This is a genomic window from Leifsonia sp. GW821-FHT13C05, from assembly GCF_058806515.1.
On record NZ_JBXAPT010000004.1, the window covers coordinates 290,046 to 346,223 of the forward strand.

The window sequence follows — 56,178 nt, forward strand, 5'->3', positions numbered from 1 at the left end:
AGCAGCGCGGTCTTGCCGAGCCCCGCCTCTCCGGTGACCAGCAGGGCGCCGCCCTTGCCGAGTGCACGATGGGCGACGAGCAGCATCGTCTCGCGTTCCCTGTCGCGGCCGAACAGCGGCTTCGCATCCGGGTTCGAGGCCTCGTCGGTCACGTTGGTTCCCCATCCCGACCGGCCGTACGCCGTGCGGGTATTCGGGAGACGGACCGGTCTCAGCGATCTTCGCACACCATCGGGCGGCCCGGATTCCCCCGTCCTGGGGGCGAACGACCGGCCGGTAGGCTGGAAACCCTCATGGCACACCTCCTCGGCGCTGAGTCGCTGCACCTCGAATACCCGACGCGCGTGATCTTCGACAGCGTCACGATCGGCATCAACGAGGGCGACCGCATCGGCATCGTCGGCCGCAACGGCGACGGCAAGTCCACGCTGCTTTCGTTGCTCGCCGGGCGCATCGAACCGGACTCCGGACGCGTCACCCGCCGCCGCGACGTCAGCGTCGGGATGCTCGACCAGGGCGATGAGCTCGACCCGGCCCTCACGGTCGGCCAGGCCATCGTCGGCGACCAGGAGGAACACCTCTGGGCCGGGGATGCGCGCGTCAGGGACGTGCTGGCCGGGCTCGTCTCCGATATCCGCTGGGAGGCGACGATCGGCGAGCTCTCCGGCGGCCAGCGCCGCCGCGTCGCGCTCGCCGCGCTGCTGGTGCACGACCACGACATCCTGTTCCTGGACGAGCCGACCAACCACCTGGACATCGAGGGCGTCGCCTGGCTGGCCGCGCACCTGAAGACCCGCTGGCCCGCCACGGCGGGCGGGCTCGTGGTGGTGACCCACGACCGGTGGTTCCTCGACGAGGTCTCCACGGCCACGTGGGAGGTGCACGACCGCCTGATCGAGCCGTTCGAGGGCGGATACGCCGCGTACATCCTGCAGCGCGTCGAGCGCGACAGAATGGCGGCGGTGGTCGAGGGCAAGCGCCAGAACCTGATGCGCAAAGAACTCGCCTGGCTGCGCCGCGGAGCCCCCGCCCGCACCTCTAAGCCCAAGTTCCGGATGGATGCCGCCGCCGAGCTGATCGCGGACGAGCCGCCCGTGCGCAACCCCGTCGAGCTCAGCCAGATGGCCACGGCCCGGCTCGGCAAAGACGTGGTCGACCTGCTCGACACCACCGTGATCTACCCGCCGAAGACGGTGCTGCGCGACATCGAGTGGCGAATCGCGCCGGGGGAGCGCACCGGCATCCTCGGCGTGAACGGCGCGGGCAAGTCCACGCTGCTCGGGCTCATCGCGGGCACCGTCGAGCCGACCTCCGGCCGGGTCAAGCGCGGCAAGACCGTGCAGATCGCCACCCTCACCCAGCAGCTGTCCGAGCTGGACGACGTGATGGACGAGCGGGTCAGCGCCGTCATCGCCGGCAAGCGCACCACCTACCTCGCGGGCGGCAAGGAGATGACGCCCGGTCAGCTCCTCGAACGCCTCGGCTTCACCAACGCCCAGCTGTCCACGCCGGTCAAGGATCTCTCCGGCGGCCAGAAGCGGCGCCTGCAGCTGCTGCTCATCCTGCTCGACGAGCCGAACGTGCTCATCCTCGACGAGCCGACCAACGACCTCGACACCGACATGCTCGCCGCGATGGAGGATCTGCTCGACTCCTGGCCGGGCACCCTCATCGTCGTCTCGCACGACCGCTACCTCATCGAGCGCGTCACCGACCAGCAGTACGCGGTGATGGATGCGTCCCTCCGGCACCTGCCGGGAGGAGTGGACGAGTACCTGCGGCTGCGGAAGGGCCAGCTGGCGAGCGGGGGACCGGCGGCGACCGCGGCGGCCGTGCCCGCATCCGGAGCGGCGGCATCCCGCGCATCCGGAGCATCCGGGGCCGCCCCCGCGCTCACCGGCGCCGCCCTGCGCGCGGCCGAGAAGGAGGTCACCTCCATCGACCGCCGCCTCGGCAAGCTGGCCGACCAGGTGGCGGCGACGCACGAACGCCTCGCCCAGCACGACCAGAGCGACTACGAGGGCATCGGCGTCATCTCCGCCGAGCTTCGCGCCCTGGAAGACGAGATCGCCACCCTGGAGACCCGCTGGCTGGAACTCTCCGAGCAACTCGAAGGCTGACCCATCCTGCGCGGCTAGGCTCGCCGCATGGCAACGCACGCCGTCACCAACCAGCCGCCGCCTCGCGTCGACCTGGACGAGTTCGCCGCGAACGTCCCCCTCGCCGAGGTGGTCGAACGCCACGACGCCGGATGGGCGACCTCCGACCTGGCCGCCGTCGGTCGGCTGGTCGGCAGCGCACGGTTCCAGCACGACGCCGAACGCGCGAACGTGCACGAACCGGAGCTGCGCGCCTTCGACCGCTGGGGCACCAGGATCGACGAGGTCGAGTACGACCCGTCGTACCACCGCATCCTCGGCGAGGCCGTCGCCGCCGGCGCCCACACCTCGGCCTGGGCGGAACCACGGCCGGGCGCGAACGTCGCCCGTGCCGCCACGTTCATGCTGTTCGCGCAGATCGAGCCAGGACACGCCTGCCCGGTGTCGATGACCCACGCGGCCGTCCCTGCGCTCGCGGCCTCCGACACGCTGAGCGCGGCCTGGCTGCCTCGCCTGCTCAGCCGGGAGTACGACCCCGGCCTCTCCGCGGGCAAACGCTCCGCGCTGTTCGGGATGGCCATGACCGAGAAGCAGGGCGGCTCGGATGTGCGGGCGAACACCACCACGGCCGTCCCGGACGGCGACGGCCGCCACGTGCTCACCGGGCACAAGTGGTTCTGCTCGGCCCCGATGTCCGACGCGTTCCTGGTGCTCGCGCAGACGCCGTCCGGCCACGGCGAGTCGAGTCTGAGCTGCTTCCTCGTGCCCCGGATGCTCGACGACGGCACCCGCAACGCCTTCGCCATCCAGCGGCTCAAGGACAAGCTCGGCAACCGCTCGAACGCCTCCAGCGAGGTCGAGTTCGACGGCACGGTCGGGCACCTGCTCGGCGAGGAGGGCCGGGGCGTGCGCACCATCCTGGAGATGGTGAACCGCACCAGGCTGGACTGCATCCTGGGCAGCGCGGCCGGGATGCGGCAGGCGGTCGCCGAAGCGGCCTGGCACGCCAGGCACCGGTCGGCGTTCGGCGCTCACCTGATCGACCAGCCGGCGATGACCGCCGTGATCGCGGACCTCGCTCTCGAGTCGGAGGCGGCGACGGCGGTCGCCCTCCGGCTCGCCCGCGCTCACGACGCCGACGCGTCGGACGCCGACCGCGCCTTCCGCCGCCTCGCGACCGCCGTGACCAAGTACTGGGTCTGCAAGCGCGGGCCCGGGCATGCGTACGAAGCTCTGGAGTGTCTCGGCGGCAACGGGTACACCGAGGCGTTCCCGCTCGCGCGCCGCTACCGCGAGCAGCCGGTGATGGCGATCTGGGAGGGCTCTGGCAACGTGATCGCGCTGGATGTGCTGCGCGCACTGCAGCGCGAGCCGGACTCCTTCGACGCGTTCGACGCCGAGCTCGCCGCGGCGCGTGGCGTGCATCCCGGATTCGACGCCCACCACGATGCGGTGCGAGCGACCGTCGCCGGCCTCGCGGGCACCGACCCCCGGGATGCGCAGGCCGCCGTCCGGCCGCTCGTCGCGTCCCTGGCGCTGGCCCTGCAGGCGTCGCTGCTGCTGCGTCACGCGCCGGACGGGATCGGCGCCGCCTTCGTCGACGCGCGCCTCGGCGACGGCCGCGGAGCGCTCTACGGCGAACTGCCGTCAGCGGCCCGGTCGGCCATTCCCGTGCTCATCGCGCGCGCCTGACCGGACAGGAAACGGGGACCCCCGCCGCTACTCCGCCCCGATGGCCGCGTAGAACTGCCCTACGGCCTTGCGGTTGTACGCCACGTAGTCGAACGTGCTCGCGGGCACCTCTCCGGCGAGGAACGCGGTGAGCCCCTGGGCGACACCGGCGTCCGACTGCGGCACGACGAGCCCGCTGCCGGCCGGCAGCGCGTTCTTGGCCGAGGCGAACTCGACGGTGACGATCGGCAGCCCGAGCACCAGCGCCTCGAGGATCACCATCGGCTGGCCCTCGTAGTCGCTCGACAGCACGAAGCAGTCCGCCGCCGCCATGATCGCGTGCGGATTGCGCTGCATCCCGGTCAGGAACACCGAGTCGGTGAGCCCGAGGCTCTCGATGAGCGCGGTGAGGTCGTCGAACAGCGGTCCGGCGCCGACGATGACGAGCCGGGTGGCCGGATGCGCGGCGTGCACCTCCGCGAACGCCCTGATCAGCCGCGCCTGGTTCTTCTCCGGGGACAGCCTGCCGACGTTGACGAAGGTGGTCACCCCGTCGTCGCGCGCGAGCAGCGCGTTCGCCCAGGCCGGGTTCGCGCCGGTCTCCTCGTCGAAGGTGAGCTCGTGCAGGTCGGCCTGCGCGTTCTCCAGGATGTGCTCGGCGTCGACCGTGTTCAGCGCGTACGTGAACTTCTCCGGCCGCGCGTACTCCGCCAGGCCGTCCCTGTTGATGTCCGACAGGGTCGGAGACACCGACACGAGGTGGTCGTACTGCTCGTAGAGGGTGAACAGCTGCGTGAGGCTGTGCAGCATCTTCTTCTCGCCGCCGACCTCGCGGTGCGCATCCGACGCCAGGTCGTTGTGCAGCCAGATCGAGCGCTCCGCCTCGGGGGAGTGCAGCAGCAGGGTCGCCCAGAACGGCCCGTAGCCGGAGAAGTCGACGACGTAGTCGAAGCGGCTCTCGCCGAAGCAGCGCGACCACTCGTCGTTCCACAGCCGGTTCTGCGACGGGATGTTCGCGTGCTCGGCGATGCGGCCGCGGCGGAAGTCGAGGTGGCGGGCGAGGTGGCGCAGCTTGGCGCCGTTCATGCCGCCGACCCGTGGGAACTGCCGCACGGCGGGGTGGATCTGCTTCTGCTTGCCGATGGTGGCCTTCGACCTGCTCTGCGCGAAGAACGCCGACACGTCGTAGCGGTCGTGGTCGAGGTTGTTGAGCAGGTTGAGTGCGGACGTGGTGATGCCGTTCGGTCGCATCCCGCCCAGGTAGAGGAGGAGCTTGACGCGTCCGTCGTCGGCGAGGTCGGTGCGCAGCCGGTAGCCGTCGCGCACGCCGCGGAACACGATGTCGACGACGCGCTTCGACGCGGCGCCGTCCTCGTATGGGACGAACCTGCGCTGCGCGGCGAGGTAGCGCTCGCGCCACTCCTCCGGCACGGCATCCCCGTTCTCGGCGATGGCGGCGAGGTCGTCGCCGATCTCGCGTGCGGACATGCGCGCAGGGCCCGGCCACTCGTCCGGCTCGAAGTAGAGGCCGCGGGTGCCCGCGTAGTCCGCGATGTCCGGCGTGAAGAACAGGATGGGCCTGCCGGTCTGCAGGAAGTCGAAGTAGATGCTCGAGTAGTCGGTGATGAGGGCGTCGGTCGCGCCGAGCACGGCGTTCGTCGGCAGTTCGTTCGGCACGAGCATCCGCTTCAGCTCCGGCCGGTGCCTGGCGAGCTTGTGCACGCTCTGGTGCGTCTTCAGCAGCACCACGTACCTGCTGGTGTCGATGCGCTCCTCGATCGCGGCGACGTGCGCGAGGATCTCGTCGATGTCGTCGGTGGGCCGCCCGAATGACGCGCCCTTCCAGGTGGGCGCGTACAGCACGATCTTCCTGTCGCCGAGCGGGATGCCCGCCTCGGTCAGCTGACGGCGGACGGACGCGCGGCCCGCGTCGTCGAGGAACTGCCTGTCGATGCGCGGGTAGCCCTCCTCGACCAGCGTGCCGCGGTAGATCCCGGTCAGCTTGTATCCGGTCTCGTACATCTGCTCGGCCATGAAGGGGTTGGCGGCGAGCAGATAATCGGCCTGCACGAAGTTGCGCACGATGTTCGCCGTGCCGAGCGCCCCGTCTTCGATGTCGTAGCCCATGCGCTTGAGCGGTGTGCCGTGCCAGGTGTTGAGGTAGACCTGCCCGTCGCGCTTGCCGAAGTCGGGAGGGAACGTCGCGTTGTTGACCAGGTATTGGCTGGTGGCGAGCGCGCGGTAGTACGCGGCGGAGCCGTACTTGACGAAGCTGACCCGCGGGTTCCCGGCGAACTCCTCGACGGCTGCACGGTACTGGGTGAGGTTGGAGAGCGCCCAGACGTGGGTGAGGTGGGCGAGGTCGGGGGCGGCCAGGAGCTCACGGAAGATGGCTTCCGGGTTGTCGAGCATCCCGTTGCCGGAGAAGGACTCGTAGAACACCGAGCCGATCACGAGCGGCTGCCGACGCCAGTGCGCGTGGATCTCGAAACGGGCGGCGCGCTTGACCCGGGAGGGCAGGCGTTTCAGGCGGGAGAGTCTCATCGCCCCCGATTTTATGAGAGGGGCATAACAGTCTCCTGAGAGCGGCCCATGCGTCCGCTCTGGATGTCAGGATTCTTCGTCGAAGCCGAGGGAGAGTTTGCGGAGCAGCGAGGCGAGCCGTTCCTGCTCGGTGGGGGAGAGGCCGACCAGGATGTCCGACTCGGCGTCCACGAGGCGGGTGATCGCCGCATCCACTCTGGTGAGGCCCTGCGCCGTCATCTGCACCAGGATGCCGCGGCCGTCGTTGGGATCGGTGCGCCGCTCGACGAGTTCGCGGGAGACGAGCCTGTCGATGCGGTTCGTCATGGTGCCGCTCGACACGAGCGTCTGCTGCAGCAGCGCCTTCGGGCTCAGCTGGTACGGCGCGCCGGCACGGCGGAGCGCCGCGAGCACGTCGAACTCCCACGACTCCAGGTCGGAGCGGTCGAACGCGGTGCGGCGGGCCCTGTCCAGGTGGCGGGACAGCCGGGCGACGCGGGAGAGCACCTGCAGCGGCGAGAAGTCCAGGTCCGGGCGTTCGCGCAGCCAGGAGTCCACGATGCGGTCGACTTCGTCGCGTGCGTCAGGCGTCCGTGGGTCAGGCATCTCCCCATGCTATTTCGTCGGGCGGTCGCTCGATGGTCTGGCAAACTGTGTTGTGCGCACAGCGCGGTCCGCCTTGGTGTAATGGCAGCACGACAGCCTTTGGAGCTGTTAGGTCTAGGTTCGAATCCTGGAGGCGGAGCGGAACCGATCGTCCGATCCCCTGGAGTGATATGACCGACCAGAATCTTGCCATCGTCGTGCTCGCGGCAGGACAGGGGACGCGGATGAAGTCCGCCACCCCCAAGCTCCTGCATCCACTGGCCGGCCTGCCGATCATCGGGCACGTCCTCGCCACGGCGAAGCAGCTCGACGCCGCGCACGTCGTCTCGGTGGTGCGGCACGAGCGCGACCGTCTCGTCGAGGTCATCTCCGTCGACCTGCCGGAGAGCGTGATCGTCGACCAGGACGACGTGCCAGGCACCGGCCGCGCCGTCGAGCTGGCCGTCGATGCCCTCCCCGCCGACTTCTCCGGCGACGTGCTCGTGGTCAACGGGGACGTCCCCCTGCTCGACGCAGGCACGCTGCGCGAGCTGATCGAGAAGCACCGGGCAGGAGGAGCGGCGGCGACCATCCTGTCGTCGTTCCCCGCGGAAGCCACCGGATACGGCCGCATCGTGCGCACAGAGAGCGGCCACCTCGACCGCATCGTCGAGCACAAGGACGCGACGGAGGCCGAGCGCGAGATCGGCGAGATCAACGCGGGCATCTACCTCTTCGGTCTTTCTCAGCTGCGCGACCAGCTCGCTGCGCTCACCACGGACAACGCGCAGGGAGAGAAGTACCTCACCGACGTCATCGGGCTGCTGCGCAAGGCGGGCTTCGACGTGGATGCACTCCCCGTCTCCGAGTCGTGGCTGGTCGAGGGCATCAACGACCGCGCCCAGCTCAGCGAGGCCGCCGCCAAGCTGAACGCCCTGATCGTGCGCACCTGGCAGCTGGCCGGGGTCACCATCCAGGACCCGGCGACCACCTGGATCGACGTGAAGACCAGGCTCGCCCCCGACGTCACCATCCTGCCGGGAACCCAGCTGCGCGGCGCGACAGTGGTGGAGACCGGCGCCGTCGTCGGCCCGGACACCACGCTGCTCGACTGCGAGGTCGGCGAGAACGCGACGGTGAAGCGCACGGACGGCACGCTCGCCGTGATCGGCGCGGGCGCGACGGTCGGCCCCTTCGCCTACCTGCGCCCGGGCACCATCCTCGGCGCGGACGGCAAGATCGGCACCTTCGTCGAGACCAAGAACGCCGTCATCGGCGCAGGCACCAAGCTCGCCCACTTCAACTACGTGGGGGATGCGACGGTCGGCGAGAAGTCGAACCTGGGCGCCGGCGTCATCACCGCCAACTACGACGGCGTCAACAAGCACCGCACCGAGATCGGCTCGCACGTTCGTGCCAGCACGAACACGGTGTTCGTCGCGCCCGTTAGGATGGGTGACGGAGCGTACACGGGAGCGGGAACCATCGTCCGCAAGGACGTACCTGCTGGAGCGCTCGCCCTCACGGTGGCTCCGCAACGCAACATCGAAGGTTGGGTCGCGCAGAAGCGGCCGGGCACCGACGCCGCCACAGCTGCGGAAGAGAGCGGAGAGTAAGTGTCAGGGATCACCACCACCGGCCAGAAGCGACTAGTTCTGATTTCTGGGCGGGCGCATCCCCAGCTTGCAGAAGAGATCGCGGAGTGCCTGGGCAGCGACCTCGTCCCCACCGACGCACGCACCTTCGCCAACGGCGAGATCTACGCGCGCTTCGATGAGAGCGTGCGCGGCTCGGACGCATTCGTCATCCAGTCGCACACCTCGCCGATCAACGAGTGGCTCATGGAGCAGCTGATCATGGTGGATGCGCTCAAGCGGGCCTCCGCGAAGCGCATCACCGTCGTCGCCCCGTTCTACCCGTACGCCCGCCAGGACAAGAAGGGCCGCGGCCGCGAGCCGATCTCCGCCCGCCTCGTCGCCGACCTGTTCAAGGCCGCGGGAGCCGACCGCATCATGTCGGTCGACCTGCACGCCGCGCAGATCCAGGGCTTCTTCGACGGCCCCGTCGACCACCTCTTCGCCATGCCCGTGCTGCTCGAGCACATGAAGCGCGAGCTCGACCCCGCGGTCACCACGGTGGTCTCCCCGGACATGGGCCGCGTGCGCGTCGCCGACATCTGGAGCGACAAGCTCGGTGTGCCGCTCGCGATCATCCACAAGCGCCGCGACCCGCTGGTGCCGAACCAGGTCTCCGTGCACGAGATCGTCGGTGCTGTCGAGGGCCGCGTCTGCCTGCTGGTGGACGACCTGATCGACACCGGCCGCACCATCGTCAAGGCCGCGGAGGCGCTCAAGGCGAACGGCGCGATCGGCGTCGTCGTCGCCGCCACCCACGCCGTGTTCAGCGACCCGGCCGTCGAGCTGCTGCAGAGCGACGCGATCGACTCGGTCGTCGTCACGGACACGCTCCCGCTCCCCGAGCACAAGCGCTGGGACAAGCTCACCATCCTGCCCATCGCCCCGCTCCTGGCGAACGCGATCCAGCAGGTCTTCACCGACGGCTCCGTCACCTCGATGTTCGACGGGGCGGCCTAGCCAACAGTTCTCCGCCCCCTGCGAGTGTTTCCTAGGGAAGCGCGTGCGGGGTCGACGGGATCAGCCCGAGGGGAGCCACGAACGTGGCATCCCCCTCGGTGTTGAGCGCGTAGCACTGCCAGCCAGGGCCGGCAGGCGCGAACAATTCGAAGCGCGCTGACGAGCTCCGCGCATCCGGCTCGTAGCGGCCGACGTACACGGCACAGGTCTGCGTGGCGGTCTCGGTCGCGATGCTGATGGTGACGAGTACGCCGGGCAGCACCAGCGCCACGAGCCCGACGACCACCACGATGCGCGTGGCGATCATCGCACGGCGCCCGCGTAGCGGCCGCTCGTCCTCCGGCTCGTAGCCCACCAGCTCGGGATGCTCGTCAAACGTCACCCTCCGAGTCTCAGCCGAACGCGGGCGAACCGCAACCCGCGTCCGGCCTCGATCACTCGCCGGTGAGCCAGGGAGGGGTCAGTGGCTGGAGCCCTCGGTCTCGATCTCGGTGCGGTCGCCGGACCAGAGGGTGTGGAAGGTTCCCTCGCGGTCGACGCGCCTGTAGGTGTGCGCGCCGAAGAAGTCGCGCTGGCCCTGCACCAGGGCGGCGGGCAGGCGCTTCACCGCGAGCGAGTCGTAGTACGAGAGCGCTGCGCCGAAGCCGGGGATCGGCACCCCGGAGAGCGCAGCGGTGGCGACGACGCGGCGCCAGGCCGCCTCGCCCTCGGCGACGGCGTCGGCGAAGTACGGGGCCTCGAGGAGCGTGGCGATGTCCGGGTTCTCGTCGTAGGCGTCGGCGATGCGGTTGAGGAACTGGGCGCGGATGATGCAGCCGCCGCGCCAGATCTTGGCGATCTTGTCCTTGTTGATGTTCCAGCCGTACTTCTCGGCGCCGGCGATGATCGCGTCGAAGCCCTGCGCGTATGCGACGACCTTGGAGGCGTAGAGCGCCTTCGAGACGTCGTCCGCGAACGACGCGTCCACCGTCTGCACTTCGGGGCGCGAGGTCACGACGGACTGCACGGCGGCGCGCTGGGCCGGCTTGGACGACACGGCGCGGGCGAACACGGCTTCCGCGATGCCGCCGACCGGGACGCCGAGGTCCAGGGCGTTCTGCACGGTCCAGACGCCGGTGCCCTTCGACCCGGCCTGGTCGAGGACGATGTCGACGAACGGCTTGCCGGTCTCCGCATCCACCTGGCGGAGCACCTCGGCGGTGATCTCGATCAGGTAGGACTCGAGGTAGCCCTTGTTCCACTCGGTGAACACGTCGGCGATCGCGGCGGGCTCCAGGCCGCCGACGGTGCGCAGCAGGTCGTACGCCTCGGCGATGAGCTGCATGTCGGCGTACTCGATGCCGTTGTGGATCATCTTCACGAAGTGGCCTGCTCCGTCGGTGCCGACGTGCGTGACGCAGGGCTCGCCCTCGGCGACCGCGGCGATCGAGGCGAGGATCGGCCCGAGCGTCTTGTACGACTCCTCCGAACCGCCCGGCATGATCGACGGGCCCTTAAGCGCGCCCTCCTCGCCGCCGGAGATGCCGGTGCCGACGAAGTGGATGCCCGTGGGGGAGATGCGCTTCTCCCGCTCGATGGTGTCCTGGAAGTTCGCGTTGCCGCCGTCGACGATGATGTCGCCCGGCTCGAACCGCTCCACCAGCTGGTCGATCACGGCGTCCGTGCCCTTACCGGCCTGCACCATGATGATCGCGGTGCGCGGCTTCGCCAGCGACGCCACGAAGTCGTCGATGCTCTCCGACGCGACGAACCCGGCTTCGGGATGCTCGGTGATGAGCTCGTCGGTGCGCGCGTACGTGCGGTTGTACACGGCGACCGTGTTGCCTTCACGGGAGGCGAGGTTGCGGGCCAGGTTCGAGCCCATCACCGCCAGACCCACGACACCGATGTTGGCTGATGCTTCGTTGGACACAGAACGCTCCTTCGGATGCGGCGGACGGCCGCCTTGAGTGTGAGAGGGGGGACGCGAGATCGCGTGCGGCCGAAACGTCCAGATCCGGACCGGAGACCATCGTTCGCGCTCCGACTGGCGCTGGTGGCGTGCGTCGAGCAGACCCGACCAGCCTACCAAGCTCCGCGCTGCGGAGGTCAGCCGGAGTGCTCAGTCGCAGAGGTCGGACGAGACGCTGTCGTCCCCGCCCACCACGATGGCCGTGACGACATCGTCGCCGTTGACCACGAAGTCGACGTACCGGCCGTTTCCGTCGCCGAGCGCGTACGCCCGCTGCCCGCCGGAGACGCTGTTGCTTCGTTCGAGGTCCGGGTACGCCGCCCGCAGCGCATCCAGGGTCGAACCGAGGCCGATGCCCGCGCTGGTCTTCGGCGTCGGGGACACCGCCTGGTCGAGACCAGAGGCGTCAGCCACCCGGATGCGCACCGCGGTCGTCGCGCTGCCGTCCCGCGCGACGGCGGTCACCGTCGGCTGGGCGCCGTCCGGCGTCGAGCCGGACTGCTTCGTCTCGAGTTCGTAGCCGATGCAGCCGTCTTCGTCGATGCTCTTCGAGAATCCCGGGATCGCGGACGTCTGCGCCTTCACGTCCCCGCCGATGGTGAGCGGGCCCATCCCCGCCCAGGTGACGAGCCAGGCCGACACGTTCGCCGGGTCGACAGGGATGGCGCTCGCGGTCTTCTGCGGGGCTGGCCTGGTCGGCGAGGCAGGGGAGGAGGTCTTCGCGGTGTCGGAGGCGGGCGTGCATCCGGTGAGTGCGGCGAGAACGACGGCGGCAGCCGCCGCGGCCGGGCCGAATCCTGTCGCGCGCATTCACGTCCCCCTGGTCCCTGATAAAGCATCAATATCGCATACGGCGGCCGTGTGCCGCCACCGCCCCGCGATCGGCTAGACTTGCTGATTGAACTTCGGCGAGGGATGCACGCGGTCACGCGCGCAGTCCGTAATCGACGCGGTGGAGCAGGGCTTCGCAGTCTTTCCTCACACGTCTTTCATCAGATCGATGCGTTCGAGTCGAACACAACCAGACACTGCGAGCAGCGCTCGCCCGACAGCCGGCCCCCGCCGGCAAGGAGACAATCATGGCTGACGAGTCCAACAAGGTCGTTACCGAGGCACGCGAGAGCTTCGGCAAGGGCGCTGCGCGCAAGATCCGCGCGGCAGGCAAGATCCCCGCCGTCGTCTACGGTCACGGCACCGACCCCATCCACGTGACGGTCCCGGCCCACCAGGTCGGCCTCCTGCTCCGCAAGGCGAACGCGGTCCTCGACCTCGACATCGCCGGCAAGAGCCAGCTCGTCCTCGTCAAGGACGTTCAGAAGGACCCGGTGCTGCAGATCATCGAGCACCTCGACCTCATCGTCATCCGCAGCGGCGAGAAGGTCTCCGTCGAGGTCCCCGTGCACGTCGAGGGCGACACCTACCCGGGCACCATCGCGATGCTCGACGTCCCGACACTCCGCCTTGAGGTCGAAGCGACCCACATCCCGGAGCGCATCGTCCTCGATGTCACCGACGCGGAAGAGGGCACCCAGTTCCACGCGAAGGACTTCGTCCTCCCGAAGGGCGCCGCTCTGGCGGAAGACCCCGAGCTGCTCATCCTCAACGTCATCGTCCCCGCGTCCTCGCGTGCGGACGAAGAGGCCGACGCCGCTGTCGCAGAGGCCGCTTCCGCCGCATCGGCCGCTGCCGCTGCCGAGTCGGACGCCGAGTAACCAGCTCGATGGATTCACCCTGGCTCGTGGTCGGGCTCGGTAACCCCGGGCCCGGCTACGCCGCCACGCGTCACAACGTGGGGCAGATGGTGCTGGACGAGCTCGCCGAGCGCGGCCGTCTCACCTTTAAGTCGCACAAGACGAACGCCACGGTCGCCGAGGGGCGCATCGCCCCCGGCGGACCGCGGTACATCCTGGCCAAGCCGAACACGTTCATGAACGTGTCCGGCGGGCCGGTCGCGCAGTTGCTGCGCTTCTACTCCCTCGAACCGTCGCAGCTGATCGTCGTCCACGACGAGCTCGACATCCCGTTCGACACCATCAAGCTCAAGTTCGGCGGAGGGCACGGCGGCCACAACGGCGTCCGCGACGTCATCTCCGCCATCGGCACGGGCGACTTCACGCGCGTGCGCGTCGGCGTCGGCCGCCCGCCCGGCTCGTCCGCGGCCGCCGATCACGTCCTCAAAGGCTTCAGCAGCACCGAGAGGAAGACACTCCCGAATCTCGTCGCCGATGCGGCGGACGCGGTCGAGCAGATCGCGGCGGATGGTCTCACCGCCGCTCAGCTCCGGTTCCACACCGCTCGCTGAAATTAAAATGCAAGCATAGATATTCTTCGTCATCTCTTGTAATGTTCCGGGGGGTGCGAATCGCTGAGATTCGCGCGCCACGAAAGGACAAGGATGAAGAAACGTGTACGCGCCATCGTCGTGGCGGGGGTGCTGGGAGCGGCCATTGCGTTGAGCGGATGCACGCAGACCGACGAAGCGGACCGCGGACTGCCGAAGGGGCTGCCGGACTCGATCAGCGTCGTCGACGGCACAGTGAGCAACGCAGTCACTTCGAAGGGCCAGTGGTCCTTCGACCTCGCCGTCGCCGATGAGGCCGCGCAGAAAGCGGCGGTCGCGGAACTCAAGGACAATGGCTTCACTCAAGTCGCATCGAGTTCCTCGACGCTGGTCAGGACGTACACGCTGACCAACAAGAAGGAGCACACGAAGGCATCTCTTGTGCTGAAGAAGGTGAACGGAAAGCCTGTCGTTTCCTTCACCGTCGTCACGACAAAGTGACGTTGAACGTCTGCCGTGCCGCCCGGGACGGGCGCGCACGGCCGGCGTTCAGCATCCACTGCACCGACGCCCAGCGCACCCGGATGCCATCCGCAGGATGGGCTCGTATGGTTCGGACATGAAACTCTTCACCCGGGAGTGGGGAACCGGCACCAGGTACGCCGTCCTGGTGCACGGGGCGATGTCGGACTCGCGCAACTGGCGCAGGGTCGGACCGGCGCTCGCCGAGCTGGGCTACCACGTCGTCGCCGTCGACCTCCGTGGGCACGGCAGAAGCCCCCGCGCCATCGAGTACACGGCGGAGCTGCTCGCCCGGGATGTGGTCGAGACCGTTCCCGCGCATCCCGAGCTGGTCATCGGGCACTCGCTCGGCGGCCTCACCGTGAGCGTCGCGGTCGAGGAGCTGCAGCCGCAGCGGGTCGTCTACGTCGATCCGGCGTTCGGGCCGAACGTGCCGTGGTGGCAGCGCAAGCTCGCCCCGGCGTTCTTCCGCTCCCTGGCGAGCGCGACCGCCGAGCGGATCGCGAAGCGCAACCCGCGCTGGGACCCGCTCGACGTGGCGATAGAGCTGGAGACCCTGCGCGCCTTCGACCAGGGCGTGGTGCCGGTGTTGGTGGGCCGCGGTTCGCTGCGGGCGCCCGTGACGATGCAGGTGCCGTCGCTCGTGGTGCTGGCCGGGCGGTCGCAGCTGGTGAGCCCGCGGGCCGCCGAGCGGCTGGGCGAGGCCGGATTCGTCGTGCGCACCGTGCGCGGGGCCGGTCACACCGTGCACCGCGACGACCACGCGGGGTTCATGCGGGCACTCGACGGCTGGGTCTAGCGGCTGGGTCCAGCTGGGTCCAGCAGCCGGATCCGCGCATCCCGCCCCGAGTGTCGGCGGGAGTCCGTAGACTTGGGCGAGTGATACTGCAGGGCTTGATCGCAGCGCTTTCGCGCGCCTCCACGTTCGATGACGCCCTGGCCTGCGCGGCCCGTGACGCCGACTTCTCTCTCACCGACGGGTTGCGGGCACCGCTGCTGGCCGGGTTGATGCAGCGCAGAGCTGCCGCAGGCGCAGCCCAGGCCCTGCTCGTGATCACCGCCACCGGGCGCGAGTCCGAGTCCGTCCGCGGTGCGCTCGGCTGTGTGATGCCGGATGCGGAGATCGTCGAGTTCCCGGCCTGGGAGACCCTGCCGCACGAGCGTCTCAGCCCGAGCGCCGAGATCGTGGGCAAGCGGCTCACCGCCCTCCGCCGCCTCGCCGACTGGGATGCGGGGGACCGGTCGCGGCCGATCGTCCTGGTCGCCTCCGTGCGCGCCGCCCTGCAGCCGCTCGCGGACAACCTCACCGACTACGCGGCCGTCGACCTGGCGACCGGCGCACGGGGCTTCGACTTGTCCGGCCTCGCGATGCAGCTGGTCGACCTGGCGTACGCGCGCGTCGACATGGTCACCCGCCGCGGCGAGTTCGCCGTGCGCGGCGGCATCCTGGACGTCTTCCCGCCGAACGGCGACCACCCGTACCGCGTCGACTTCTTCGGGGACGAGGTGGACCAGATCCGCGCGTTCTCCGTGGCCGACCAGCGGTCGCTGCCCGAGCCCATCGCGTCCGTCTCGCTGCCGCCCAGCCGCGAGCTGCTGCTGAGCGAGTCCGTGCGCCAGCGCGCCAGGGAGATGGAGCACGAGTTCCCGAGCATGTCGGCGATGCTCGCCAAGATCGGCGAGGGCATCCCGGTCGAGGGCATGGAGTCGCTCGCGCCGGCGCTCGTCGACCGACTCGTGCCGCTCACGCACTACCTTCCGGATGGCGCGGCCGTCGCCGTGCTCTCGCCGGAGCGCGTCGCGAGCCGTGCCGTCAGCCTGGCCGAGACCAACCGCGAGTTCCTGTCGGCGGCGTGGAGCGCCGCCACCGTCGGCGCCGCCGCCCCGATCGACCTGGCCGCTGGAGACTTCCTCACCCTGCAGAAGCTGCGCGACTCCGTCACGTTCAGCAAGCCGGGAGAGAAGGCGCCGAACCACCCGTGGTGGACGATGAGCGGGTTCCAGGCAGACGAGGTCCTGCCGGAGGAGCGCGAGATCGAGGAGCACCTGCAGCTGCGGATCGCGGCGGAGGCCGTCCCGAGCTTCCAGGGCAACGTCACCGGCGCCATCGAGCACATCGGGGCCAGGCTGAAGGACGGCTGGACCGTCGCCATCGTCGCGGAGGGCGCCGGGCTCGTGGAGCGCGCGGCCGACGTGCTGTCGGAGGCCGAGCTGCCCGCCCGGCACGTCGAGGAGTTCCCCGCCGATCCTGAGCCCGGCATCGCCTATCTGCTGCGGGCAACCGTCGAGCACGGCTTCGAGGTCCGCGAGACCAAGCTGGCGCTGCTCAGCGAGAGCGAGTTTTACGGCAGGACGGTCGGCTACGACTCCCGCCAGGTGAAGAAGCTCGCCACCCGGCGCAAGAACGTGGTCGACCCTCTGGCGCTGAAGCCGGGCGACTACGTCGTGCACCAGACCCACGGCATCGGCCGGTTCGTCGAGCTCACGCAGCGCGAGGTGTCGAGCGGCGGCCGCAACGCGGTCAAGTCCAAGCGCGAATACCTCGTGCTCGAGTACGCGCCGTCGAAGCGCGGGTACCCGGGCGACAAGCTCTTCGTGCCCACCGACCAGCTGGATCTGCTGACCCGGTATGTGGGCGGTGAGGCTCCCGCGCTCAGCAAGATGGGCGGAAGCGACTGGTCGGCGGCGAAGGGCCGCGCCCGCAAGGCGGTGCGCGACATCGCAGTCGAGCTGGTCAAGCTGTACTCCGCGCGGATGGCGAGCAAGGGCCACGCGTTCGGGCCGGACACCCCGTGGCAGCGCGAGCTGGAGGAAGCGTTCCCGTTCGCGGAGACCCACGACCAGCTGCAGACCATCGACGAGGTGAAGGCCGACATGGAGCGGCCCATCCCGATGGACAGGCTCATCTCGGGCGATGTCGGCTTCGGCAAGACCGAGATCGCGGTGCGTGCGGCGTTCAAGGCGGTGCAGGACGGCAAGCAGGTCGTGATGCTCGTGCCGACCACGCTGCTCGTGAAGCAGCACTTCGAGACGTTCCAGGAGCGCTTCGCCGGGTTCCCCATCCACCTGCGCGCCCTCAGCCGGTTCCAGACCGACAAGGAGGCGAAGGAGACGATCGACGGCATGGCGGACGGCACCGTGGATGTGGTCATCGGCACCCACAGGCTCCTCGCCGACAACATCGTGCTCAAAGACCTCGGCCTCGTCATCATCGACGAGGAGCAGCGGTTCGGCGTCGAGCACAAGGACGCGCTGAAGAAGCTCAAGACCAACGTGGACATCCTGGCGATGAGCGCGACGCCCATCCCGCGCACGCTGGAGATGGCGGTCACCGGCATCAGGGAGATGTCGACGCTGGCCACCCCTCCGGAGGACAGGCACCCCATCCTGACCTTCGTCGGGCCGTACTCGGACAAGCAGGTGGCCGCGGCCATCCGGCGCGAGCTGCTGCGCGAGGGCCAGGTGTTCTTCGTGCACAACCGGGTCGGCAGCATCACCAGCCAGGCGGCGAAGCTGGCCGAGCTGGTGCCGGAGGCGCGCATCGCGGTGGCGCACGGCAAGATGAACGAGCGGGCGCTCGAACAGGTGGTCGTCGACTTCTGGGAGCGCAAGTTCGACGTGCTCGTGTCGACCACGATCATCGAGACGGGCCTCGACATCGCCAACGCGAACACGATCATCATCGACCGCGCCGACAAGTACGGCCTGAGCCAGCTGCACCAGCTGCGCGGCCGCGTCGGCCGTGGCCGCGAGCGCGCGTACGCGTACTTCCTCTGGGACGAGAACAAACCGCTCAGCGAGACGGCACACGACAGGCTCTCGACCATCGCCGCCAACAACGATCTCGGCAGCGGGATGCAGGTGGCGCTGAAAGACCTGGAGATCCGCGGAGCGGGCAACCTGCTCGGCGGCGAGCAGTCCGGTCACATCGCCGGTGTCGGCTTCGACCTCTACCTGCGCATGATCGGCGAGGCGGTGAGCACGTTCCGCGGCGAGGTCGCGGAGGGGCAGACCGAGCTGCGGCTGGAGCTGCCGGTGGATGCGCACATCCCGGAGGAGTACGTGGACAGCGAGCGCCTGCGGCTGGAGGCGTACCAGAAGCTGTCGACGGCCAGCTCGCCCGCGGCGAAGGACGACCAGATCGACCAGGTGATCGAGGAGCTGACCGACCGGTACGGCGAGCCGCCGCTCGCGGTCTCGAACCTCATCGCGGTGTCCCGGCTGCGGCGTGCCGCCCAGCGGGCCGGCCTCGGCGAGGTGGTCGCGATGGGCTCCAACCTGCGGCTGGCCCCGGCGATCCTGCCGGACTCGCTGCAGGTGCGGTTGCAGCGCATGTACCCGGGCGCCAAGTACCACGCTGCGCCCAAGGTGGTCACGGTGCCGATGCCGCGCATCAACGGCGAGCCGCTCGACGACGCCGACCTGATCTCCTGGGTGGCGACGCTGCTCGGCGCGCTCTTCCCCGTGCCGGAGCCGGTGGCAGAGGCGGCGTCCTGAGCCCGGTCGCTCAGGGCTGCCGGCTCGGCTGCGGCTGCCGGTGCGGGTGCTGCGCGCGGTAGCGGCGCGCGAGCACGGTGACGCAGAAGCCGGCGGCGACGATGGAGACCGCCGAGCCCAGGAGGACGGCGAGCGTTCCCTCCGCCCTGACCAGCTCGTCGCCGGCGAACGCCAGCTCGTTCATCAGGAGCGACACGGTGAAGCCGATGCCGCCGAGCACGCCGATGGTCACCAGGCCGAACAGCGGGATCTTGGCGCGCTCGGCCTTGCTGCGGGTGAACGAGCCCAGCCAGCCGCCGAGCGTGATGCCGATCACCTTGCCCACCGGCAGGGCGACCAGGATGCCCCAGAACGCGGGCTGCAGTTGCGACGGCGACACCTGCGGGATCGCGACCAGGGCGGCCGAGAACGCGAACAGCGGCAGGATGAGGCCGTTCGACCACGGTTCGATGGCGTGCGTCACCCGTCCGGCCGGCCGGCGCGCCATCACCAGGCCGAGCGCGACACCGGCGATCGTCGCGTGCACCCCCGAGTCCCAGACGAGCCACCAGGCCAGGCAGGCGATCAGGACCATCAGCACGCCGACCGGCACGCGCATCCGGCCTTTCAGCAGGCGGCTGAGCAGGCCGAACGCGGCGACGGCGACCGCGGCCAGGACGAGTTCGACGAGGTTCGGGTCCGTGGTGAAGAACACCGCGATGATCACGATCGCGATGAGGTCGTCCAGCACGGCCAACGCGAGCAGGAACACCCGCAGCCGGTTGGGCAGGCCGCGACCGAACACGGCGAGCACCCCGAGGGCGAAGGCGATGTCGGTGGCGGTCGGGATCGGCCAGCCCTGTTCCAGGCCGCTGCCCGCGGTGAACGCGAGGTAGATCCCGGCGGGAACGATCACCCCGGCGACCGCAGCGATGGCGGGATGCACGGCCTTCTTCACGCTGTTCAGCTCGCCGGCCACCAGCTCGTGCTTCAACTCGACGGCGACGATGAAGAAGAAGATCGCCAGCAGGCCGTCGCTGATCCAGTGGCCGACGCTCATCCGGAGCCCGCCGATGCCGATGGAGGCGTGCTGCAGGTCGAGGAGTGCAGGACCTGCCGCGGTGTTCGCGAGCAGGAGGCCCAGCGCCGCGGCGCCCAGCAGGAGTCCAGCGGCTGTTCGCTCGGATCGGATGATGCTCATACGGTCTCGCCCATCTCGCGCTGTCTTCGCAGCGCGGTCGGATGCGGGAGCGGCGCGCTCGCGCCACCCGCCGACCAGACTTCCCGGCACACCAGTCGCCCAGTCTACCGGGCGGCAGGCGCCGGAGCCCGGAGGATGGGGGAGGATGGAGGAGGGCACGCAGTCGCACGCCCGCGATCGAGGAAGGCATCCACGATGACCGAGCTGAGCTTCTCTTCCGCTCCCGCGTCCGGGCAGGCGACCAAGCTGGACGAGCTGGTGGCCGTGATGGAGCGGTTGCGCGGCCCGGGTGGATGCCCGTGGGACGCCGACCAGACGCACGAGTCGCTCGTGCAGTACCTGATCGAGGAGACGTACGAGCTGGTCGAGGCGATCGAGACCGGCAACAGGGACGACCTGATCGAGGAGCTCGGCGACGTGCTCTACCAGGTGCTGTTCCACGCCGACATCGCCGCGCACACGCCCGGCGAGGACTTCGACATCCAGGATGTGGCCGCACAGATGACCGCGAAGATGGTCGGCAGGCACCCGCACGTGTTCGGTGGAGACCGCACGGCGGAGACCGCGGACGACGTCGTCGAGTTCTGGGACGACCTCAAGAAGCGGGAGAAGCCGTCGCGCACCAGCGTGCTCGACGGCATCCCGCAGGGAATGCCGTCGCTGGCGCTCGCCGACAAGCTGCTCGGCCGCGCGGAGAAGGTGGGGCTGCTGGATCTGCGCGAGGCCGGGGGAGTGCAGGTCGAGTCGGAGGACGAGCTGGGTCCGCTGCTGCTGGCCATCGTCGCGTCGGCCAAGGCGCAGGGGCTGGATGCGGAGCGCGCCCTCCGTTCGACGCTGCGCGACCTGCAGTCGGAGATCCGCGAACAGGAGCAGGATGCGGCGGACGCCGGAATCATCGGCCTGCCCACCGCATCCACCGACTGAGTGGCACCCGCGAGACGGTTAGGTTAGGCTTGCCTAAACCCCCTAGTCGTCTCGAAGGAGAAGCATGTTCGAGTCCGTTCCACGCCGCCGGTCGCGTGTCGCTGTGATCGCATCGGCGATCGTCGCGACCGCCGCCCTCATCCTCACCGGCTGCAGCGCCGGCACGCCCGGCGACGAGAGCAGCTCGACCAGCGCATCCGGTGCCTTCCCGGTCACGATCAAGAGCGCGCTCGGCCCCGTCACCATCGAGAAGAAGCCGGAGCGGGTCGCCGTCTGGGGCTGGGGAGCGGCCGACGTGGCGCTCGCCCTCGGCGTCGTTCCGGTCGCCATGCCGAAGATGACCTACGGCGGCAACGCGGACGGCGTGCTGCCCTGGGTGGCCGACAAACTGAAGGAGCTCAAGGCGAAGACGCCGCAGCTCATCGCGGGCGTCGACACCGGCGAGGTGCCGTTCGAGGAGTACGTGAAGGCGAAGCCGGACGTGATCCTCGCCCCGCTCTCCGGCCTCACCAAGGACGAGTACGCGAAGCTCAGCAAGATCGCCCCGGTGGTCGCCTACCCGAAGGTGCCGTGGGGCACCAGCTGGCAGGACCAGACCGACATCGTCGGCAAGGCGCTCGGCCTGTCCGCGGAGGCGACGGCGCTGAAGACCAAGACCGAGGACGACGTGGCGAAGCTCGCCGCGAAGTACCCGGTGCTGAAGGACAAGACGTTCGTCTACGCCGCCGCCAACGAGCCGGGCGTGATCAATGTCTACAAGGCGACGGACTCGCGCGTGCTGCTGCTCAACGAGCTCGGCCTGAAGAACTCGGCCAGCATCGACGCGCTCGACACGAAGAAGGACCCGGACAGCTTCTTCTTCCAGGTCAGCTACGAGAACCTCTCCAAAATCGACACCGACCTGCTGGTGATGTACTTCGACAAGCAGTCCGCCGTCGACACCTTCACGGCCGAGCCGCTGGTCGCCGCCATGCCCGCCGTCAAGGAAGGCCGCTTCGCGCCGATCGTCGGCGAGTCGTTCGTGATGGCGTCGAGCGCGCCCAGCGTGCTGAGCATCCCGTGGATGCTCGACCGCTACGTCCCGGAGCTCGCGGCAGCCGCCGAGAAGGTCAAGTAGCACAGGCGGATGGCCAGGAGCGTCACAGAGACGGCGGACGGCGGGCAGGGGATCGCGCACCAGGGGCGCACATCCACTGCCCGTCGGCGGCGTCGGCTGGCATACGGGTTCGGCGCGGCGGTCGTCGCCCTGCTGGTGGTGTGCATCCTGAGCCTGATGCTCGGCTCCAACCCGATCGACCCCGCCTCGGTGTTCAACGCCCTCCTGCACTACCGGAAGTCGGATGAGGCGTCGCTGATCGTGGTGGACAGCAGGCTGCCGCGCACCCTGCTCGGGCTGGGCGCCGGGCTCGCGCTGGGGCTCGCAGGAACCGTGATGCAGGGGCTGTCCCGCAACCCGCTGGCCGACCCGGGCATCCTGGGGGTCAACTTCGGCGCGTCGCTCGCGGTCGTGGTCGCCATCGCCGTGTTCGGGATCACGACGCCCGGCGGCTACCTGTGGTTCGCCTTCGCCGGGGCGGCGCTCGCCTCGGTGGTCGTCTACGCGGTGGCGTCCGCCGGACGGGAGGGGGCGACCCCGATCAAGCTCGCGCTCGCGGGGGCGGCGGTCTCCGCAGCGCTCGGCTCGCTCATCACCGCCGTGCTCCTCACCAGCAGGGTGTCGCTCGACGCGCTGCGGTTCTGGCAGGTCGGCTCGCTCGCCGGCCGCAACTTCGGCGTGTTCTGGCAGGTGCTGCCGACCATCGTGATCGGAGCCGTCATCGCGCTCGCCCTGGGCCGCGCGCTCAACGGGCTAGCGCTCGGCGACGACGTCGCCCGCGGTCTCGGCCAGCGCGTCGGGCTGTCCCGGGGGTTCTCGGCCGTCGCCGTCGTGCTGCTCTGCGGGTCGGCCACGGCGGCCGTCGGGCCGATCGCGTTCGTCGGCCTGGTGATCCCGCACGTGGCCCGCTGGGCGGTCGGGGCCGACTACCGCTGGATCCTCGCGTTCTCCGCCGTGATCGCCCCGACCATGCTCATCGCCTGCGACGTGATCGGTCGCCTCGTCGCGTGGCCGGGCGAGCTGCAGGTGGGGGTCGTCACCGCGTTCGTCGGCGCCCCCGTGTTCATCGCGCTGGTGCGCCGTCGCAAGCTGGTGAGCCTGTGACCGTTGAAGCGGTCCGGGCGGCCGGCGCCGACCGCCGCTCGCGCGCATCCCGGGTCGTCACCGTGTCCGTCGTGCTCGCCGTGCTCATCCTGCTGGTGTCCGCCGTGTCGCTGAGCCTCGGCGCCGCCGCCGTCGCGCCGGCCGACGTCCTCGCCGCGCTCGTCGGGCGGGCGGACAGGCTGACCCAGTTCGTGATCCTGGAGCTGCGGCTGCCGCGCCTGCTCGCCGCCGTGCTGGTGGGCGGCTGCCTCGGGCTCTCCGGGGCGCTCATCCAGTCCATCGCGCGCAACCCGCTCGCGAGCCCGGACATCATCGGCATCACGGCGAGCGCGAGCGCGACCGGCGCCATCGCGCTGGTCTGGTTCGGGCTGACCGGCCTGGCGCTGTCCGGAACGGTCGTCGCGGGAACGCTGGTCGCCGCGCTGCTGATCTACCTGCTGGCCTGGCGCGGAGGGATCAGCGGCTACCGGTTCGTGCTGATCGGCATCGGCTTCGCCGCCGTCGCCGGTGGCGTCGTCTCCTACGTGCTCACCACCGCCGACCTCACGGACGTGCAGCAGGCGCTGGTCTGGCTCACCGGCAGCATCAACAGCGTCGACCCCGTCGCGCTGACCGTGCTCGCGGCGAGCGCCGTGGTGCTCGTGCCGTGCGCGCTGCTGCTCGGGCGCCCGCTCGCGGCGCTCGGCCTGGGCGACGACACCGCGGCGGCGGTCGGCGTGCGGGTGGAGCGGACGCGGCTGCTCGTGGTGCTGGTGGCCGTCGCACTGGCGGCGGTCGCGGTGTCCGTGGCCGGACCGATCGCGTTCGTCGCGTTCCTCTCGGCGCCCATCGCCCGGCGGCTGGTCGGGCGAGGATCGCTCGCGCTGGTGCCGTCGGCGCTCGTCGGCGCGCTCGTGCTGGTGATCTCCGACATCGTGGCGCAGTTCGCCGTGCCGGACGTGGCGTTCCCGGTCGGCGTCGTCACCGGCATCGTCGGCGCACCGTATCTGCTGTGGCTCCTCACCAGGACCAACCGAATCGGCCGGGGAGGCTGAGCATGACCGACACCCATCACCTCGCCGCGCGCGAACTCACCCTGTCGTACGACGGCAGGGTGGTCGTCGACGGCCTCGACCTGGAGGTGCCGCCCGGCACGGTCACCGCGATCGTCGGACCGAACGCCTGCGGCAAGTCGACGCTGCTGCGCGGGCTGTCGCGGCTGCTTGCGCCCGCATCCGGGGCCGTGCTGCTGGACGGGACGGACATCCACTCGCTGCCGACCAAGCAGGTGGCGACGATGCTCGGCCTGCTGCCGCAGACGCCGACCGCCCCGGACGGGATCACCGTGGCCGACCTGGTCGGCCGCGGACGGTATCCGCACCAGGGCTGGTTCCGCCGCTGGACGGCGGAGGACGACGAGGCCGTCGCGTCCGCGATGGTGTCCACCGGTGTGGCCGACCTGGCCGCGCGGGCGATCGACGAGCTCTCCGGCGGGCAGCGCCAGCGGGTGTGGATCGCGATGGCGCTCGCCCAGCAGACCGACATCCTGCTTCTCGACGAGCCCACCACGTTCCTCGACATCAGCCACCAGATCGACGTGCTCGACCTCCTGCTCGACCTCAACGCCGAGCGCGGGACCACCGTGATCATGGTGCTGCACGACCTCAACCTGGCCGCCCGGTACGCCGACCACCTGATCGCCATGCGCGCCGGAGCCATCGTGGCGGCGGGGACGCCGGCGGAGGTGGTCACGGCCGAGCTGGTGCGGGAGGTGTTCGGCGTCGACTCCGTCATCGCACCGGATCCGGTGACCGGCACGCCGCTCGTCGTCCCGCTCGGCAGGCACCACACGCTCGGGGAGTGACGGCGGCGGGAGTGACGGCGGCGGGGCGCTCTCGCGCATCCCGGTGACCGGCAGCGTGCCCGCTAGGCGCTGTCAGCCCGCCATTCGGGTGAGAGGTCCGCGATCCGCGGGTTCGACTCTCCTGGATGGCTGACGGGCACGTTGTCGGCCTGTGTCTGACAGCGAGCATCTACCCGTGGTCGGACGGATGCGACTCATGTCAGGTCCATCGGGACACCACCGAAGTCGCAGGGCACGACCATGAGGGTGGCAACGCGCTCATCTTACGCCGGTCAGGAGATCGACGCGAAGAAGCTCCGGATGCGGTCGGCGGCGAGGTCGGGCTGCTCCAGGCCGAGGAAGTGGCCGCCCCGCGGCGCCACCTCGAACGAGCGCAGGTCGTCGGCCGCACGCTCGGCGAGCGACCGGGGGAACCCGTCCATCACCGGCTCCCTGCTGAGCAGCACGCCGAGCGGGGCGACGATGGGCGGCCGGGGCGGGTTCGCCTCGTAGTCGAAGTACTGGCGGAACGAGGTGCCGATGCTTCCGGTGGCCCAGTAGAGCGTCGCGATGGTGAGCAGCGCATCCCGTGGCACCACGCTGTCGAGGTCGCCGTCGACCCAGTCGTGCCACTTGTCCGCGATCCAGGCGAGCAGCCCGGCGGGGGAGTCGCCGAGGGCCGCGGCGATGGTGTCTGGACGGGTGGCCATGATCTCGCTGTACCCGCCGTCCGCCGCGTCGTACGCATCCACCGACGCCAGGTAGGCGCGCTCGTCGTCGCTCTGCGGTTCGTCGTCGGCGGGGAACGGCGCGTGGATGAGCTGCACGCCGATGAGGCGGTCGGCGTGCTCAGCGCCGAGCCAGGTCGCCGCTCCTCCGCCGATGTCTCCGCCGAACGCCGCGTACCGGTCGTAGCCGAGCACGGTCGTCATCAGCTCGTGCAGGTCGTCGGCGATGGCCTGCCTGGTCAGCGGCCGGTCGGGCAGCTCGGAGAAGACGAAGCCGGGCAGCGACGGCACGATCACGTCGAACGCGATCCGCGCATCCGATCCAGAGCCCGCCGGGTTGGCGAGGCGCTCGGCCAGCGGAAGGTACTCGGTGTACGCGCTCGGCCAGCCGTGCAGCAGCAGCAACGGGATGCGCGTCTCCGCCGATCCGGCGGCGGGCACCCGCACGAAGTGGATGCGGTGCCCTCCCACATCGGCCAGGTACTGGTCGTAGGCGTTCAGTCGCTCCTCCTGGGTCCGCCAGTCGAACGCCAGCCACGACTCCACCAGCTCGTGCAGCACGGGGCCGCCCGCGCCGCCCTCCCACGGCGACGACCCGACCGGCTGCACGAAGCGGGTGGCCGTGAGCCGCGCACGCAGGTCGTCGAGGAGGTCGTCTGGAAGCTGGATGCGGAACTCGTCGATGCTCATCCCCGCCACGCTACATGGAAGAATCGTTCGCATGGCTTCTCCGATCACCCCGCCTCGCGGCATGCGCGACTTCCTCCCGGCAGACAAGGCCCGCAGGGAGCATGCGCTCGGCGTGATCAGGAAGAGCTTCGCAGCCCACGGGTTCGACGAGATCGAGACGCCGGTGGTGGAGGACGTCGCCCGGCTGCACTCCGGCCTCGGCGGCGACAACGAGAAGCTGGCGTTCAGCGTCCTCAAGCGCGGCCTGGATGCGGACGACCTGCAGGCCGCGATGGACTCGGGCGACCTCCTCAGCCTCACCGACCTGGGGCTCCGGTTCGACCTGACCGTCCCGCTCGCCCGCTTCTACGCCACGCACCGCGCGGAGCTGCCTCCGGTCTTCCGGTCGATCCAGATCGCGCCGGTCTGGCGCGCGGAGCGCCCGCAGAAGGGCAGGTACCGCCAGTTCGTGCAGTGCGACATCGACATCATCGGCGAGGCGGGCCAGCTGGCGGAGGTCGAGCTGATCACGGCCACAGCGGCGGCACTGGATGCGCTGGGCCTCGAGAACTGCACGATCCGGATCAACGACCGGCGCATCCTGAACGGGCTGCTCGAGTTCTGCGGTTTCGCGGAGGCGCGCTGGCCGCAGGTGCTGATCTCGATCGACAAGCTCGACAAGATCGGCGCGGAGGGCGTGGTGAAGGAGCTGAGCGCAGACGGGGCAGACTCCGCGGCGGTGCTCGGCGGCATCCTGGAGCAGCTGGAGCCGCACATCGCGGAGGGCGGCGTCGCCATGACCGTCGAGGCGATCACCGGCATCCTGCCGGACGGGATCGACACCGACGCCATCGCCGCCCTGGAATCGCTCGCGCACGCGCTCGACGCCCTGCCGTCCGGCGTCTCCCTGCGCTTCGATCCGACGCTGGTGCGCGGCATGGGGTACTACACCGGCACCATCTTCGAGATCGCGCACCCCGGCTCCGGCAGCTCGGTGGGTGGCGGCGGCCGCTACGACGGGATGATCGGACGCTTCCTCGGCACCGACGTGCCGGCCTGCGGATTCTCGATCGGCTTCGAGCGCGTGGTCGACCTCATCGAGACCCCGGAAGACGCGGCGGCGGACTCCGTCGTGCTCGTCTACGACCAGACCGTGCCGCTGAACCGTCTGCTCGCCATCAAGGCGGAGCTGATCGCCTCCGGCCGCCGGGTGCGCCTCGACCGCCGTTCCAAGAACCTGAAGGCCGTGCTCGACCGTGCGGAGGCGTCCGGCTTCCGCTCTTTCGCGTTCGTGAACGCCGACACTCCGGATGCGGCGGCGCTGGAGCTCAAGCCGCTCGGCTGACCTCGGCGCGGCCGGGCCCTCGGTGCACCTCGGTGCACCCCCGGTCGGTGCCGCACGCGGACGTCAGTAGACTGGCGAGCGGATCACCGCTGATTTAACCCACCCCCACACACATGTGAAACAAGGAGACTGTTGTGGCTCAGATCGAAGCTGTAGGCGCTCGCGAGATTCTCGACTCGCGCGGAAACCCGACCGTCGAGGTCGAGGTGCTTCTCGAAGACGGCACGGTCAGCCGTGCCGCCGTCCCGTCCGGCGCGTCGACCGGTGCGTTCGAGGCGTACGAGCTTCGTGACGGAGACAAGGACCGCTACCTCGGCAAGGGCGTGCAGAAGGCCGTCGACGCCGTTCTCGACGAGATCGGCCCGGCTATCGAGGGCTTCGAGGCCGCAGACCAGCGCCTCGTCGACTCCGCCATGATCGAGCTCGACGGCACGGAGAACAAGAAGCGCCTCGGCGCGAACGCCATCCTCGGCGTCTCCCTCGCCGTCGCCAAGGCCGCCGCCGACTCCGCAGACCTGCCGCTGTTCCGCTACATCGGCGGACCGAACGCGCACACCCTGCCCGTGCCCATGATGAACATCATCAACGGTGGAGCGCACGCGGACACCGGCGTCGACATCCAGGAGTTCATGGTCCTGCCGATCGGTGCGGAGACCTTCTCCGAGGCCCTCCGCTGGGGCGTCGAGACCTACCACTCGCTCAAGTCGCTGCTCAAGCAGCGCGGGCTCAGCACCGGCCTCGGCGACGAGGGCGGCTTCGCGCCCGAGCTCGAGCACAACCGTGCAGCCCTCGACCTCATCTCCGAGGCCATCCAGAACGCCGGCTTCACCGTCGGCCGCGACATCGCGCTCGGCCTCGACGTCGCCTCCACCGAGTTCTTCGAGAACGGCGTGTACCGCTTCGAGGGCCAGGACCGCACCGCAGCGGAGATGTCCGCGTACTACGCAGAGCTCGCCGCGAACTACCCGCTGGTCTCCATCGAGGACCCGCTGGCCGAGGACGACTGGGAGGGCTGGGCGCACCTGAACTCCGAGCTGGGCGGCAAGCTGCAGCTCGTCGGCGACGACCTGTTCGTCACCAACCCGACGCGTCTCGCCAAGGGCATCGAGCTCAAGGCGGCCAACAGCATCCTGGTCAAGGTCAACCAGATCGGCACCCTGACCGAGACCCTGGATGCGGTCTCGCTGGCCCAGCGCAACGGCATGACCGCCGTGCTCTCCCACCGTTCGGGTGAGACGGAGGACACCACCATCGCCGACCTCGCCGTCGCCACCGACGCCGGCCAGATCAAGACCGGTGCCCCGGCCCGCTCCGAGCGCGTCGCCAAGTACAACCAGCTCCTCCGCATCGAGGAGGAGCTCGGCGAGGCAGCCGTCTACGCCGGCCGCAGCGCCTTCCCGCGCTTCACGGCGTAACAGCACGCGCACAAAGGCCCCCGGATCGCCGATCCGGGGGCCTTTCGCATCCCGCGGCGACCTCGCCGAACGGACCATCGGCAATCACGGGACGCGCGGCGGGGGAGCACAGGGAGCGCGCGGGTGGGTGGCTTACGATTGTCGAGCGGGGACCGTCGGCCCCGATCTTGGTCGTGTGCGTTGGGAGGGCTTGTGGCTGCGCCTCGTACACGCCGGGTCCCTGTCGCCATGTCGTCGGGATCGGCCACGGGACGCTGGCTGCGCGGGCTGCACTTCTCCGGGTTCTCGCTGGTGATGATGGGGCTCCTCATCCTCGCCGTCGTCGTGCTCGCGCCCACCGCGCAGAGCCTCATCTCGCAGCGGCAGCAGATCGCCGACCAGCAGAAGGCGGTGGATGCGCTGTCCGGCCAGGTCTCCGACCTCAAGGAGCAGCGCGCCCGCTGGAACGACCCCAGCTACATCAGGGCGCAGGCGCGCGACCGGCTCTACTACGTGATGCCCGGCGAGGTCAGCTACCTCGTGATCGACGACAGGGCCCCGGCCGCACAGACCAAGGATGCGCCGGTCAGCTCGAAGCTGCAGAAGACCGAGACCGACTGGCTCGGCTCCCTGTTCGGCTCGTTCATGGGCGCCGGCCTCAGCGACGCGACACCGTCGCAGCTCGGCGGCACGGCCCCGGCGAGCACTCCCACCCCCACCTCGACCCCTGGCGGCAAGTGATGACCACCCCACCCTTCGATGCAGTGACCGACCAGGACATCGCGACCGTGTCCGCCCAGCTCGGGCGGCCGGCGCGCAATGTCGTCGGCATCGCGGCGCGCTGCGTCTGCGGGAACCCCACCGTGGTGTCGACCGCCCCGCGGCTGGACGACGGCACGCCGTTCCCGACCTTCTACTACCTCACGCATCCCGCAGCGACGGCCGCGCTGTCGCAGCTGGAGGCCACGCAGGTGATGAACGAGTACAACGAGCTGCTCGAGGCCGACGAGTTCGTGCGCGACCAGTACGCGGCGGCCCACCGTGCATACCTCGCCGACCGGGAGTCCATCGCCGTCGTCGACGAGATCGCCGGCATCTCCGCCGGAGGCATGCCCGTGCGCGTCAAGTGCCTGCACGCCCTCGGGGCGCACGCGCTCGCCGCAGGACCGGGGGTGAACCCGATCGGCGACCTCGCTCTCGCGCGCGCCGACTGGTCGCCCGAGGTGTGCGAGTGCCAGGACTACACCGCAGGATGACCCGGCTCGGCCGCGCAGCGACCGCCGTCGCCCTGGCAGGACTGCTCGGGCTGGCCGCCGCCGTCGCGCCGTCCACTGTCGCGCACGCCGATCAGGTGCGCGACCTCGAATACTGGCTGACGGACTACGGCTTCACCCAGGCCTGGAAGACGACCAAGGGCGCAGGCGTCAAGGTCGCGGTGATCGACACCGGCGTCGACGGCAGCGTGCGCGACCTCGCCGGGGCGGTCGTCGGCGGCACCGACGTGTCCGGCGTCGGGGCGGCGAACGGGCAGAAGCCGCTCGGCGACGCCGGCTCCGCCGACCACGGCACCTGGGTGGCGTCGCTGCTCGCCGGTCGGGGAACCGGCCCGGACAGCGGCGTGCTCGGCGCCGCGCCCGAGGCGAGCATCCTGACGGCGTCCGTCGCGCTCGGCTCCGCCTCCGGCGCCATCGGCAGCGACGAGCAGATCGCGACGGCGGTGCGCTGGGCCGTGGACAACGGCGCGAAGGTCATCAACATGTCGCTCACCAGGAACACGCTCGACTGGCCGACCAGCTGGGACGAGGCGTTCCAGTACGCGTTCGACCACGACGTGGTCGTCGTCGCGGCGGCGGGCAACCGGGGGAGCGGCACCACCGAGGTCGGCGCGCCCGCCACCATCCCGGGTGTCGTCGCCGTCGCCGGGGTCGACCGGCAGGGGCAGGCGAGCTTCGACGCGTCGTCGCAGGGCATCACCATCGCCGTCTCCGCGCCCAGCGAGCAGCTGGTCGGGGTGAGCCCGGGCGGCGGCTACGTGCAGTGGGCGGGCACCAGCGGGGCGACCCCGCTGGTGGCGGGAGCCGTCGCGCTGATCAGGGCGGCGCATCCCGAGTTGAAGGCTCCGGACGTGATCGAGCGGCTCATCAAGACGGCCCGCGCTGCACCGGGAACCGTGCCGAGCCCGATCTACGGCTACGGGCTCCTGGATGCGGCCGCCGCGGTCAGTGCGAAGGTGCCGCACGTCTCCGCCAACCCGATGGGCGACCTCTCCGAGTGGGTGCGCATCCACCGCAGGGCGGACGTCCCCACCAGCCCCGCGCCCGGCAAAGTCCCGGCGACGACGGCCACTCCGCACGCCCTCCCCGCCGCCCCGTCTGCGCGGGTCGACCAGCTGCTCTGGCCGCAGTGGACGGCCCTCACCGGCTTCTGGCTGCCGTTCAGTCTGATCACTGGTTTCGCCGCTCTGGTGGTCCTCGGCGGGGTCGGCGCATTCCGGCATTTCAGAGCGACGGGCAGCAGGGAGTAGATTAACTGAATACTTTCGTGTTGAGGAGACCCACCACTGTGCCCAAAATCCTGATCGTCGGCGGCGGATACGCCGGTTTCTACACTGCGTGGAAGCTCGAGAAGCAGCTGCGCAAGGGGGAGGCAGAGGTCACTATTGTCGACCCGCTGCCCTACATGACCTACCAGCCGTTCCTTCCCGAGGTCGCGGCGGGGTCCATCGAGCCGCGCCACGCGGTGGTCGCCCACCGCCGCCACCTCACCAAGACCAACGTCGTCACCGCCAAGGTCACGTACGTCGACCACGCGAAGAAGACGGCGACCATCCAGCCGCCCATCGGCGACGCGTACGAGTTCGAGTACGACATCGTCGTGGTCACCGCCGGCGCCGTGTCGCGCACGTTCCCGATCCCGGGCGTCGCCGACCAGGCCATCGGCCTCAAGACCATCGAGGAGGCCGTCGCCATCCGCGACCGCGTCCTCACCAACTTCGACAAGGCGGCCAACCTGCCCGCCGGCCCGGAGCGCGACCGCCTGCTGACCTTCGTGGTCGTCGGTGGCGGCTTCGCCGGCATCGAGGTGTTCGCCGAGCTGCGTTCGTTCGCGAGCGCGCTGCTCAAGAACTACCCGCAGATCTCGTTCGAGGACACGCACTTCCACCTCATCGAGGCGATGGGCCGCATCATGCCGGAGGTGTCGCTCCCGACCAGCCACTGGGTGATCAAGAACCTCGCCCAGCGCGGCGCGGAGATCCACCTGGACACCCAGCTCGCGAGCGCCGTCGACGGCGTCATCGAGCTGTCCACCGGTGAGAAGTTCGAGACCGACCTGATCGTGTGGACCGCCGGTGTCATGGCGAACCCCACCATCGTGCGCCACACCGACCTCCCGATCGAGGAGCGCGGCCGTCTTCGCGTGCGCGCCGACCTCCGCGTCGGCTCGGACGACGAGATCATCAAGGACGCCTGGGGCGCCGGCGACGTCTCGGCCGTCCCCGACCTCACCGGCGGCGGCGTCGGCGGTTTCTGCGTGCCGAACGCCCAGCACGCGGTCCGCCAGGGCAAGCTGCTCGCGAAGAACATCATCGCGGACCTCCGCGGCGAGCTCCCGCGCCAGTACTTCCACAAGAACCTGGGCGCTGTCGCCGGCCTCGGTCTCGGCGTCGGAGTGTTCCAGTCCGGCAAGCTCGCCATCAAGGGTCTCCCCGCCTGGTTCGCGCACCGTGGATACCACGGCCTCGCGATGCCGAGCTGGGAGCGCAAGTGGCGCGTGCTGTGGGGCTGGTGGAACAACTTCTGGCTCGGACGCGACATCGTCTCGCTCGCAGCGACGCAGCACCCGCGCGCCGTCTTCGAGGAGTTCGCCGCCCGTCCCAAGCCCGCCGTGGCAGAGGCCCCCGCGGCCCCGGCGGTCGACGCTCCGAAGAAGGCTCCGGCCAAGAAGTCCGCTCCGAAGGAGCCGGCCGAGGTTGCAGCCAAGTAGCAGCAGAGTGTGAACAGAAGGGCCCGGTGCGAGCGATCGCACCGGGCCCTTCGGCGTTTCGGGCGTCGCGGTGCGGGGCGGTCAGCCCTCGACCACCGCGCGACCCTGCGTGAGGTCTCGGACCGCATCCCGTGCTGTTGCGGCCTGTGACGTCGGCAGCCGCAGCGTGAACCGCACCGCCTCTGCGTACTCCGCGTCTCCGGTCTCGTAGCCTTCACCGTCCGCCCAGCGCCGCACACGCTCGGCGTCGCCGTACTCGGCCGCGATCACGAGCACCGTCTCCGGCACGCGCTCGACGACGGGTGCGTCGACCAGGGCGGCGGCGATGGCGTCGGTGTACGCGCGCACCAGGCCGCCCGCTCCGAGCTTCACCCCGCCGAAGTACCGCACGACCGCCCCGAGCACGCCGTCGAGGTCGTGGTGCCGCAGCACCTCCAGGATGGGGCGCCCCGCCGTGCCGGACGGCTCTCCGTCGTCCGACATCCCGGAGTGCCCGCCCGCCAGCAGCGCCCAGCAGACGTGGTTCGCTCCCGGATGCGCGGCGCGCAGCCGTGCCACCTCGGCCAGCGCGGCCTCCCGGTCGGCGACGGGCGTTGCCAGCGCGATGAAACGGCTGCGACGCACCTCGACCTCCGCGGTGACGGGGGAGGAGAGCGTGAACGGACTCATCCTTCCGCCATCTCCCACAGCACCCGGGCGGCTTCGGCGAGAGCCGCGCGCTCGGCGGGTGTGCGTTCGGCGAGCTGCGCGTCCAGCCAGGCGTGGCGCCGGGCGCGTGCATCCCCGGCGACCCGGTGTCCGTCCGGGGTGGGGGTGAACAGCACGCGCCGCCCGTCCGCCGGATCTGTCTCCCGCACCACGTAGCCGAGGCCGACCAGGCGGTTGACCGTCTGGCTCATCGAGGCGGCGGTGACGCGCTCGTGCTCACTCAGCGCGGTGAGCGTGGTGGGGCCGTAGCGGTGCAGGTGGCCGAGGACGGACATCGCCGCGTCTCCGAGTTCTCCGCTGGCGCGTTCGGCGCGCAGACGGCGGTAGCTCCGGGCGATCGAGCGGGTGAGCCGCTCCCCGAGGTCGTCCGAGGGGAGGGTGTCGCTTGCGTGTGCATCCACGGGTGATTAGTATACCTAAAGAAATAGTTCACACGCGTAAAGCATCCGGGAGGATGAGACGGACACAGGCACGGAGAGCAAAGGTACCGAGAGCACGCATGCGGTGCGCGCGCGGACGCCGTTCGGGTGGCGGTTCACCGCACCGCTCCTCCTCGGCTCCACGCTGAACCCGATCAACAGCTCGATGATCGCGACCGGCCTGCTGAGCATCGGCCTCGACTTCCACCTCGGTCCGGGCCAGACGGCAAGCCTCATCTCTGTCCTCTATCTCTGCAGCGCGGTCAGCCAGCCCACGATGGGCAAGCTGGCCACCCTGTTCGGGCCGCGCCGCGTGTTCATGGCCGGGGCGATCATCCTGCTGGTGGCGGGCATCGTCGGTGCGGCGGCGCCCGGTTTCGGCTTCCTGCTCCTCTCCCGCGCGCTCATCGGCATCGGCACCTCCGCCGCCTATCCGACCGCGATGGCCCTGGTGCGCCGCCGGGCCGACGAGCACGGGATCGGCGTGCCCGCCCGCGTGCTCGGCAACTTCTCCATCGCGGCCCAGATCACCACCGTGTTCGGGTTGCCGCTCGGCGGCCTGCTCGCTGGGACGTTCGGCTGGCGCGCGCTGTTCTTCGTGAACATCCCGCTGGCGGTCGTCACGTTCGTGTTCACGCTGCTCGGCGTCGAGAAGGATGCGCCGCGCGAGCACCAGGGCGCCCGCGCGCTCCTGGCGTCGGTCGACATTCCGGGCATCGTGCTCTTCGCGGGCACCATCGTGAGCGCGCTGGTGTTCCTGTCCGGGCTCGCCTCCCCGCTCTGGTGGCTGCTCCCCGTCGTCGCCGTCTTCGGTACTGGGCTGATCCTCTGGGAGCGGCGCGTGGCCAAGCCGCTGATCGACGTCCGGATGCTCGCGAGCAACCGCCCGCTGCAGCGCACCTACCTGCGCCAGACCCTCTCCGCCCTCGTCGTCTACTCGGTGCTGTACGGCACGAGCCAGTGGATGGAGCAGGCCGCCGGATACAGCGCGACGGCGGTCGGCCTCATCCTGTTGCCGTTGTCCGGTCTCAGCATCGTGATCGCCCGGGTCGCCTCCACCCGCGGCTGGGTGCGCTGGCCGCTCGTCATCGGCGCCGTCTCGGTGGTGCTGAGCGCCCTGGTGATGCAGTTCATGGACGCGGACGCGAGCATCTGGCTGCTGATCGGGATGTCCCTGCTGCTCGGCTGCGCCAACGGTTTCACCGGTTTCGCCAACCAGGCGACCCTGTACGTGCAGGCGCCCGCCGCCGAGATCGCGGTCGCCTCCGGGCTGTACCGGACGTTCGCCTACCTGGGCGCGATCTTCTCCTCCAGCCTGATCGGCATCACCTTCGGCCGTCAGGCCACGGACGCCGGCCTGCACACGCTCGGCTGGGTGCTCGGCGGCATCGGCGTGCTGCTGGTGCTGATCACGGTGCTCGACCGCCGCATCCCGGCCACCACCGCCGCGGCAGCGGGCGGCAGCAGAGCCTGAGTCGCGGCGGGTTTCCGCTATCCTCGGGAGCACCGTCGACGGGAGACCGCTGTGATCCGATTCCTCATCCGTGCCGCGATCTTCCTGGTGACCGCGGCCGTCGGACTGCTCGTCGCCGGCTGGCTGGTGCCGGGCGTGCGGCTGGAGTGGGGCGGCTTCCTCGTGGCGGCGATCGTGTTCGCGATCGCCCAGAGCATCCTGTCGCCGTTCGTGTTCAACATCGCGCGCAAGTACGCCTCAGCGCTGCTCGGCGGCATCGGACTGGTGTCGACCTTCCTGGCGCTGCTCGTCGCGAGCCTGTTCCCCGGCGGCATCCACATCGACGGCGCGACCGCCTGGGTGCTCGCCACCCTGGTGGTGTGGATCGTCACGGCGCTCGGCGGGTGGCTGCTGCCGATCCTGTTCCTGAAGAAGCGGGTCGTCACCGCGCGGTGAGTGGGGCGGTGCGCTGGGGCTGGCGGCGCGGCTACGGCCGCGAGCCAGCCACTTCCGTCGCGCCGACCAGCGTGGCGAAGTTGCCGGACAGCGCGGCCATGAACGCCGCGTGCACCGCCTCGCCCGGCACCGTCGTGCCGCCGAACGTCAGGTCGGGCGCCGCGCACGCATCGTGCACGAGGGTCACCGCGAACCCGAGGTCCGCCGCCGCACGGACGGTCGAGTCGACGCACATGCTCGACATCATCCCGAGCACGACCAGCTCGTCGGGCGCGAGCGAGCGCAGGGTGTCCTCCAGTGACGTGCCGACGAACGCGTTCGGCTCGGCCTTCCGCAGAACGGGCTCGTCCCCGGCGGGAGCGACGAGCGGATGGATCTCGACCCCGGCCGTCCCCGGCCGCATGAACGACGCATCCGGTGCATCCCACACGTGCTGGATGTGCACGACGGGATCGCCCGCCTCCCGGAACGCCGCCAGCACCGCCGACGCCCGCTCGGCCGCCGCGACCGACCCGACCAGGGGATGCGCGCCGCCGGGGAAATAGTCGTTCTGGATGTCGATGATGACGAGAGCGCGAGTCATGGGAACCCTTCCGATGCGCGGTGCCGAGGCGGCGAGTACCCCCAGTGGGACTCGAACCCACACTGAAGCGATTTTAAGTCGCCTGCCTCTGCCGATTGGGCTATGGGGGCCCGGCTTCCATCGTAGCGGCGCGGGTGCGGCGTTCTCGGAGGGGTGGCGGGCAGAGTAAGCGTGTGGAGTCGGGGAGCGGGCAAAGGGGGAGGGCTCGGTTCACGCTGACCGTTTTTGTGTCGGCGGTGGCCGTGCTGGTGGCGTGGTTCTGGTTCGCGGTCGTCGTGGAGGACACCTGGGGCGACGAGTGCAAGGCGCGCGCCGCCGGGCAGAGCGGGGTGGGCCTGCTCGTCGCGCTGGGGGTGGTGCCGCTCGTGCTGGTCACGCTCGGCGCGGCGGCGGCGCTCGTCGCGTTCGCGCCCGGGAGGCGTGGCGCAAGGGTGCTGCGCGGGCTCATCGCGACGGTCGTCCTCACCGCTGCCGGGCTGCTCCTCGCGTGGTGGGCGAGTGGCGGGCTGCTCGTCGCGCACCTCGCGCTCGGCTCCGGCTGCCTGGGCTGAGCGGCGCGAAGGCGAGTACCGGCGTGCACGCGAGCGTGGGCAACACGCGCGCACCGACGCCGACGGCGCCCGCGGGGGAGTACCCCGCGCACGCCGTCGCACCGCCTCGCCGGGGCTCAGTGCATCCCGACCGGCCCGCCCCCACCGGCACCGCTACCGGCACCATCCGCAGGGATGCGCCGCCCCCAGATCGCGAACAGCACCAGCGCCGCGGCCGGGAACGCCGCGCCGAGCAGCAGGGACGTGGAGATGCCGCGTGCCTCGCCGGAGGTGGCCGTGACCGCGATGAACACCGTGGTCAGGACCGCGACGCCGACGCTGCCGCCGAGCTGCTGCATCCCCTGCACCAGACTGGATGCCGCGCTCACCTCGTCCGACGGGGCCTGCGCCATCGCGATCGACGTGAGCGGTGCGAAGGTCAGGCCGGCGCTGATGCCGAGCACGATCGCAGGTCCCAGGATGCCGCTGAGGAAGGTGCTGGATGCGCTCATCTGGCCCAGCCAGATCAGGCCGACGACCATGCCGCTGAGGCCGAGCACGCCGACCACCTTCTCGCCGACGCGGGGGAGCAGGTAGCGCGGTGCCAGCTCATTGGTGATGAGCATCGCGCCGACGAACGGCAGCAGGGCGAGGCCGGTTCCGAGCGGGTCGAAGCCGAGCACCTTTTGGGTGAACAGGGTCACGAAGTAGAAGAAGCCGAACATCCCGGCCGGGACCAGGAGCATCCCGAGCAGCGGTGCCGCCGTGCGCATCCGCGAGAAGAAGTGCAGCTGCACCACCGGGCTCGAGTGCTTGCGTTCGATGAAGATCAGGCCGACGAGGGATGCTGCGGCGATCACGAACGACGCGATCGACTGCACGTCGGTCCAGCCGTGGCTGGCGGCGCGGGTGAACGCGTAGACGAGGGCGACCATCCCGATCGTGGAGACGGCAGCGCCGCCCAGGTCGAGCTTCGCCGGAACGCGCTTCGTCTCGGTGAGGAACAGGGCGGCGCCCGCGATGATCAGGATGCCGATCGGCACGTTGACGAACATGACCCACTCCCAGCCGAAGCTGGTGGTGAGGATGCCGCCGAGGATCAGGCCGATGGCGCCGCCGCTGCCCGCGGCGAGCACGAACAGGGACATCGCGCGCGCCCGGTTCGCGCCCTCGGTGGTGTTGGCGACGAGCAGCACGAGCGTGCTCGGCGCGGCGATGGCGGCGCCGATGCCCTGCAGGATGCGCGCGGCGACCAGGATCTCCGGCGAGGGCGCGAACCCGCCGAGGGCCGACGCGACGATGAACACGCCGACGCCCACGATCAGGGCGAGCCTGGCTCCGACGATCGAGCCGATCTTGCCGCTCAGCAGGATGAGGCCGCCGAACGCGAGCGCATACGCGGTGACCACCCACGACAGGTCGGTGGGGGAGAAGTGCAGTTCCTTCTGGATGTCGGGGAGGGCGACGTTGACGATGCTCGCGTCGACCACCAGCATCAACTGCGTGATGAAGACGACGACGAGGCCGAGGGCCGGTCCGCGCAGCGAGGCACGGGATGCGCGGGGCGCGCTGGTGGTGACGGCGGGAAGCGGGGAGGTTGGTGGGTTCTCGTTGAGTTCGGTGGTCGACATATGGTGCGTTCCGTTCCGCGGGGCTTAGACTGCTATCCGGAGAGACTCTCCTCTTGAGTGATCAACAATATGGAGACTGTCTCCGCTTTGTCAATGGCGATGAAGTGAACTGGTCGAGAAGGAGTTCGAATGGGCGGCGACACCATCACCCAACCCAAGCCGTTGCGCGCGGACGCGCAGCGCAACTACGACAAGATCGTCAACGTCGCCTGCGAGGCGTTCGCCGAGAACGGCGTGCAGACATCGCTCGACGACATCGCCAAGAGGGCCGGCGTCGGGGCGGGAACGCTCTACCGGCACTTCCCGACCAGGGAGTGCTTGCTCGCCGCCGCCCTCGTCGAGAGCAGGCAGGGCCTGGACGCCCGGGCGACGGAGCTGCTGAGCAGGCCGGATGCGGGTGAGGCCCTCAACGACTGGCTGATCGACCTGGCCAGGCATCTGTCCAGCTACGACGGGCTGCCCGACTCGGTGGCGGATGCCGTCTGCGACCCGGAGTCGCCGCTGACGGCGCCCTGCAGTTCGATGAAGGTCGCGACCGCGCGTCTGCTCAGCCGGGCTCAGGATGCGGGAGCGGTACGGCCCGACGTCGTCGCCGACGACCTGTTCGTGTTCGCCAGCTCACTGGCGTGGGCGGCCAATAAGAGCGGATACACCCGCGACGATCTGCGCAGGGTGCTGAACCTGTTCGTCGCCGGGCTGCGCTGACACATCCGGGACGACTGGCGCATCCGGAACGAGCCGGATGCGGCGCGCCAGACGGCGCCCCGCGATCAGCGGTTGCGGTACGGCGACTTCGCCATCTGCACGAGGGCGGCCAGCGAGAGGCCGCCGCCGACGATGACGACGAGCCAAATGAATCCGATGAGCAATCCAGCCATGCATTCACGGTACACCGTCGGACGCTGGCGGACGCGCGTGGCGGGGCGGATACTGAGGCCATGATGCGCATCGGATCGATCGTGTGGGGTGTGCGGGACGTGCCGCGGGCCATCGAGTTCTGGACAGCGGCCATCGACTACCGGCCGCTGCGGGAGCCCGACGACGACTGGGCGATCCTGGTCCCGAACACCGGGCACGGCCCGCAGTTGGCGATCTCGCAGGTCTCCAGCGCGGCCGCCGACCACCAGCGCCACCACCTGGACCTGTATGCGCTCGACCAGGGGGAGGAGGTCGAGCGTCTGCTGGGGCTCGGCGCATCCCGGGTGGACTGGGACTACGAGGAGGGCGCGGACTACGTGGTGCTCGCCGACCCGGACGGCAACAGGTTCTGCGTGGTGGCCGCCGGTGAAGCGGCGCGCGAGCACTGACCGCTGTGATGCGCGCTGACGGCTGCAGTGTGCGCAGGCGGCGGCTGTGAGGACTTTCAGCGCGCGGAGAGGCTGCGTTCAAGGTTGCGGTGGAGAGTGATAGCGGACGCCGAACTGGTGTGGTGTCTCCCGACCCGGTCGTGGCATCGATTCCCCGTAGCGCCACGGCCGGGTCCTTCTCGGCCGGACGCATCCGGCGTCGGCGGAAGCGTCGGCGCGGGTAGGCTCGTGCGGTGCCTTCCTCCCGCTGTCCCTGCCTGAGCGGCCAGCCGTACGACGAGTGCTGCGGTCCGCTGCACCGCGGCGAGCAGGCGGCGCCGACGGCCGAGCGGCTGATGCGGTCGCGGTTCTCCGCGTTCGCGCTCGGCGACGCCCCGTATCTGCTGCGCAGCTGGCATCCGTCGACCCGCCCGCAGACGCTCGAACTCGACCGCGGTCTGCGCTGGTACCGGCTCGACATCGAGCGCACCGAGCGCGGCGGCCCGTTCGACCGGGACGGCGTCGTGGAATTCTCCGCCTACTACAAAGGCGAGGAGCGCGGCGTGCAGCACGAGGCGTCCCGGTTCCTGCGCGAGGGCCGGGACTGGTACTACGTGGATGCGCTCTAGCGCGACGGCTCCACGTACTTCTCCCACAGCCAGACGCACACGCTGAGCGCGGCGAACGCGAAGGCGGCGATGGCGATGACCAGCGTGCTCTGCCCCGTCTCGACGAGGGAGGCGACGGGAAGCAGCAGCGCGAACAGCAGGGTGTAGACGACCAGCGCCAGTCCGACCCAGATGCCGCGCGACCACTGGAACACCTGTCGTCCGGCGAGCCCGCCGATCGGCAGCAGGGCGATGGCCGCGGAGCCGAGGCCGAGCAGCGACACCGCGTTGGCGAGTTCGCGGAAGAACGCGGAGACCACGCCGGTCGGCTCGGGCAGCAGGCCGACGGTCAGCCAGGCGATCACGCCGAGCACGGCGACGCCGGCCAGCTGGACGGCGGCGACCCTGCCGCGCGCCACCCTCCCGGCCGCACCGGCGAACGCGACGCCGAGGATCAGCCCGAACAGGAGGGCGGGCTGCAGCCCGATCAGCCGCGAGGCGACGGCAGCGACGCCGACGATGATGAGCATCGACGGCCGGAAGATCATGGTCGCCCGACCGCCGCCGAAGTGCGGGGAGGTCCAGCGCGCGACGGCCACCCAGACAGCGTTCACCGCGGCCAGCGCGACCGCGATGGCGAGGATGACGCGCAGGTATGCCCCCGCGTCGTCGACCGGGCTGGACAGGGTCACGAGGGCTGCCGCCGCGACGAACGCCGTCGGGATCAGCCACGGGCTGCGCGGGGCGGCAGCTCCGGATGCGGCGTCCGCCGACGCGACGGAGGCCCCGGATGCGCCGACTCCGGATGCACCGGCCCCGGATGCCCCGACGCGGGATGCCCCGGCAGCGTCCGCGTCACGCAGCTCCGCCCTGCTGCGGTTGCGTCCGAAGATGCTCGCCCGGGTCCGCGCGGCGCGTCCGTCGCGTTCGCGCGCGACGGTCACCGCGAGCAGCCGGGCAGGCAGCGCGAGCAGCAGGAGGGCGGCGACGGCGAGCAGGAGCGACCGCAGCCAGCCCGGGAAGGCGGCGGCGGAGACGACAGGGGCCGACGCGCTGGTGAACGGGGTCCCCATCCAGTCCGGCCGGGTAGGGGCGCCGGTGCCGCCGTACGGGTCGAACGGCGTCGGGCTCGGGGTCGTGCCGGGCGGCACGACGGGGACGGCCGGCGACGGCGTCGTGTGCGGGGAGGGCGTCGTGCTCGGCGACTCCGGAGACGTGCTGGGCGACGGCGCGGCGGTGAGAACGGTGATCGCGACCGGGTTGGATCCGCCGCTGACGTTGCCCGCCGCATCCCGTTGCAGCGCGGAGACGGTGAACCGGCCTGCGCCGAGCGTTCCGGTGCACGACCAGGCCGTGCCGCGCACGACGGCCGTGCACACCACGATGCTGCCGTTGTCGTCGCTGCCGTACACGGTCACCTTCGCGGCGTCCTCTCCTGTGCCGGAGAAGGCGAGCGGGCGGCCGACCGGGGTCTCGGTGCCCGGGGCGGGGGAGCCGATGCGCGGAGCGGCGGGAGGCGTGGTGTCGACGGTGATCGCGACGGGCGCGCTCCTGCCGGAGGACTGGCTGGAGAACGGTGCGCGCTGCGTCGCGGTGATCGTGTGCTTGCCGCTCGGCAGCGGCTTGCTCAGAACGCAGCCCCAGGTGCCGGTGGAGTCGGCGGGGAAGGAGCAGGTGGAGCCGTTCTCGGCGTGGACCGTGACGGTCGCCCCGGGGTATGCCGTGCCGTGCACGCCGCCGCCGGAGATGAGGGTGCCGTTCGGGGCGGCGATGACCGGCGGGGAGAGCACATCCACCCTGTCGGAGGCTTCGAGGCCGTTGTTGCGCGACTCGGCGCGGACAACGACGCCCGGTCCGTCCGGTGGAGTGGAGAGCGCGCAGGACCAGTCGCCGCTCGCGTTTACCGGGGCGTCGCAGCGGGCGCCGGCCGTGCTCGCGGCTCCGGCGGAGACGTGGAGGAGGTCGCCGGGCGTGCCGGTGCCGGACACGGTGAGCGGGAAGGAGGTGACGAGACCGGAGGGCAGCTGGTCGATCGTCGGAGGGCCGGGAGTCGGCGGCGGGGAGGTGGGGGGAGCGGTGTCGGACGGTGCAGCGCTTGGGGTGGTGTCTGCCGGCGAGGTCTGCGATGGCGAGGTCTGCGATGGCCTGGACAGCTGCGGGGAGTTCTGGGCCGGTGCGCCGGAGGAGGGTGACGGCGACGGCGTGGAGGTGGCGGCGCTGGCCGGGGCGACGACGCCGACGGCTCCGAGGAGGGCTGCGCTCGCGAGGCCGACCACGATCAGGGCACCGACAAGCAGCCCGGACGACCCCCTCGGCCGGACTGGTGGCGACACATCAGACGAAAACACCCGCATTCCACCCCATTTCAGGTGGCGCGCCCCCCTTCTGTCAAACTCCCGAGCCGGATTTACGGCATACTGACAACTGGGTCAACCGTCCCACTCTTCGCGCGAGGATGCGCAAGGAGCCCGCGCTGAGGAGTCCGCCGTGACACGTATCTCCGCCGTGGAACGCCGCACCGCGCTGGTGCAGGCCGCCCTCTCCGTCGTCGCGCGCGACGGCGTGGCCGCCGCGACCACGCGCAGGATCGTCGCGGAGGCCGGGATGTCCCTCGCCAGCTTCCACTACGCCTTCACCTCGCGCGACGAGCTGATGGCCGAACTCGTCAACACGGTGGTCGACGGCGAGCAATCCGCGTTCGCCCCCGTGTTCGAGCAGCAGGTCGCCGAGCAGGATGCCCACGAGCAGGCTGCGCCCCGCGCCGAACCGCCGACGATGCGGGATGCGGTGCGCGCCGGGCTCGAACACTACTTCGCCGCCGTCCGCGCCGACCCCGACCGCGAGAAGGCGATGTTCGAGCTCACCCAGTGGGCGCTCCGCGAACCCGGCTTCGCCCCGCTGGCACGCCGTCAGTACGACCGCTACTTCGAGGTCGCGGAGCGCGCCGTCGTGCAGGCGGCGGCGATCACCGGATGCGCGTGGTCGCGCCCCACCGCAGAGGTCGCGCGCCTGCTCGTCGTCCTCACCGACGGCCTCACCGTCGCCTGGCTCGTCACGCGCGACGACGCGGCGGCCCGGGCCACCATCGACTTCGCCGCCGACGCGGTGGCGACGCTCGCGACACCCAGCGAGAAACCGGCACGTGTCCTGTCCACCCTCGACCCGAACGCAGGAACCCGATGACAGAACTCTCAGCTCCGGCGGTCTTCGCCGAGCCCACCCGCCGGGTCACCGGCCGCTGGATCGCGTTCTTCGCGATCGCCTGGCTCGGCATCTGGATGGCGCAGCTCGCGCCCATCCAGAAGCTGCTGCCCGACCAGGTGCAGAAGCAGCTGGACACCACGTACTGGGTCGACAACGTGGTGGTTTTCGGCATCATCTCGGGCATCTCCGGGGTGTGCGCGATCGTCGCGTACCCGCTCACCGGCGCCCTCTCCGACCGGACCACCAGCCGCTTCGGCCGGCGCAGGCCGTGGATCGCGGCGGGCGCCGTCGTGTTCGCGGTCTCGCTCATCCTGCTCGGGCTTCAGACCTCCATCGTCGGGATCGGCGTGTTCTGGTCGCTCGCGCTCACCGGGTTCTGCATCTTGACCGCTGCCCTCACCGCCACGATCTCCGACCAGGTGCCTGTCGGCCAGCGCGGCTACGTGTCCGGCTGGATCAGCGCCCCGCAGGCCATCGGGATCATCCTCGGCGTCTCGCTCGTCACCTACGTCTTCGTCGGCGCGGTGTTCGGGTACACGGCGATGGCGGTGCTGCTGCTCGTGCTCGTCGTGCCGTTCCTCTTCCTCCCCGACGCCGTGCTCCCTCCGCACCTGCGCCAGCGGATGACGTTCCGCGGGATCGTCGAGAGCCTGTGGATCTCGCCGCGCGAGCATCCCGATTTCGGCTGGACGCTACTCAGCCGCGTGCTGGTCAACTTCGGCAACGCGTTCGGCACCTCGCTTCTCCTCTACTTCCTGGAGTTCGGGCTGCACGACAAGAACGCCGACGACGACCTGCTCGTCCTGATCCTGATCTACATGGTGTTCGTGATCGTCGCCTCGCTGGTGATGGGCCGCTGGTCGGACAGGATCGGGCGGCGCAAGGCGTTCGTGTTCCTCTCCTCGGCCATCCAGGGCGTCGCGGCGCTGCTGCTGGCGTTCGTGCCGGAGCTGTCGGTGGCGATGGTCGCCGCCGGGCTGCTCGGGCTCGGCTACGGCTGCTTCCTCTCCGTCGACCAGGCGCTCGCCACCCAGGTGCTGCCCGACCCGGAGAACCGGGGGAAGGACCTCGGCATCATGAACATCGCCACCGCCGTCCCCCAGGCGATGGCCCCGCTGATCGGCGCGGGCATCGTCGCTGCGCTCGGCGGTTTCGTCGGGCTGTTCGTCCTCTCCGGCCTGTTCGCGTTCGCGGGTGCTCTCGCGGTCGCACGAGTGAAAGCGGTGCGCTGATGACCTTCTCCATCGACCTCAGCACGAAGCCCACCCCGGCCGAGCGCACCTGGACCACCCCGGATGCGTTCTGGCCGTCCCTGTCGGCCGCGACCGCCAGGCTCGACCCGGCGCTCGCCGTGCTGCACCTGCCGGCGCTGCGGCACAACACCCACGACATGCTGCGCCGGGCCTCCGGGAAGCCGATCAGGGTCGCGTCCAAGTCGGTGCGGGTGCGCTCGGTGCTGGATGCGGTGCTCGCGGTCCCCGGATACGCCGGCGTGCTCGCGTACACGCTGCCCGAGGCGCTGTGGCTGGCGGAGGGGACGGACGGGCATCCGCCGATCGAGGATGTGGTGGTCGGCTATCCGACCGCCGACCGCGTGGCCATCGCACGGCTGGCGTACGCCCCCGAGCTGGCGGAACGCGTGACGCTCATGGTCGACTCCGTGGCCCACCTGGACTTCATCGACGCGGTCGTCCCCCCGGCGCAGCGGCAGAGCATCCGGTTGTGCATCGAGTTGGATGCGTCGTGGCTGAGCCCCGTGCTCGGCCACATCGGCGTGTTCCGGTCTCCGTTGCACACGCCGGCCGCCGTGCGCGAGCTGGCGGAGGCGATCGTGCGCCGTCCCGGCTTCACCCTGGTCGGCATGATGGCCTACGAGGCGCAGATCGCCGGGCAGGGCAACAACCCGCCCGGCAGGCCGGCGTGGGGTGCGACGCTGCGCTGGATGCAGAAGAACTCCGGCGCCGAACTGCTCGACCGGCGCGGCCAGGCGGTCGCGGCCGTGCGCGAGATCGCGGACCTCGAGTTCGTGAACGGCGGAGGGACGGGGTCGCTGGAGTTCACGGCGTCGGACGAGTCCGTCACCGAGATCGCCGCGGGGAGCGGACTGTTCGGCGGCTACCTGTTCGATTCGTACGCCGGGTTCCGTCCAGCGCCTGCCGCGTCGTTTGCGCTGTCCGTCGTGCGGCGGCCGGGCCCGGATGTTGCGACCATGCTCGGCGGCGGCTGGATCGCCTCCGGTCCTCCCGGTGCGGACAGGATGCCCAAGATCGAGTGGCCGACCGGGCTGTCGATGGTGGCCAGGGAGATGGCGGGCGAGGTGCAGACGCCCGTCACCGGGGTGGCGGCCGGGGTGATGCGCGTCGGCGACCGGGTGTGGCTGCGGCACACCAAGTCCGGCGAGCTGAGCGAGCACGTCGACGAGTTCCACCTGATCGACGCGGTCGACGGCCGCGCTACCGTGGTCGGAGCGGTCCCCAGCTATCGCGGCGACGGAAAGGTGTTCCTGTGACGGCCACGGGCGCCCTCTGGCGCAACTGGGCCCGCACGGAGCAGGTCCGCCCCACCCGCGTCGAGCGCCCGGCCGACGCCGATGCCGTGCAACGCGCGGTCGCGGCGGCGGCGAGACAGGGGATGCGCGTCAAGGCCGTCGGCGCCGGGCACAGCTTCACCGGCATCGCGGTGGCTCCCGGGGTGCAGCTCGACCTGTCCGCCCTGCGCGGCATCGTCGACGTCGACGTGGAGCGCGGCCGGGTGACGCTCGCGGCGGGCACCCACCTGCACGAGCTGCCCCGGCTGCTGCGCCAGCACGGCCTCGCGCTCGAGAACATGGGCGACATCGACCGGCAGACCATCGCGGGCGCGACCTCCACGGGAACCCACGGCACCGGCGGAGGCTTCGGCGGCCTCGCGACCCAGATCGTCGGCGCCACGCTGGTGACGGGCACGGGCGAGGTGCTGACGGTGAACGAGACCAGTAACGCGGAGCTCTTGCCCGCCGTGCGTCTCGGCCTCGGCGCGCTCGGCGTGCTGGTCGACCTGACCATCCAGTGCGTCCCCGCCTACCTCCTGCAGGCGGTCGAGCGGCCGGAACCGCTGCAGCACACGCTCGACACCTTCCTCGAACGCTCGGCGGCGGAGGACCACTTCGAGTTCTACTGGTTCCCGCACACCGAGACGGCGCTCACCAAGACGAACACGCGGCTTCCGCTCAGCGCGCCCGCTGCACCGCTGCCCGCCTTCGGCCGCTGGGTCGACGACGAGCTGCTCGCCAACGGCCTCTACCGCGGGGTCTGCGCCGTCGGCACGATGGCCCCGGCGATCATCCCGCCGTTCAGCCGCCTGGCGCAGAAGCTCACCGGCAACCGGGACTTCACCGACATCTCTCCCCGCGTCTTCGTGACCAACCGCACCGTGCGCTTCCGCGAGATGGAGTACGCGATCCCGCGGGAGGCGGTGCCCGGCGCCCTCGCCGAAGTCAAGGCGCTGATCGAGCGGCGCGGCTGGCGCATCTCGTTCCCGGTGGAGGTGCGCTCCGCCGCCGCGGACGACAACTGGCTGTCGACGGCCTACGGACGTGAGACCGGATACATCGCCGTGCACCGCTACTACCGCGAGGACTCGACGGAGTACTTCGCGGCGGTGGAGGAGATCATGATGGCGCACGACGGCCGCCCGCACTGGGGCAAGCTGCACACCAGGCACGCCGAGTCGCTGCGCGCGACGTATCCGCGGTTCGACGACTTCCTGGCCGTGCGCGACCGGCTGGATCCGGAGCGCCGCTTCGAGAACGTGTACCTGCGGCGGGTGCTGGGGGAGTGACCGGTGGATGCGCGGTGTCCCCAAAGCGGGTGCCGCGTGTCCAGGGGACGGCCCGGTGAGGAAGCCTCGGATTTCCGCGTGATTCCGCGGAAAACGGCGTGATTCCGACGATCTGCGGTGGTCGACGGGGTGACGCGTGTGACTCGTGTGACGGGCGTGATTCTTGACACGTCCTCATTTCCCTGGAAAACTCCCTGCTAGCTGTGAATCGCCTGTGAGTTGTTGAGAATAGTTCATCTTCAGGGAGCTCGCCGATGTCCGACCGCATCACCCGTTCCGCCCGCCCCATCGCACGCTTCGGCCCCGCGCTCGCCGCGGTCGCGCCGTTCTCCACCCCGGGGGTCCCTGCCCCGGTGCAACGCTCGTGCTGACCCCATCGGGAAACTGGGGTCGTCCCTAGCCGAGCTCTGACGGCATCCGTCCGACCACGGATGCCGCCAGCGAAACGATCGCGGCGTCGACCGCCTCCGGTGTCGGGCACTCGGAGGCGTCGGCGCCGCGTCGTCGTTCCCGCCGAGGTCGCCCGTCGATCGCCTCTGCTCAGGCGGTGCGGCGCTGGAGGGTGAGGGAGCCGAAGACGATCGCGGCCAGTGCGAACGCGCCGATGATGAGCAGCTGGCCGCCCACATACGCGGCGTCGTGCGTGTCGTTCGCCACCGCGTTCAGCGCGTCGATGGCGTGCGAGAGCGGGAGCCAGTCGCTGATGATGTGCAGCGCATCCGGCAGCTGGTCGCGCGGGATGAAGATGCCGCCGAGCAGGATCTGCGGGAACACCAGCGCCGGCATGAACTGCACCACCTGGAACTCCGTGCGGGCGAACGCACTCACAAACAGGCCGAGCGTGGTGCCGAGGATCGCGTCGGCGAGCGCCACCGCGACCAGCAGCCACACGCTGCCCTTGATGTCGAGCCCGCACACCCACACGGCGTACGCCACGGCGACCAGCGTCTGCACCACGGCCAGCAGCCCGAACGCGAGCGTGTATCCCAGGATGAAGTCCGCCTTGCCGAGCGGCATCGACAGCAGGCGTTCCAGGGTGCCGGTGCGCCGCTCGCGCAGTGTGGTGATGCTCGTCACCAGGAACATCACGATGAACGGGAACAGCGCGAGCATCGCCGGGCCGATGGTCGAGAACACGCCGGTGTCCGTGAAGATCCAGGCGACCAGTCCGATCAGCAGGCTCGGCACCACCACGAGCAGGGCGATGGTGCGCGGGTCGTGCCGGATCTGCGTCAGCACGCGGCCGGCGGTGGCGATGGTGCGGGTGCCGTTCATCGCTCGCCCCCGTCGGTGTCTGTCCCGGTGTTCGGCGCATCCGGTGTGTCCGGTGCATCCGGTGTGTCCGGTGCGTCCGCCGCATCCGCCGCCTCCGGGAGGGCGTGCTTGGGATGGCGGCGTCGGATCAGTGCCAGGAACGCGCCCTCCGCATCCTCTGCCCCCGTCGACGCGAGCAGGGAGGCGGGCGTCTCGTCGGCGAGGATCGCCCCGTCGCGCATCAGCAGCAGCCGGTCGCAGCGGCTGGCCTCGTCCATCACGTGGCTCGAGATGAGCAGGCTGGTGCCCGCGTCGGCGAGCCGGTGGAACAGCTCCCACAGCTCTACGCGGAGGAGGGGGTCGAGGCCGACCGTCGGCTCGTCGAGCACGAGCAGATCCGGGGCGCCGAGCAGTGCGGCGGCGAGCGAGACCCTGCTGCGCTGGCCGCCGGAGAGGGTGGAGACCAGCTGGCCGGCGTTGGCGCCGAGGTCGGTCGCCTCGATGGCGCGGTCCACATCGGCCTTCGCCGCACCGAGGATGCGCCGGAAGTATGTGAGGTTCTGCTGCACCGTGAGGTCGTCGTAGACGCTCGCGGCCTGCGTCACGTAGCCGACGCGGTGGCGGAGCCCGGGCGATCCAGCCGGCTCGCCCAGCACCTCGACGGTGCCGCCCGCCACCCGCTGCACACCCACGATGGAGCGCATCAGGGTGGTCTTGCCGCAGCCACTCGGCCCGAGCAGCCCGACCACCTCGCCGCGCGGGATGCGCAGGGTCAGCCCGTCCAGGATCGTCGCTTTCCCGCGGCGCACCGTGAGGCCGTCGACGGAGACCGCGCTGGCCGCAATATTCATCATGTGATGAATTATTCGCTCCGAGCCCCGGCGCGTCAAGGACTACGGCAGTTGCTGCGTCCCAGGGCTCCCCGGAAGCACCGTGCCGCCCTGTACATCCCCGAACAGATGCCACTGGATCACCGGCCCGATGCGCCGGGCGAGCTCGTCGGCGTCGGCGTGCGCCACCGGCTCCAGCTTGAGCACGAACCGGGTGAGCATCAGCCCCACCAGCTGGGATGCGGCCAGATTGGCCCGCAGATCGGCGTCGTCTCCTCCGGCCAGGGCGGCGAGCCGCACGAACACCTCCCTGGTCAGGAACTCCTTGAGCATCCTGCTGCCCGGCCCGCTGCCGAGGGCCGTGCGCAGGATCGCCACGATGCGCGCCTGCGACCGGGCGTCGTCGAGCTGCCGCACCAGCAGCCGCACGATCGAGGCGCCGACCTCCTCGCGCGGACCGGCGAGGATCACGCCCAGGATGCGGTCGGGCCGCAGCGGTGCATCCAGCGACGCGGTGAACAGGTCGGCCTTGTCGTCGAAGTAGTGGTGGACCAGCGCCGAGTCCACTCCGGCCCTCCGTGCGATGGCCCGCAGCGACGCCGCGTCGTAGCCGCGCTCGGCGAACTCCTCCGTCGCCGCCTTCAGGATGGCGGACTTGGCGGAGGCGCCGTCCCGCTGCTTGCGGGGACGGCCCCGACCGCGACGTTCGGCGACCTCACTCACCTGCCCATTGTGCACCCGGCGGAGCGGCGCCTGCCGAACCGCACCATGCTTGCTTTGAGAGTGGTGGGAACGCGGTGAGAGCGTCGCGGGCCGCCGTTAGGATGGGATCTGCGCCCAGTCGTCACGCGCCAGGACACCAAGGAGTACCCGAAAATGGAATGGCTCATCCCGGTCATCATCGTCGTCGTGATCGTCGCGATCATCGGGATCTACCTGTGGGCCACCTACAACTCGCTGGTGACTCTCAAGGTCCGCGTCGACGAGGCGTGGAGCGACATCACGGTGCAGCTCAAGCGTCGTGCCGACCTCATCCCCAACCTCATCGAGACGGTCAAGGGCTATGCGGCGCACGAGAAGGGCGTCTTCGAGTCCGTCACGCAGGCCCGCGCAGAGACGCTGTCCGCGCAGGGACCGGCCGAGGCATCCGTGGCCGAGGGTCACATGCAGAGCGCGCTGAAGAGCATCTTCGCGGTCGCTGAGGCATACCCGCAGCTGCAGGCGAGCCAGAACTTCCTGCGCCTGCAGGCCGACCTGGTCGACACCGAGGACAAGATCCAGGCCTCGCGCCGGTTCTACAACGGCGGAGTCCGCGAACTCAACACCAAGATCAAGGTGTTCCCGAACAACATCTTCGCCAAGCGCATGGGCTTCACGGAGCGCGACTTCTTCGAGGTCAGCGACCTCGCTGCGATCGCGGAGCCCCCGCGCGTCCAGTTCTAGCGGGCGGCGATGTATAGGGCGATAGCCAGGAACAAGCGCAATACGGTCTTCACGATCCTGCTGTTCCTGATCATCATCGGCGGCCTCGGCTGGCTCGCGAGCTTCATCTACCAGAGCTACACGATCCTGTGGGTCGTGGTCATCGGCGCCGTGCTCTACGCGGTGGTGCAGTACTTCCTGGCGAGCAGCCAGGCGCTGAGCATGTCGGGCGCCATCCCGATCACCAAGGCCGACAACCCGCGCCTGTGGAACATCGTCGAGAACCTGTCGATCACCACGGGCACGCCGATGCCGGCGGTCTACATCGTCAACGACCCGGCGCCCAACGCGTTCGCCACCGGGCGTGACCCCGAGCACGCGTCGGTGGCGGCCACCACGGGGCTGCTCGACATCATGACCGACGCCGAACTCGAAGGCGTCATGGCGCACGAGCTGGGGCACGTCCGCAACTACGACATCCGGCTGTCGATGATCGTGTTCGGCCTCACGGTCGCCATCGGCTTCATCGCCGACATCTTCCTCCGCATGGCGTTCTTCGGCGGCATGGGCAACCGCAACAACAACAACGGCGGCGGGGGAGGCGGAAACCCGGTCATCCTGGTCTTCGGCCTCATCGCCGCGATCATCGCCCCGCTGGTCGCCACCCTGGTGCAGCTGGCGGTCTCCCGTCAGCGCGAATACCTCGCAGACGCCACGGGCGCGATGACCACCCGGCACCCGGATGCGCTGGCCAGCGCCCTGCTCAAGCTCGAGGCATACGGGCGTCCGATGCAGAAGCAGAACTCGTCGATGGCGCACCTCTGGATCGCCAACCCGCTGAAGCCCAGCCTGATGAGCCGCCTGTTCAGCACCCACCCGCCCATCCCCGAGCGCGTCGACCGCCTCGAGAAAATGGGCTCCACCTTCTAGTCGCTGCGCGCGGCGTCAGTCGAGCTCGGCGGTGCCCGCGTAGCGGTACGGGATGCGCGTCGATGACAGGCGCGGCGCATCCACCGGGTGCCAGAGGGTGCCGACGTTCTGGCCGTCGACGGTGGAGACGTCGCGGATCGGATCGGCGGGCTGACCGTCGATGTAGCTCTGCACGACCTCCGCGTAGACGGTGTCGTCCGGGTTCAGGAGCACGGCGACGTAGTGGTCGGAGGCCCGCACCTCGGAGGCGGGCACCCAGGTGCTCCCGTCGAACTGCACCATCGTGCTGCCGTCCTGAGCGCCGCCCGGTCTGACTCCGGTGACGAACCCGTCCACCCAGCGGTCGCCGTCGCGATACGCGTAGAGCTCGCGCATCGGCGATTCGAAGTCGGCCTCATCGGCCCCGGCAGCATCCAGATACTCCAGCGGTGAACTCATGCCCGCACCCTACGCCTGCCCGCCGCCCGTCCCCAAGCAATCGAGTCCGGACTTGTGCACGCTCGCGTCGGCGTGTCGCGTGCATAAGTCCGGACTCGATTGCGTGGGAGCGGGACGGGGCGGCCGGTCAGAGGGCGGCGGCGAGGAGCGGGGCGAGGTCGCCGCGGTGCGGGGCGGTGACGGCGACGTCGTCGAGGACCTGCCAGGCGGCGGTCGTGCGCAGCAGCGGCACCAGGCGCTCGACCGTCTCGGCGGGAGCGCCGGGCTCTGACCACGCCGACTGCACCCGCAGGATGCGCGCCTGGCGGTCGCTCTTCAGGTCGATGCGGCCCACCACGCGGTCGTCGAGCAGGATGGGCAGCGTGTAGTAGCCGAAGATCCGCTTCTCCGCCGGGGTGTAGATCTCGATGCGATAGTGGAAGTCGAACATGCGCAGCGCCCGGTCGCGGTACCAGACCACGGGGTCGAACGGGGAGAGCAGGGCGGTCGCCGACACGCTGCGGGGGAGCCGCGCATCCCGGTGCAGCCAGGTCTTCTCCGGCCGTCCGTTGCGCTCCCAGCCGCCGACCGTCACCGGGATCAGCTCCCCGGCGTCCTCCAGCTCCTGGATGGCCGCCACGGCCGGCGCGCGCTTGATGCGGTAGTAGTCGCCCAGGTCGCCCGCCGTTCCGATGCCGTGGGCCACGGCGGAGCGGCGGATGAGCTCGCGGACCGCATCCGGAGTCGTCACCGTGGTGTCGAGCACCGACGAGGGCAGTACGTCCTCCGCGAGCGCGTACCTCCGCTGGAACCGGGTGCGCCCGGCCACGGCCACCTCGCCGAACAGGAAGAGGAACTCGAGCGCCCGCTTCACGTCCGACCAGCCCCACCACGGGCCGGCCCGCTTGTTGGCGTCGTGCTCGATCTCGCCGGCGACGAGCGGCCCGCGCGACGCGAGCTCGGTGCGCAGCCAGTCGACCGTGGAGGCGTTCCGCTGATACCAGCTGTCCGGGTCCGTGCCGTAGCGCTCGCGGTACGCCGCCATCCGCCACCGGAACAGCGGCCAGTCCTCGCGCCGGATGAACCCGGCCTCGTGCGGCCAGTATTCGGTGTGCGGCGATTTCGCCGCGAACGTCAGCCTGTCGAGCAGCGTCTTGTCGTAGGCGCCGACCCGCGCGAACACCGGCAGGTAGTGGCTGCGCTCGAACACGTTGACCGAGTCGATCTGCAGCAGGTTGATGCGGTCGATCACCCCGTTGAGCTGCCGTGTTCCGACGGTCGATGGATGCGGGCGGCCGAACCCCTGCGCGGCCAGGGCGATGCGCCGTGCGAGCGCGGGGGAGACCTTTTCAACCACACCGTCGACCATAGCGGGAACCGCGGACAGTCCTTTCCCGGCCGTTCACCTTCCGTCCATCGACGGCACCCCGACCGGTCGAACGACCGCCATACGTTGGCACCGGCCCGGATGGGAATCCGTGTGTCCCGCGACCGAACGCGGGACGACCACCCTGGCACCCCACACTGGAGGAACTGTGACCATCAAGCGCGCACGCGTCGCCGGCCTTGCCGCCGCGGCCACCGTCGTCGCACTCTCGCTCGCCGCCTGCACCGGCGGGGCGAACGCAGCAGACCCGACATCGTCGAAGGACATCGCGACCGCTGCCGACGCGAAGGCTGCCGGCGGCATGGATGCGCTCGTCGCCGCCGCGAAGAAGGAGGGCACCCTCAACATCATCGCGACGCCGGGCGACTGGGCGAACTACCAGGAGATCTTCGACGGCTTCACCAAGAAGTACGGCATCACGATCAACCCCAGCCAGGACAGCGCATCCAGCCAGGAGGAGATCGACGCGGCCAAGAAGCTCAAGGGCCAGGACACCGCTCCGGACACCTTCGACATCGGCTCGTCCGTCGCCCTCGCCAACACCGAGTACTTCGCGCCGTACAAGCCCACCGGCTGGGACGACATCCCGGCCAACGAGAAGGAGTCCACCGGGCTCTGGAAGGTCGGGTACTACGGCGTGATGGCGGTCGGCTACGACGCCAACAAGATCAAGTCGGCGCCGAAGAGCCTCGACGACCTGCTCGGCTCCGAGTACAAGGGTGCCGTCGCACTGAACGGCAACCCCACGCAGGCGGCAGCAGCAGCCGGCGCCGTCGCGTTCGCCGACCTGCAGGCGGGCGGAACCCTCGACGACCTCAAGCCGGGCGTCGACTGGTTCGCCAAGCTGAAGAAGGCGGGCAACTGGAACGCCGCGGACGGCAAGCCGAACACCATCGCCTCCGGCGAGACCCCGGTGCTGCTCGACTGGTCGTTCAACCAGAAGGGCTACACCACCTCCGACACCATCAAGGGCGGCGGCGTGAACTGGAAGTACACCGTGCTTCCCGGCACCGCGTACGTCGGCTACTACAACCAGGCCATCAACAAGGACGCCCCGCACCCCGCGGCCGCGCGCCTCTGGGAGGAGTACCTCTACAGCGACGCCGCCCAGAACGCGTGGCTGAAGGGCGGGGCGTACCCGGCCCGCGTGGATGCGATGGAGAAGGCCGGCACGCTGAACAAGGCCGACTTCCCTGGCAAGCTCGACAAGACCGCCGTCATGACGGACAAGCAGGCCACCGACGCCGGAACCCTGCTCAACGCCACCTGGGCGAACGCGGTCGGCTAATGACCGAAACGGTCGGCGCTGCTGCGCCGCCGCTGGAGCGCGACGGCGCCGGGGAGACCCGGCGCCTGTCGCTGCCCAGGGGCCTTCCCGCGATCCTCGGCCTCACGCCGTTCGCGTTCTATGTCGTCGTCTTCCTCGCCGTCCCGACGGTGATCGCGGTCGGCAGCGGGTTCGTGGATGCGGACGGCCGCTTCACCTGGGCGAACATCACCGGCCTCGCCGAGCCCGCGATCTTCGGCTCGTTCGTCGGCGCCTTCTTTCTCTCCGCGGTCACCGCGGTGGTGGGCGCAGTCGCCGGAGCGGCCCTCTGCTTCGCCATGCTGCGCTCGCGCCCGGGCGGTGCCACCCGCTCGCTGGTCGACTCGGCCAGCAGCGTGCTCGCCCAGTTCGGCGGTGTGATGCTCGCGTTCGCGTTCATCGCGACCATCGGCGCCCAGGGCCTCGTGACCGTGCTGCTGCGCAACCAGTTCCACATCAACATCTACGAGAACGGCGTCTGGCTCTACACGGTGCCCGGACTCATCCTGCCGTACCTCTACTTCCAGATCCCGCTCATGGTCATCACGTTCATGCCGGCGCTGGAAGGCCTGAAGCCGCAGTGGCTGGAGGCGAACGCGACCCTCGGGGGGAGCCGCGCCACCTACTGGTTCCGGGTGGGCATCCCGGTGCTGCTCCCGTCGTTCCTCGGCAGCCTGCTGCTGCTGTTCGCGAATGCGTTCTCGTCGTACGCCACCGCGGCGGCGCTCGTCGGGCAGGCGAACAACATCGTCTCCCTGCAGATCCGCCAGGCCCTCATCTCCGAGACCGTCCTCGGCCGCGCCAACCTCGCGGGTGCGATGTCGCTCGGGATGCTCGTGGTGATGATCGTCGTCATGCTCGGATACTCCGCGCTCGCCTCCCGCACCGCCCGGTGGCAGCGATGAGCCGCCGCACGGCCCCGGCGCTCCGCTTCGGCCCCGGCCCGGTCACGCGCACGGTCATCTG

53 protein-coding genes and 2 tRNA genes (2 of these 55 running past the window's edge) are annotated in these 56,178 nt (G+C 70.2%); 36 read left to right on the forward strand and 19 right to left on the reverse strand.

The genetic code is table 11. The annotated features are described in order from the left end of the window. Window positions 1-152 carry the start of a helix-turn-helix transcriptional regulator gene (locus AC1ROC_RS13620; RefSeq protein ID WP_493000755.1) on the reverse strand. Its footprint begins 2,716 nt before the window's first position, so only the first 152 of its 2,868 coding nucleotides appear in the window; its start codon is at window positions 150-152; its stop codon lies beyond the left edge, outside the window. A gap of 141 nt (window positions 153-293) precedes the next feature. Between AC1ROC_RS13620 and AC1ROC_RS13625 the strand changes: the two genes are divergently transcribed. Next, the gene (locus tag AC1ROC_RS13625; protein ID WP_493000757.1) at window positions 294-2,120 is read left to right on the forward strand and encodes an ABC-F family ATP-binding cassette domain-containing protein; all 1,827 of its coding nucleotides are present in this window, start codon (window positions 294-296) and stop codon (window positions 2,118-2,120) included. A 27-nt stretch (window positions 2,121-2,147) separates the two neighbouring features. Then, entirely contained in the window at window positions 2,148-3,791 is a 1,644-nt protein-coding gene (locus AC1ROC_RS13630; RefSeq protein ID WP_493000759.1) for an acyl-CoA dehydrogenase family protein, read from the forward strand. Window positions 3,792-3,818: 27 nt separating this feature from the next. On the opposite strand, the gene AC1ROC_RS13635 is transcribed toward AC1ROC_RS13630, so the two are convergent. Next, window positions 3,819-6,314 (reverse strand): CDP-glycerol glycerophosphotransferase family protein, encoded by a 2,496-nt coding sequence (locus AC1ROC_RS13635; protein ID WP_493000761.1) that lies wholly within the window; start codon window positions 6,312-6,314, stop codon window positions 3,819-3,821. Window positions 6,315-6,380: 66 nt separating this feature from the next. Continuing rightward, window positions 6,381-6,899, reverse strand: a complete 519-nt coding sequence (locus AC1ROC_RS13640) for a MarR family winged helix-turn-helix transcriptional regulator (protein WP_085369734.1) — start codon at window positions 6,897-6,899, stop codon at window positions 6,381-6,383. A 67-nt stretch (window positions 6,900-6,966) separates the two neighbouring features. On the opposite strand from AC1ROC_RS13640, the gene AC1ROC_RS13645 reads away from it, so the two are divergent. From AC1ROC_RS13645 to AC1ROC_RS13655, 3 genes are all read left to right on the forward strand, one after another. Then, window positions 6,967-7,038: transfer RNA gene (locus tag AC1ROC_RS13645), tRNA-Gln, on the forward strand. A 31-nt stretch (window positions 7,039-7,069) separates the two neighbouring features. Continuing rightward, a complete protein-coding gene (glmU, locus tag AC1ROC_RS13650; RefSeq protein ID WP_493000764.1) occupies window positions 7,070-8,494 on the forward strand; it encodes a bifunctional UDP-N-acetylglucosamine diphosphorylase/glucosamine-1-phosphate N-acetyltransferase GlmU in 1,425 nt (474 codons plus the stop codon). Next, a complete protein-coding gene (locus tag AC1ROC_RS13655; protein WP_085369732.1) occupies window positions 8,495-9,472 on the forward strand; it encodes a ribose-phosphate diphosphokinase in 978 nt (325 codons plus the stop codon). Between the two features lie 31 nt (window positions 9,473-9,503). Here AC1ROC_RS13655 and AC1ROC_RS13660 read toward each other — a convergent pair whose 3' ends face one another. From AC1ROC_RS13660 to AC1ROC_RS13670, 3 genes are all read right to left on the reverse strand, one after another. Then, a complete protein-coding gene (locus tag AC1ROC_RS13660) occupies window positions 9,504-9,854 on the reverse strand; it encodes a hypothetical protein (protein WP_085369731.1) in 351 nt (116 codons plus the stop codon). A gap of 78 nt (window positions 9,855-9,932) precedes the next feature. Continuing rightward, window positions 9,933-11,384: an NADP-dependent phosphogluconate dehydrogenase gene (gene gnd / locus AC1ROC_RS13665; RefSeq protein WP_493000767.1), complete on the reverse strand. Its 1,452-nt coding sequence runs from the start codon at window positions 11,382-11,384 to the stop codon at window positions 9,933-9,935. Between the two features lie 189 nt (window positions 11,385-11,573). Further along, window positions 11,574-12,233 carry a hypothetical protein gene (locus tag AC1ROC_RS13670; protein WP_493000769.1) on the reverse strand — a complete coding sequence of 220 codons (660 nt, stop codon included), beginning with the start codon at window positions 12,231-12,233 and terminating at the stop codon, window positions 11,574-11,576. 269 nt (window positions 12,234-12,502) lie between these two features. On the opposite strand from AC1ROC_RS13670, the gene AC1ROC_RS13675 reads away from it, so the two are divergent. From AC1ROC_RS13675 to mfd, 5 genes are all read left to right on the forward strand, one after another. Further along, window positions 12,503-13,135, forward strand: a complete 633-nt coding sequence (locus AC1ROC_RS13675; protein WP_085369728.1) for a 50S ribosomal protein L25/general stress protein Ctc — start codon at window positions 12,503-12,505, stop codon at window positions 13,133-13,135. Window positions 13,136-13,143: 8 nt separating this feature from the next. Beyond that, entirely contained in the window at window positions 13,144-13,725 is a 582-nt protein-coding gene (gene pth / locus AC1ROC_RS13680; protein ID WP_493000772.1) for an aminoacyl-tRNA hydrolase, read from the forward strand. A 93-nt stretch (window positions 13,726-13,818) separates the two neighbouring features. Continuing rightward, window positions 13,819-14,205, forward strand: coding sequence for a hypothetical protein (locus tag AC1ROC_RS13685; RefSeq protein ID WP_493000774.1), 387 nt, complete (start codon window positions 13,819-13,821; stop codon window positions 14,203-14,205). Window positions 14,206-14,323: 118 nt separating this feature from the next. Further along, window positions 14,324-15,025 carry an alpha/beta fold hydrolase gene (locus tag AC1ROC_RS13690; protein WP_493000776.1) on the forward strand — a complete coding sequence of 234 codons (702 nt, stop codon included), beginning with the start codon at window positions 14,324-14,326 and terminating at the stop codon, window positions 15,023-15,025. An 80-nt stretch (window positions 15,026-15,105) separates the two neighbouring features. Continuing rightward, a complete protein-coding gene (gene mfd / locus AC1ROC_RS13695) occupies window positions 15,106-18,723 on the forward strand; it encodes a transcription-repair coupling factor (RefSeq protein WP_493000778.1) in 3,618 nt (1,205 codons plus the stop codon). Window positions 18,724-18,733: 10 nt separating this feature from the next. Here mfd and AC1ROC_RS13700 read toward each other — a convergent pair whose 3' ends face one another. Next, window positions 18,734-19,903: a Na+/H+ antiporter NhaA gene (locus AC1ROC_RS13700; protein ID WP_085369724.1), complete on the reverse strand. Its 1,170-nt coding sequence runs from the start codon at window positions 19,901-19,903 to the stop codon at window positions 18,734-18,736. Window positions 19,904-20,098: 195 nt separating this feature from the next. Between AC1ROC_RS13700 and AC1ROC_RS13705 the strand changes: the two genes are divergently transcribed. The 5 genes from AC1ROC_RS13705 to AC1ROC_RS13725 all read left to right on the forward strand — a co-directional run bounded on the left by AC1ROC_RS13705 (window position 20,099) and on the right by AC1ROC_RS13725 (window position 24,870). Next, window positions 20,099-20,827, forward strand: a complete 729-nt coding sequence (locus AC1ROC_RS13705; RefSeq protein ID WP_085369723.1) for a nucleoside triphosphate pyrophosphohydrolase — start codon at window positions 20,099-20,101, stop codon at window positions 20,825-20,827. 64 nt (window positions 20,828-20,891) lie between these two features. Continuing rightward, window positions 20,892-21,944 (forward strand): iron-siderophore ABC transporter substrate-binding protein, encoded by a 1,053-nt coding sequence (locus AC1ROC_RS13710; RefSeq protein WP_085369722.1) that lies wholly within the window; start codon window positions 20,892-20,894, stop codon window positions 21,942-21,944. A 9-nt stretch (window positions 21,945-21,953) separates the two neighbouring features. Next, the gene (locus tag AC1ROC_RS13715) at window positions 21,954-23,027 is read left to right on the forward strand and encodes a FecCD family ABC transporter permease (protein WP_493000782.1); all 1,074 of its coding nucleotides are present in this window, start codon (window positions 21,954-21,956) and stop codon (window positions 23,025-23,027) included. Next, window positions 23,024-24,061 carry a FecCD family ABC transporter permease gene (locus tag AC1ROC_RS13720; RefSeq protein WP_493000784.1) on the forward strand — a complete coding sequence of 346 codons (1,038 nt, stop codon included), beginning with the start codon at window positions 23,024-23,026 and terminating at the stop codon, window positions 24,059-24,061. Before AC1ROC_RS13715 ends, AC1ROC_RS13720 begins: the two co-directional genes overlap by 4 nt. Window positions 24,062-24,063: 2 nt before the next feature. After that, window positions 24,064-24,870 (forward strand): ABC transporter ATP-binding protein, encoded by an 807-nt coding sequence (locus AC1ROC_RS13725; RefSeq protein ID WP_493000786.1) that lies wholly within the window; start codon window positions 24,064-24,066, stop codon window positions 24,868-24,870. 272 nt (window positions 24,871-25,142) lie between these two features. Here AC1ROC_RS13725 and AC1ROC_RS13730 read toward each other — a convergent pair whose 3' ends face one another. Beyond that, complete coding sequence (locus AC1ROC_RS13730; protein ID WP_493000788.1) at window positions 25,143-26,267, reverse strand: epoxide hydrolase family protein; 1,125 nt, start codon at window positions 26,265-26,267, stop codon at window positions 25,143-25,145. A 31-nt stretch (window positions 26,268-26,298) separates the two neighbouring features. Here AC1ROC_RS13730 and hisS point away from each other — a divergent pair, with 31 nt between their 5' ends. The 6 genes from hisS (at window position 26,299) to AC1ROC_RS13760 (ending at window position 32,969) form a co-directional block, all read left to right on the forward strand. Further along, window positions 26,299-27,591 (forward strand): histidine--tRNA ligase, encoded by a 1,293-nt coding sequence (gene hisS / locus AC1ROC_RS13735; protein ID WP_493000790.1) that lies wholly within the window; start codon window positions 26,299-26,301, stop codon window positions 27,589-27,591. A 134-nt stretch (window positions 27,592-27,725) separates the two neighbouring features. Then, complete coding sequence (gene eno / locus AC1ROC_RS13740; RefSeq protein WP_434949021.1) at window positions 27,726-29,006, forward strand: phosphopyruvate hydratase; 1,281 nt, start codon at window positions 27,726-27,728, stop codon at window positions 29,004-29,006. A gap of 228 nt (window positions 29,007-29,234) precedes the next feature. After that, window positions 29,235-29,726, forward strand: coding sequence for an FtsB family cell division protein (locus AC1ROC_RS13745; RefSeq protein WP_247597109.1), 492 nt, complete (start codon window positions 29,235-29,237; stop codon window positions 29,724-29,726). After that, entirely contained in the window at window positions 29,726-30,241 is a 516-nt protein-coding gene (locus tag AC1ROC_RS13750) for a DUF501 domain-containing protein (protein ID WP_085371261.1), read from the forward strand. The genes AC1ROC_RS13745 and AC1ROC_RS13750 overlap by 1 nt, the downstream gene beginning before the upstream one ends. Beyond that, window positions 30,238-31,509: a S8 family serine peptidase gene (locus AC1ROC_RS13755; protein ID WP_493000846.1), complete on the forward strand. Its 1,272-nt coding sequence runs from the start codon at window positions 30,238-30,240 to the stop codon at window positions 31,507-31,509. The genes AC1ROC_RS13750 and AC1ROC_RS13755 overlap by 4 nt, the downstream gene beginning before the upstream one ends. Window positions 31,510-31,547: 38 nt before the next feature. Next, complete coding sequence (locus tag AC1ROC_RS13760) at window positions 31,548-32,969, forward strand: NAD(P)/FAD-dependent oxidoreductase (protein ID WP_085371259.1); 1,422 nt, start codon at window positions 31,548-31,550, stop codon at window positions 32,967-32,969. A gap of 81 nt (window positions 32,970-33,050) precedes the next feature. Here AC1ROC_RS13760 and AC1ROC_RS13765 read toward each other — a convergent pair whose 3' ends face one another. Then, complete coding sequence (locus AC1ROC_RS13765) at window positions 33,051-33,638, reverse strand: IMPACT family protein (protein ID WP_085371258.1); 588 nt, start codon at window positions 33,636-33,638, stop codon at window positions 33,051-33,053. Next, entirely contained in the window at window positions 33,635-34,078 is a 444-nt protein-coding gene (locus AC1ROC_RS13770; RefSeq protein ID WP_085371257.1) for a MarR family winged helix-turn-helix transcriptional regulator, read from the reverse strand. Before AC1ROC_RS13770 ends, AC1ROC_RS13765 begins: the two co-directional genes overlap by 4 nt. 103 nt (window positions 34,079-34,181) lie before the next feature. On the opposite strand from AC1ROC_RS13770, the gene AC1ROC_RS13775 reads away from it, so the two are divergent. After that, the gene (locus AC1ROC_RS13775; RefSeq protein WP_493000794.1) at window positions 34,182-35,570 is read left to right on the forward strand and encodes an MFS transporter; all 1,389 of its coding nucleotides are present in this window, start codon (window positions 34,182-34,184) and stop codon (window positions 35,568-35,570) included. A gap of 51 nt (window positions 35,571-35,621) precedes the next feature. After that, complete coding sequence (locus tag AC1ROC_RS13780; protein WP_493000796.1) at window positions 35,622-36,005, forward strand: phage holin family protein; 384 nt, start codon at window positions 35,622-35,624, stop codon at window positions 36,003-36,005. Window positions 36,006-36,036: 31 nt separating this feature from the next. On the opposite strand, the gene AC1ROC_RS13785 is transcribed toward AC1ROC_RS13780, so the two are convergent. Then, window positions 36,037-36,588, reverse strand: coding sequence for a cysteine hydrolase family protein (locus AC1ROC_RS13785; RefSeq protein WP_493000798.1), 552 nt, complete (start codon window positions 36,586-36,588; stop codon window positions 36,037-36,039). A 36-nt stretch (window positions 36,589-36,624) separates the two neighbouring features. Then, window positions 36,625-36,698: transfer RNA gene (locus tag AC1ROC_RS13790), tRNA-Leu, on the reverse strand. Window positions 36,699-36,815: 117 nt separating this feature from the next. On the opposite strand from AC1ROC_RS13790, the gene AC1ROC_RS13795 reads away from it, so the two are divergent. Continuing rightward, entirely contained in the window at window positions 36,816-37,139 is a 324-nt protein-coding gene (locus AC1ROC_RS13795; protein WP_493000800.1) for a hypothetical protein, read from the forward strand. A gap of 116 nt (window positions 37,140-37,255) precedes the next feature. Here the strand turns inward: AC1ROC_RS13795 and AC1ROC_RS13800 are convergent, their stop codons facing one another. After that, window positions 37,256-38,749, reverse strand: a complete 1,494-nt coding sequence (locus AC1ROC_RS13800) for an MFS transporter (RefSeq protein ID WP_493000802.1) — start codon at window positions 38,747-38,749, stop codon at window positions 37,256-37,258. Between the two features lie 129 nt (window positions 38,750-38,878). On the opposite strand from AC1ROC_RS13800, the gene AC1ROC_RS13805 reads away from it, so the two are divergent. The 3 genes from AC1ROC_RS13805 (at window position 38,879) to AC1ROC_RS13815 (ending at window position 40,664) form a co-directional block, all read left to right on the forward strand. Continuing rightward, a complete protein-coding gene (locus AC1ROC_RS13805) occupies window positions 38,879-39,454 on the forward strand; it encodes a TetR/AcrR family transcriptional regulator (protein WP_493000804.1) in 576 nt (191 codons plus the stop codon). A 233-nt stretch (window positions 39,455-39,687) separates the two neighbouring features. After that, entirely contained in the window at window positions 39,688-40,056 is a 369-nt protein-coding gene (locus tag AC1ROC_RS13810) for a VOC family protein (RefSeq protein WP_493000806.1), read from the forward strand. Window positions 40,057-40,289: 233 nt separating this feature from the next. After that, complete coding sequence (locus tag AC1ROC_RS13815) at window positions 40,290-40,664, forward strand: YchJ family protein (RefSeq protein ID WP_493000808.1); 375 nt, start codon at window positions 40,290-40,292, stop codon at window positions 40,662-40,664. Here the strand turns inward: AC1ROC_RS13815 and AC1ROC_RS13820 are convergent. Then, window positions 40,661-42,976, reverse strand: coding sequence for an Ig-like domain-containing protein (locus tag AC1ROC_RS13820; protein ID WP_493000810.1), 2,316 nt, complete (start codon window positions 42,974-42,976; stop codon window positions 40,661-40,663). The two genes, AC1ROC_RS13815 and AC1ROC_RS13820, sit on opposite strands and share 4 nt — an antisense overlap. 154 nt (window positions 42,977-43,130) lie before the next feature. Here AC1ROC_RS13820 and AC1ROC_RS13825 point away from each other — a divergent pair, with 154 nt between their 5' ends. The 4 genes from AC1ROC_RS13825 to AC1ROC_RS13840 are packed head-to-tail and all read left to right on the forward strand — an operon-like array spanning window position 43,131 to window position 47,666. Continuing rightward, window positions 43,131-43,826 carry a TetR/AcrR family transcriptional regulator gene (locus AC1ROC_RS13825; protein WP_168689768.1) on the forward strand — a complete coding sequence of 232 codons (696 nt, stop codon included), beginning with the start codon at window positions 43,131-43,133 and terminating at the stop codon, window positions 43,824-43,826. Next, entirely contained in the window at window positions 43,823-45,079 is a 1,257-nt protein-coding gene (locus AC1ROC_RS13830) for an MFS transporter (RefSeq protein WP_085371247.1), read from the forward strand. Before AC1ROC_RS13825 ends, AC1ROC_RS13830 begins: the two co-directional genes overlap by 4 nt. Further along, complete coding sequence (locus AC1ROC_RS13835) at window positions 45,079-46,356, forward strand: amino acid deaminase/aldolase (RefSeq protein ID WP_168689767.1); 1,278 nt, start codon at window positions 45,079-45,081, stop codon at window positions 46,354-46,356. Before AC1ROC_RS13830 ends, AC1ROC_RS13835 begins: the two co-directional genes overlap by 1 nt. Further along, window positions 46,353-47,666: a D-arabinono-1,4-lactone oxidase gene (locus tag AC1ROC_RS13840; protein ID WP_168689766.1), complete on the forward strand. Its 1,314-nt coding sequence runs from the start codon at window positions 46,353-46,355 to the stop codon at window positions 47,664-47,666. The genes AC1ROC_RS13835 and AC1ROC_RS13840 overlap by 4 nt, the downstream gene beginning before the upstream one ends. 540 nt (window positions 47,667-48,206) lie before the next feature. On the opposite strand, the gene AC1ROC_RS13845 is transcribed toward AC1ROC_RS13840, so the two are convergent. The 3 genes from AC1ROC_RS13845 to AC1ROC_RS13855 are packed head-to-tail and all read right to left on the reverse strand — an operon-like array spanning window position 48,207 to window position 50,473. Continuing rightward, window positions 48,207-48,941, reverse strand: coding sequence for an ABC transporter permease (locus tag AC1ROC_RS13845; protein ID WP_085371244.1), 735 nt, complete (start codon window positions 48,939-48,941; stop codon window positions 48,207-48,209). Next, a complete protein-coding gene (locus tag AC1ROC_RS13850; RefSeq protein ID WP_493000814.1) occupies window positions 48,938-49,774 on the reverse strand; it encodes an ABC transporter ATP-binding protein in 837 nt (278 codons plus the stop codon). The genes AC1ROC_RS13845 and AC1ROC_RS13850 overlap by 4 nt, the downstream gene beginning before the upstream one ends. A 39-nt stretch (window positions 49,775-49,813) precedes the next feature. Next, window positions 49,814-50,473 carry a TetR/AcrR family transcriptional regulator gene (locus AC1ROC_RS13855; RefSeq protein WP_247597107.1) on the reverse strand — a complete coding sequence of 220 codons (660 nt, stop codon included), beginning with the start codon at window positions 50,471-50,473 and terminating at the stop codon, window positions 49,814-49,816. 153 nt (window positions 50,474-50,626) lie between these two features. Between AC1ROC_RS13855 and AC1ROC_RS13860 the strand changes: the two genes are divergently transcribed. Together AC1ROC_RS13860 and AC1ROC_RS13865 are read left to right on the forward strand one after the other, a co-directional pair. After that, complete coding sequence (locus AC1ROC_RS13860) at window positions 50,627-51,193, forward strand: LemA family protein (protein WP_055895541.1); 567 nt, start codon at window positions 50,627-50,629, stop codon at window positions 51,191-51,193. Window positions 51,194-51,202: 9 nt separating this feature from the next. Continuing rightward, on the forward strand, window positions 51,203-52,102 hold the full coding sequence (locus tag AC1ROC_RS13865) for a M48 family metalloprotease (RefSeq protein WP_434949003.1): 900 nt from the start codon (window positions 51,203-51,205) through the stop codon (window positions 52,100-52,102). 15 nt (window positions 52,103-52,117) lie between these two features. Here AC1ROC_RS13865 and AC1ROC_RS13870 read toward each other — a convergent pair whose 3' ends face one another. Next, entirely contained in the window at window positions 52,118-52,540 is a 423-nt protein-coding gene (locus tag AC1ROC_RS13870) for a hypothetical protein (RefSeq protein WP_085371242.1), read from the reverse strand. Between the two features lie 127 nt (window positions 52,541-52,667). After that, window positions 52,668-53,876, reverse strand: a complete 1,209-nt coding sequence (locus AC1ROC_RS13875) for a winged helix-turn-helix domain-containing protein (protein WP_493000818.1) — start codon at window positions 53,874-53,876, stop codon at window positions 52,668-52,670. Window positions 53,877-54,054: 178 nt separating this feature from the next. Between AC1ROC_RS13875 and AC1ROC_RS13880 the strand changes: the two genes are divergently transcribed. The 3 genes in view from AC1ROC_RS13880 to AC1ROC_RS13890 are tightly spaced (each overlapping or abutting the next) and all read left to right on the forward strand, a layout consistent with a single transcriptional unit that may run on beyond the window. Then, the gene (locus AC1ROC_RS13880) at window positions 54,055-55,194 is read left to right on the forward strand and encodes an ABC transporter substrate-binding protein (RefSeq protein WP_493000820.1); all 1,140 of its coding nucleotides are present in this window, start codon (window positions 54,055-54,057) and stop codon (window positions 55,192-55,194) included. Next, window positions 55,194-56,117: an ABC transporter permease gene (locus tag AC1ROC_RS13885; protein ID WP_373270207.1), complete on the forward strand. Its 924-nt coding sequence runs from the start codon at window positions 55,194-55,196 to the stop codon at window positions 56,115-56,117. Before AC1ROC_RS13880 ends, AC1ROC_RS13885 begins: the two co-directional genes overlap by 1 nt. Next, window positions 56,114-56,178: the start of an ABC transporter permease gene (locus AC1ROC_RS13890; protein ID WP_085371262.1), read on the forward strand. It continues 757 nt past the right edge of the window; 65 of the gene's 822 nt are visible here — the first part of the coding sequence; the start codon lies at window positions 56,114-56,116; the stop codon falls past the right edge of the window. Before AC1ROC_RS13885 ends, AC1ROC_RS13890 begins: the two co-directional genes overlap by 4 nt.

Bases quoted from the DNA above. Each gene is read 5' to 3' on its own strand.
- AC1ROC_RS13625 (WP_493000757.1), top strand. From the start codon at position 294: ATGGCACACCTCCTCGGCGCTGAGTCGCTGCACCTCGAATACCCGACG.
- AC1ROC_RS13630 (WP_493000759.1), top strand. From the start codon at position 2,148: ATGGCAACGCACGCCGTCACCAACCAGCCGCCGCCTCGCGTCGACCTG.
- AC1ROC_RS13635 (WP_493000761.1), bottom strand. From the start codon at position 6,314: ATGAGACTCTCCCGCCTGAAACGCCTGCCCTCCCGGGTCAAGCGCGCC.
- AC1ROC_RS13640 (WP_085369734.1), bottom strand. From the start codon at position 6,899: ATGCCTGACCCACGGACGCCTGACGCACGCGACGAAGTCGACCGCATC.
- glmU (WP_493000764.1), top strand. From the start codon at position 7,070: ATGACCGACCAGAATCTTGCCATCGTCGTGCTCGCGGCAGGACAGGGG.
- AC1ROC_RS13670 (WP_493000769.1), bottom strand. From the start codon at position 12,233: ATGCGCGCGACAGGATTCGGCCCGGCCGCGGCGGCTGCCGCCGTCGTT.
- AC1ROC_RS13675 (WP_085369728.1), top strand. From the start codon at position 12,503: ATGGCTGACGAGTCCAACAAGGTCGTTACCGAGGCACGCGAGAGCTTC.
- pth (WP_493000772.1), top strand. From the start codon at position 13,144: ATGGATTCACCCTGGCTCGTGGTCGGGCTCGGTAACCCCGGGCCCGGC.
- AC1ROC_RS13685 (WP_493000774.1), top strand. From the start codon at position 13,819: ATGAAGAAACGTGTACGCGCCATCGTCGTGGCGGGGGTGCTGGGAGCG.
- AC1ROC_RS13690 (WP_493000776.1), top strand. From the start codon at position 14,324: ATGAAACTCTTCACCCGGGAGTGGGGAACCGGCACCAGGTACGCCGTC.
- AC1ROC_RS13700 (WP_085369724.1), bottom strand. From the start codon at position 19,903: ATGAGCATCATCCGATCCGAGCGAACAGCCGCTGGACTCCTGCTGGGC.
- AC1ROC_RS13705 (WP_085369723.1), top strand. From the start codon at position 20,099: ATGACCGAGCTGAGCTTCTCTTCCGCTCCCGCGTCCGGGCAGGCGACC.
- AC1ROC_RS13710 (WP_085369722.1), top strand. From the start codon at position 20,892: ATGTTCGAGTCCGTTCCACGCCGCCGGTCGCGTGTCGCTGTGATCGCA.
- AC1ROC_RS13715 (WP_493000782.1), top strand. From the start codon at position 21,954: ATGGCCAGGAGCGTCACAGAGACGGCGGACGGCGGGCAGGGGATCGCG.
- AC1ROC_RS13725 (WP_493000786.1), top strand. From the start codon at position 24,064: ATGACCGACACCCATCACCTCGCCGCGCGCGAACTCACCCTGTCGTAC.
- AC1ROC_RS13730 (WP_493000788.1), bottom strand. From the start codon at position 26,267: ATGAGCATCGACGAGTTCCGCATCCAGCTTCCAGACGACCTCCTCGAC.
- hisS (WP_493000790.1), top strand. From the start codon at position 26,299: ATGGCTTCTCCGATCACCCCGCCTCGCGGCATGCGCGACTTCCTCCCG.
- AC1ROC_RS13745 (WP_247597109.1), top strand. From the start codon at position 29,235: ATGTCGTCGGGATCGGCCACGGGACGCTGGCTGCGCGGGCTGCACTTC.
- AC1ROC_RS13750 (WP_085371261.1), top strand. From the start codon at position 29,726: ATGACCACCCCACCCTTCGATGCAGTGACCGACCAGGACATCGCGACC.
- AC1ROC_RS13755 (WP_493000846.1), top strand. From the start codon at position 30,238: ATGACCCGGCTCGGCCGCGCAGCGACCGCCGTCGCCCTGGCAGGACTG.
- AC1ROC_RS13765 (WP_085371258.1), bottom strand. From the start codon at position 33,638: ATGAGTCCGTTCACGCTCTCCTCCCCCGTCACCGCGGAGGTCGAGGTG.
- AC1ROC_RS13785 (WP_493000798.1), bottom strand. From the start codon at position 36,588: ATGACTCGCGCTCTCGTCATCATCGACATCCAGAACGACTATTTCCCC.
- AC1ROC_RS13800 (WP_493000802.1), bottom strand. From the start codon at position 38,749: ATGTCGACCACCGAACTCAACGAGAACCCACCAACCTCCCCGCTTCCC.
- AC1ROC_RS13805 (WP_493000804.1), top strand. From the start codon at position 38,879: ATGGGCGGCGACACCATCACCCAACCCAAGCCGTTGCGCGCGGACGCG.
- AC1ROC_RS13810 (WP_493000806.1), top strand. From the start codon at position 39,688: ATGATGCGCATCGGATCGATCGTGTGGGGTGTGCGGGACGTGCCGCGG.
- AC1ROC_RS13830 (WP_085371247.1), top strand. From the start codon at position 43,823: ATGACAGAACTCTCAGCTCCGGCGGTCTTCGCCGAGCCCACCCGCCGG.
- AC1ROC_RS13835 (WP_168689767.1), top strand. From the start codon at position 45,079: ATGACCTTCTCCATCGACCTCAGCACGAAGCCCACCCCGGCCGAGCGC.
- AC1ROC_RS13845 (WP_085371244.1), bottom strand. From the start codon at position 48,941: ATGAACGGCACCCGCACCATCGCCACCGCCGGCCGCGTGCTGACGCAG.
- AC1ROC_RS13850 (WP_493000814.1), bottom strand. From the start codon at position 49,774: ATGATGAATATTGCGGCCAGCGCGGTCTCCGTCGACGGCCTCACGGTG.
- AC1ROC_RS13860 (WP_055895541.1), top strand. From the start codon at position 50,627: ATGGAATGGCTCATCCCGGTCATCATCGTCGTCGTGATCGTCGCGATC.
- AC1ROC_RS13865 (WP_434949003.1), top strand. From the start codon at position 51,203: ATGTATAGGGCGATAGCCAGGAACAAGCGCAATACGGTCTTCACGATC.
- AC1ROC_RS13870 (WP_085371242.1), bottom strand. From the start codon at position 52,540: ATGAGTTCACCGCTGGAGTATCTGGATGCTGCCGGGGCCGATGAGGCC.
- AC1ROC_RS13885 (WP_373270207.1), top strand. From the start codon at position 55,194: ATGACCGAAACGGTCGGCGCTGCTGCGCCGCCGCTGGAGCGCGACGGC.